49 protein-coding genes are annotated in these 53,699 nt (G+C 58.3%); 32 read left to right on the forward strand and 17 right to left on the reverse strand.

The features are described 5' to 3' along the window. Positions 1-25 precede the first annotated feature (25 nt). A complete protein-coding gene (locus tag AC22G6_RS19330) occupies positions 26-937 on the reverse strand; it encodes a LysR family transcriptional regulator (protein WP_108947935.1) in 912 nt (303 codons plus the stop codon). Positions 938-1,032: 95 nt separating this feature from the next. Between AC22G6_RS19330 and AC22G6_RS19335 the strand changes: the two genes are divergently transcribed. From AC22G6_RS19335 to AC22G6_RS19355, 5 genes are all read left to right on the forward strand, one after another. Beyond that, positions 1,033-4,626 carry an indolepyruvate ferredoxin oxidoreductase family protein gene (locus tag AC22G6_RS19335; protein WP_487368125.1) on the forward strand — a complete coding sequence of 1,198 codons (3,594 nt, stop codon included), beginning with the start codon at positions 1,033-1,035 and terminating at the stop codon, positions 4,624-4,626. Positions 4,627-4,686: 60 nt separating this feature from the next. Further along, positions 4,687-6,036, forward strand: coding sequence for a 3-oxoacid CoA-transferase subunit B (locus AC22G6_RS19340; protein ID WP_487368126.1), 1,350 nt, complete (start codon positions 4,687-4,689; stop codon positions 6,034-6,036). A gap of 46 nt (positions 6,037-6,082) precedes the next feature. Further along, positions 6,083-6,832 carry an electron transfer flavoprotein subunit beta/FixA family protein gene (locus AC22G6_RS19345; RefSeq protein WP_487368127.1) on the forward strand — a complete coding sequence of 250 codons (750 nt, stop codon included), beginning with the start codon at positions 6,083-6,085 and terminating at the stop codon, positions 6,830-6,832. After that, on the forward strand, positions 6,832-7,761 hold the full coding sequence (locus AC22G6_RS19350) for an electron transfer flavoprotein subunit alpha/FixB family protein (protein WP_487368128.1): 930 nt from the start codon (positions 6,832-6,834) through the stop codon (positions 7,759-7,761). The genes AC22G6_RS19345 and AC22G6_RS19350 overlap by 1 nt, the downstream gene beginning before the upstream one ends. A 307-nt stretch (positions 7,762-8,068) precedes the next feature. Next, positions 8,069-8,287 (forward strand): hypothetical protein, encoded by a 219-nt coding sequence (locus AC22G6_RS19355; RefSeq protein WP_487368129.1) that lies wholly within the window; start codon positions 8,069-8,071, stop codon positions 8,285-8,287. A gap of 51 nt (positions 8,288-8,338) precedes the next feature. On the opposite strand, the gene AC22G6_RS19360 is transcribed toward AC22G6_RS19355, so the two are convergent. The 9 genes from AC22G6_RS19360 to AC22G6_RS19400 form a co-directional block, all read right to left on the reverse strand. Continuing rightward, the gene (locus tag AC22G6_RS19360) at positions 8,339-9,922 is read right to left on the reverse strand and encodes an MFS transporter (protein ID WP_487368130.1); all 1,584 of its coding nucleotides are present in this window, start codon (positions 9,920-9,922) and stop codon (positions 8,339-8,341) included. Then, positions 9,919-10,968 (reverse strand): universal stress protein, encoded by a 1,050-nt coding sequence (locus tag AC22G6_RS19365; protein WP_487368131.1) that lies wholly within the window; start codon positions 10,966-10,968, stop codon positions 9,919-9,921. Before AC22G6_RS19365 ends, AC22G6_RS19360 begins: the two co-directional genes overlap by 4 nt. A 92-nt stretch (positions 10,969-11,060) precedes the next feature. Next, positions 11,061-12,002 carry a VOC family protein gene (locus AC22G6_RS19370; protein ID WP_108947943.1) on the reverse strand — a complete coding sequence of 314 codons (942 nt, stop codon included), beginning with the start codon at positions 12,000-12,002 and terminating at the stop codon, positions 11,061-11,063. A 129-nt stretch (positions 12,003-12,131) separates the two neighbouring features. Further along, positions 12,132-12,890, reverse strand: a complete 759-nt coding sequence (locus tag AC22G6_RS19375) for an SDR family NAD(P)-dependent oxidoreductase (RefSeq protein WP_487368132.1) — start codon at positions 12,888-12,890, stop codon at positions 12,132-12,134. Positions 12,891-12,936: 46 nt separating this feature from the next. Further along, positions 12,937-13,161 carry a ferredoxin gene (locus tag AC22G6_RS19380; RefSeq protein WP_108947945.1) on the reverse strand — a complete coding sequence of 75 codons (225 nt, stop codon included), beginning with the start codon at positions 13,159-13,161 and terminating at the stop codon, positions 12,937-12,939. 134 nt (positions 13,162-13,295) lie between these two features. After that, on the reverse strand, positions 13,296-14,084 hold the full coding sequence (locus AC22G6_RS19385; protein WP_108947946.1) for an IclR family transcriptional regulator: 789 nt from the start codon (positions 14,082-14,084) through the stop codon (positions 13,296-13,298). Positions 14,085-14,237: 153 nt separating this feature from the next. Then, positions 14,238-15,113, reverse strand: a complete 876-nt coding sequence (locus AC22G6_RS19390) for a cache domain-containing protein (protein WP_487368133.1) — start codon at positions 15,111-15,113, stop codon at positions 14,238-14,240. 69 nt (positions 15,114-15,182) lie between these two features. Continuing rightward, the gene (locus AC22G6_RS19395; protein ID WP_108947948.1) at positions 15,183-16,373 is read right to left on the reverse strand and encodes a thiolase family protein; all 1,191 of its coding nucleotides are present in this window, start codon (positions 16,371-16,373) and stop codon (positions 15,183-15,185) included. After that, positions 16,373-16,771, reverse strand: a complete 399-nt coding sequence (locus tag AC22G6_RS19400) for a Zn-ribbon domain-containing OB-fold protein (protein WP_108947949.1) — start codon at positions 16,769-16,771, stop codon at positions 16,373-16,375. The genes AC22G6_RS19395 and AC22G6_RS19400 overlap by 1 nt, the downstream gene beginning before the upstream one ends. A gap of 134 nt (positions 16,772-16,905) precedes the next feature. Here AC22G6_RS19400 and AC22G6_RS19405 point away from each other — a divergent pair, with 134 nt between their 5' ends. The 8 genes from AC22G6_RS19405 to AC22G6_RS19440 all read left to right on the forward strand — a co-directional run bounded on the left by AC22G6_RS19405 (position 16,906) and on the right by AC22G6_RS19440 (position 24,263). Next, positions 16,906-17,619: an SDR family NAD(P)-dependent oxidoreductase gene (locus tag AC22G6_RS19405; RefSeq protein ID WP_487368134.1), complete on the forward strand. Its 714-nt coding sequence runs from the start codon at positions 16,906-16,908 to the stop codon at positions 17,617-17,619. A 106-nt stretch (positions 17,620-17,725) separates the two neighbouring features. Continuing rightward, positions 17,726-18,712 carry a fumarylacetoacetate hydrolase family protein gene (locus tag AC22G6_RS19410; RefSeq protein ID WP_108947950.1) on the forward strand — a complete coding sequence of 329 codons (987 nt, stop codon included), beginning with the start codon at positions 17,726-17,728 and terminating at the stop codon, positions 18,710-18,712. A 140-nt stretch (positions 18,713-18,852) separates the two neighbouring features. Next, positions 18,853-20,247, forward strand: coding sequence for an aromatic ring-hydroxylating dioxygenase subunit alpha (locus AC22G6_RS19415; RefSeq protein WP_108947951.1), 1,395 nt, complete (start codon positions 18,853-18,855; stop codon positions 20,245-20,247). A gap of 26 nt (positions 20,248-20,273) precedes the next feature. Next, a complete protein-coding gene (locus AC22G6_RS19420; protein WP_108947952.1) occupies positions 20,274-20,840 on the forward strand; it encodes an aromatic-ring-hydroxylating dioxygenase subunit beta in 567 nt (188 codons plus the stop codon). 64 nt (positions 20,841-20,904) lie between these two features. Continuing rightward, the gene (locus AC22G6_RS19425) at positions 20,905-22,194 is read left to right on the forward strand and encodes an MFS transporter (protein ID WP_108947953.1); all 1,290 of its coding nucleotides are present in this window, start codon (positions 20,905-20,907) and stop codon (positions 22,192-22,194) included. 32 nt (positions 22,195-22,226) lie between these two features. Continuing rightward, the gene (locus AC22G6_RS19430; protein ID WP_108947954.1) at positions 22,227-22,547 is read left to right on the forward strand and encodes a 2Fe-2S iron-sulfur cluster-binding protein; all 321 of its coding nucleotides are present in this window, start codon (positions 22,227-22,229) and stop codon (positions 22,545-22,547) included. A 40-nt stretch (positions 22,548-22,587) separates the two neighbouring features. Further along, positions 22,588-23,823, forward strand: coding sequence for an NAD(P)/FAD-dependent oxidoreductase (locus tag AC22G6_RS19435; protein WP_108951149.1), 1,236 nt, complete (start codon positions 22,588-22,590; stop codon positions 23,821-23,823). 110 nt (positions 23,824-23,933) lie between these two features. Continuing rightward, positions 23,934-24,263, forward strand: coding sequence for a c-type cytochrome (locus tag AC22G6_RS19440; protein ID WP_108951150.1), 330 nt, complete (start codon positions 23,934-23,936; stop codon positions 24,261-24,263). Between the two features lie 189 nt (positions 24,264-24,452). On the opposite strand, the gene AC22G6_RS19445 is transcribed toward AC22G6_RS19440, so the two are convergent. Next, positions 24,453-25,127 carry a DUF2889 domain-containing protein gene (locus AC22G6_RS19445; RefSeq protein WP_487368135.1) on the reverse strand — a complete coding sequence of 225 codons (675 nt, stop codon included), beginning with the start codon at positions 25,125-25,127 and terminating at the stop codon, positions 24,453-24,455. 153 nt (positions 25,128-25,280) lie between these two features. Between AC22G6_RS19445 and AC22G6_RS19450 the strand changes: the two genes are divergently transcribed. The 18 genes from AC22G6_RS19450 to AC22G6_RS19535 all read left to right on the forward strand — a co-directional run bounded on the left by AC22G6_RS19450 (position 25,281) and on the right by AC22G6_RS19535 (position 46,146). Next, positions 25,281-26,081, forward strand: coding sequence for an SDR family NAD(P)-dependent oxidoreductase (locus AC22G6_RS19450; RefSeq protein WP_108947956.1), 801 nt, complete (start codon positions 25,281-25,283; stop codon positions 26,079-26,081). A 55-nt stretch (positions 26,082-26,136) separates the two neighbouring features. Beyond that, complete coding sequence (locus tag AC22G6_RS19455) at positions 26,137-26,766, forward strand: TetR/AcrR family transcriptional regulator (RefSeq protein WP_487368136.1); 630 nt, start codon at positions 26,137-26,139, stop codon at positions 26,764-26,766. 235 nt (positions 26,767-27,001) lie between these two features. Next, positions 27,002-28,093, forward strand: coding sequence for an amidohydrolase family protein (locus tag AC22G6_RS19460; RefSeq protein WP_108947958.1), 1,092 nt, complete (start codon positions 27,002-27,004; stop codon positions 28,091-28,093). Next, a complete protein-coding gene (locus AC22G6_RS19465; RefSeq protein WP_108947959.1) occupies positions 28,090-28,968 on the forward strand; it encodes a fumarylacetoacetate hydrolase family protein in 879 nt (292 codons plus the stop codon). The genes AC22G6_RS19460 and AC22G6_RS19465 overlap by 4 nt, the downstream gene beginning before the upstream one ends. 13 nt (positions 28,969-28,981) lie before the next feature. Next, complete coding sequence (locus AC22G6_RS19470; protein WP_108951151.1) at positions 28,982-29,887, forward strand: 3-hydroxyacyl-CoA dehydrogenase; 906 nt, start codon at positions 28,982-28,984, stop codon at positions 29,885-29,887. After that, positions 29,884-31,056, forward strand: a complete 1,173-nt coding sequence (locus AC22G6_RS19475; protein ID WP_487368137.1) for a thiolase family protein — start codon at positions 29,884-29,886, stop codon at positions 31,054-31,056. The genes AC22G6_RS19470 and AC22G6_RS19475 overlap by 4 nt, the downstream gene beginning before the upstream one ends. Positions 31,057-31,166: 110 nt before the next feature. Continuing rightward, positions 31,167-32,018: an SDR family oxidoreductase gene (locus tag AC22G6_RS19480; RefSeq protein WP_487368138.1), complete on the forward strand. Its 852-nt coding sequence runs from the start codon at positions 31,167-31,169 to the stop codon at positions 32,016-32,018. Between the two features lie 314 nt (positions 32,019-32,332). Beyond that, complete coding sequence (locus AC22G6_RS19485; protein WP_234418965.1) at positions 32,333-34,036, forward strand: DUF1302 domain-containing protein; 1,704 nt, start codon at positions 32,333-32,335, stop codon at positions 34,034-34,036. Between the two features lie 24 nt (positions 34,037-34,060). Further along, positions 34,061-35,419, forward strand: a complete 1,359-nt coding sequence (locus AC22G6_RS19490; protein ID WP_487368139.1) for a DUF1329 domain-containing protein — start codon at positions 34,061-34,063, stop codon at positions 35,417-35,419. Between the two features lie 127 nt (positions 35,420-35,546). Continuing rightward, a complete protein-coding gene (locus tag AC22G6_RS19495; RefSeq protein WP_487368140.1) occupies positions 35,547-36,662 on the forward strand; it encodes a YCF48-related protein in 1,116 nt (371 codons plus the stop codon). Positions 36,663-36,703: 41 nt separating this feature from the next. Further along, a complete protein-coding gene (locus AC22G6_RS19500; protein ID WP_487368141.1) occupies positions 36,704-39,133 on the forward strand; it encodes an efflux RND transporter permease subunit in 2,430 nt (809 codons plus the stop codon). 155 nt (positions 39,134-39,288) lie between these two features. Further along, positions 39,289-40,254 (forward strand): VOC family protein, encoded by a 966-nt coding sequence (locus AC22G6_RS19505; protein ID WP_108947965.1) that lies wholly within the window; start codon positions 39,289-39,291, stop codon positions 40,252-40,254. Position 40,255: 1 nt separating this feature from the next. Beyond that, the gene (locus AC22G6_RS19510; RefSeq protein WP_108947966.1) at positions 40,256-41,098 is read left to right on the forward strand and encodes an enoyl-CoA hydratase/isomerase family protein; all 843 of its coding nucleotides are present in this window, start codon (positions 40,256-40,258) and stop codon (positions 41,096-41,098) included. Positions 41,099-41,175: 77 nt separating this feature from the next. Further along, on the forward strand, positions 41,176-41,979 hold the full coding sequence (locus tag AC22G6_RS19515) for an SDR family NAD(P)-dependent oxidoreductase (protein WP_487368142.1): 804 nt from the start codon (positions 41,176-41,178) through the stop codon (positions 41,977-41,979). Positions 41,980-41,989: 10 nt separating this feature from the next. After that, positions 41,990-42,916, forward strand: a complete 927-nt coding sequence (locus AC22G6_RS19520; protein WP_108947968.1) for a quinone oxidoreductase family protein — start codon at positions 41,990-41,992, stop codon at positions 42,914-42,916. Between the two features lie 10 nt (positions 42,917-42,926). Beyond that, positions 42,927-43,895 (forward strand): Rieske 2Fe-2S domain-containing protein, encoded by a 969-nt coding sequence (locus tag AC22G6_RS19525; protein WP_487368143.1) that lies wholly within the window; start codon positions 42,927-42,929, stop codon positions 43,893-43,895. Continuing rightward, a complete protein-coding gene (locus AC22G6_RS19530) occupies positions 43,892-44,935 on the forward strand; it encodes an oxygenase (protein WP_487368144.1) in 1,044 nt (347 codons plus the stop codon). Before AC22G6_RS19525 ends, AC22G6_RS19530 begins: the two co-directional genes overlap by 4 nt. 53 nt (positions 44,936-44,988) lie before the next feature. Next, positions 44,989-46,146: a multidrug effflux MFS transporter gene (locus tag AC22G6_RS19535; protein WP_487368151.1), complete on the forward strand. Its 1,158-nt coding sequence runs from the start codon at positions 44,989-44,991 to the stop codon at positions 46,144-46,146. 1 nt (position 46,147) lies between these two features. Here the strand turns inward: AC22G6_RS19535 and AC22G6_RS19540 are convergent, their stop codons facing one another. From AC22G6_RS19540 to AC22G6_RS19560, 5 genes are all read right to left on the reverse strand, one after another. Beyond that, a complete protein-coding gene (locus AC22G6_RS19540) occupies positions 46,148-46,396 on the reverse strand; it encodes a hypothetical protein (protein WP_108947971.1) in 249 nt (82 codons plus the stop codon). Positions 46,397-46,477: 81 nt separating this feature from the next. Next, a complete protein-coding gene (locus AC22G6_RS19545) occupies positions 46,478-48,061 on the reverse strand; it encodes a phytoene desaturase family protein (protein ID WP_487368145.1) in 1,584 nt (527 codons plus the stop codon). A 117-nt stretch (positions 48,062-48,178) separates the two neighbouring features. Continuing rightward, positions 48,179-49,495, reverse strand: coding sequence for an amidohydrolase family protein (locus AC22G6_RS19550; RefSeq protein ID WP_487368146.1), 1,317 nt, complete (start codon positions 49,493-49,495; stop codon positions 48,179-48,181). Between the two features lie 98 nt (positions 49,496-49,593). Further along, the gene (locus AC22G6_RS19555) at positions 49,594-50,163 is read right to left on the reverse strand and encodes an aromatic-ring-hydroxylating dioxygenase subunit beta (protein ID WP_487368147.1); all 570 of its coding nucleotides are present in this window, start codon (positions 50,161-50,163) and stop codon (positions 49,594-49,596) included. 42 nt (positions 50,164-50,205) lie between these two features. Next, on the reverse strand, positions 50,206-51,600 hold the full coding sequence (locus AC22G6_RS19560) for an aromatic ring-hydroxylating dioxygenase subunit alpha (RefSeq protein ID WP_487368148.1): 1,395 nt from the start codon (positions 51,598-51,600) through the stop codon (positions 50,206-50,208). A 366-nt stretch (positions 51,601-51,966) separates the two neighbouring features. On the opposite strand from AC22G6_RS19560, the gene AC22G6_RS19565 reads away from it, so the two are divergent. Further along, positions 51,967-52,746 (forward strand): SDR family oxidoreductase, encoded by a 780-nt coding sequence (locus AC22G6_RS19565; protein WP_487368149.1) that lies wholly within the window; start codon positions 51,967-51,969, stop codon positions 52,744-52,746. On the opposite strand, the gene AC22G6_RS19570 is transcribed toward AC22G6_RS19565, so the two are convergent. After that, positions 52,743-53,162 (reverse strand): VOC family protein, encoded by a 420-nt coding sequence (locus AC22G6_RS19570; protein ID WP_487368150.1) that lies wholly within the window; start codon positions 53,160-53,162, stop codon positions 52,743-52,745. The two genes, AC22G6_RS19565 and AC22G6_RS19570, sit on opposite strands and share 4 nt — an antisense overlap. Positions 53,163-53,699 lie beyond the last annotated feature (537 nt).

Here is a 53,699-nt window from a genome sequence, read left to right on the forward strand (position 1 = left end):
TCGTCGATGACTCCCCGTAGCCCACTCAACTCCCACATGTCTGAATCAAAAACTGCCTGAACGCATCCGCTGGACGAGCTAGTTCGGCGCCGCGCTTCCAGATCAGTCCCACCTCCATGTCGGGTACAACGTCGAGGATGGGGCGGGATTCGATTTTCTTTCCTTCGAGGGACCACGGGCGATACATCATGTCCGACAGTATGGTGACGCCGAAGCCGTGGGCGATCAGGCCGCGCAGGGCTTCTACTGCGCCGGTGCGGAAGGCGATGTCGGGAGCGATACCTCGGGCTTGCCAGTAGCGCTGCGTGGAGCGTTCGCCTTCGTCTACGGTGATCTGAATGTAGGGGTAGGCGGCGATGTCTTCCAGTGCGGCATTGTCCTTTTGCAGCAAGGGGTGGTCGGCTGAGGTCCATAGCTGACGCCGCGATCGCAACAAGACGTGGTGGCCAAAGCGTTCGCGTTCGGTGACGTTGGAGAGGATGACGACGCCGAGTTCAATCTCTTCGCTCTCTACAGCTTTCTCGATCTCGGCGCGGTTCATGTCGCGCAGGTCCAGTCCAAGGTCGGGATAGTTGGCGCGGAAACGAGCGAGCAGGGGAGGAAGAAAGTAGCCGAGCACGGTGTAGGAGGCGCCGATTCGGATCGCGCCCTTGAGGTGGTGGGCCTGGAAACGAGGTTCGCGCAGCGCATCTTCAAGCGAATCAAGAATGTGACGGGTGCGTTGATAGAAGCCGTGACCTTCGGCGGTGAGGCTGACTCCGTGCGGTTTTCGGTCGAAAAGGCGCACACCAAGCGAGGCTTCCAGCAACAGCACCGCGTTGGTGATGGCCGATTGGGAGACATGGGCTCGAGTGGCGGCCATTGAGAACTGTCCCGTTTCGGCTGCGGCGACGAAGTAGCGCAGTTGGCGCAGGGTGACACTGTTATCTGCTGACATCTGTTTTCCTGATACCAGAACTCATTATTCGTGACTTTACGATAGATGAACATGTTTCTACTATATGTTCAAATAATGAAGGACTGGAGACACGGATGAACTCACCACTTTCTGCAGAGGCTGCAGGGGCCATGGCGTCGGTCAGTCTTGACGACAAGTACACCAAGGCAGTTGGACGGGTGTATATCAGCGGCACCCAGGCTCTCGCGCGACTGCCGATGCTGCAGAAAGAGCGTGACCGGCTTGCCGGGCTGAACACTGCTGGATATATCTCGGGCTACCGTGGGTCGCCGCTCGGTGGACTTGACCTCGCCTTGTGGAAGGCCAAGAAACATCTTGCCAGCCACGATGTGGTCTTTCAGCCGGGTCTCAACGAGGATCTTGCCGCAACCGCAGTGTGGGGTACGCAGCAGGTCAATCTTTATGCCAATGCTCAGCGCGATGGCGTGTTCGGCATGTGGTACGGAAAGGGACCGGGTGTTGATCGTTCGGCCGATGTGCTCAAGCACGCCAATGCCGCTGGAACTTCGCCACATGGTGGGGTGCTGATGCTGGCAGGCGACGATCACGCGGCCAAGTCGTCATCGGTTGCACACCAGTCGGAACACCTTCTCATTGCCTGCGGTATCCCGGTGCTGTACCCGGCCAATGTTCAGGAATACCTCGACTTCGGTTTGCACGCCTGGGCGATGAGCCGTTATTCGGGCCTATGGGTGTCGATGAAGTGCGTGACCGACGTGGTTGAGTCCTCGGCCTCGGTCGATATCGACCCGGAACGCTTGAAGATAGTGATCCCCGAGCATTTCGAGATGCCCGAGGGGGGACTGAACATCCGCTGGCCCGATACCCCGCTAGCGCAGGAAGCGCGCATGCTCGATTACAAGTGGTACGCCGCGCTCGAGTACATCCGTGCCAACAAACTCAACAAGGTTGTGGTCGATTCGCCTAATGCGCGCCTTGGCATCATGGCCGCGGGCAAGGCCTATCTCGATGTGCGTCAGGCGCTGACCGATCTTGGTCTGGACGAGGAAGCCTGTCAGCGCATCGGCATCCGACTTTTCAAGGTGGGTTGCGTCTGGCCGCTCGACGCGCAGGATGCACGCGAGTTTGCGACCGGACTCGAAGAAATTCTGGTGGTCGAGGAAAAGCGCCAGATTCTCGAATACGCGCTGAAGGAAGAACTGTACAACTGGCGTGAGGATGTCCGTCCCCGTATCTACGGGAAGTTTGATGAGCGCAACAATGCAGGCGGCGAATGGTCAGTGCCGCGTGGGCAATGGCTGCTACCGGCGCGTTACGAACTGTCGCCTGCGATCATTGCCAAGGCAATTGCGCTACGGCTTGATCGGGTTGGTCTGCCTGATGATGTGCATGCCCGCTTGATGGCGCGGATCGAGGTGATCGAGGCCAAAGAGCGCGAGGCCGCACGCCCGCGCATTACCGTCGAGCGCAAACCATGGTTCTGCTCAGGGTGCCCGCACAACACTTCCACCCGCGTCCCCGAAGGCTCGCGAGCGCTCGCCGGAATCGGTTGTCACTACATGGCGATGTGGATGGATCGCAGCACGGAGACCTTCACCCAGATGGGGGGGGAGGGTGTGAGCTGGCTGGGGCAGATGCATTTCTCCGGCGACAAGCATGTATTCGTAAACTTGGGAGACGGTACCTACTTTCACTCCGGGATGCTCGCGATCCGCGCCGCCATCGCAGCAGGCGCAAACATCACGTACAAAATTCTGTTTAACGATGCAGTGGCCATGACAGGTGGTCAGCCGGTTGATGGAACGCTTACCGTGCCCCAGATTGCCTGTCAGGTAGCTGCGGAAGGTGCCGGCCGGATTCTGATCGTTACTGACGAGCCGGAGAAGTATTCGGAGCGCAAAGGCTTGCCTGAGCACGTGACGGTGCACCATCGAGACGAATTAGATGCGCTGCAGAAGCAGTTGCGCGAGTTGCAGGATGTGTCGATCCTGATCTACGACCAGACTTGTGCCACCGAAAAGCGCCGCCGCCGTAAGCGTGGTGAGTATCCCGACCCGGCACGTCGCGCCTTTATCAATCCAGCCGTATGCGAAGGCTGCGGCGACTGCTCAGTGGCGTCCAACTGCCTGTCGGTGGAGCCGATGGAAACGCCACTCGGCACCAAGCGCAAGATCAACCAGAGTTCGTGCAATAAGGATTTTTCGTGCCTTAAGGGTTTCTGCCCGAGCTTCGTCACGGCCGAGGGCGCCCAGTTGCGCAAGCCGCCTGCGGTTGAAGCGAGCCGCACTGGGCAGTCGATCGTGGTTCCCGAGCCAGTTCTTCCGTTGCTCGACAAGCCTTGCGGAATCGTCGTGACCGGAGTTGGTGGGACGGGCGTCGTCACCATCGGTGCACTCATCGGCATGGCCTCGCACCTCGAAAACAAGGGTGTCACCGTACTCGATATGACCGGTCTGGCACAGAAGGGCGGGGCGGTGATGAGCCACGTTCAGGTGGCGGCGACACCGGAAGAGATTCATGCCACCCGGATCGCGACCGGCGAAGCGAACGTGCTGATCGGCTGCGACGAGATCGTATCGGCCTCGGGCGAGGTCTTGTCGAAGGTGCGACAAGGATTGACCCGCGCGGTGGTCAACAGCGCAAGGACACCTGCTGCGGAGTTTCTCTCCAATCCGGACTGGAAGTTTCCCGGGGTGGCTGCAGAGAATGACATCCGTGCTGGCGTTGGCGAGGACTGCGAATTCATCGATGCGAATGCACTCGCGCTCCAATTGCTCGGCGATACGCTTTACGCCAATCCTTTGTTGCTTGGTTATGCATGGCAGAAGGGATGGTTGCCGCTGGGCAAGGACGCGCTGTTGCGCGCAATCGAACTCAACGCGGTTGCCGTAGAGAAGAACAAGCAGGCATTCGAGTGGGGGCGGCTTGCTGCGCATGATCGCTCTGCACTGCCTGCTGCACCGGCCGCCCGCACCACCGAAGCGGTGGTCATGGAAATGCCGGTATCGCTCGATCGTGTCATCGCGCGCCGGATCGAGTTGCTGACTGCCTATCAGAATGAAAGGTATGCACGGCGCTACAGCGATGCCGTTGCAAGCGTGCGCGAAGCAGAGCAGCACGTGGTCGGGACTGGCAAGCTGCAATTGACCGATGCGGTCGCTTGCAACCTGGCCAAGCTGATGGCGTACAAGGATGAATACGAGGTTGCGCGTCTGCATGCTGATCCGGTTTTCCTCGACCAGTTGCGCCAGCAGTTCGAGGGCGAGCCCGGCCGCGACTATCAGCTCAATTTCTATCTGGCACCGCCCCTTAGTGCGAAGCGTGATGCCGACGGGCATCTGCTGAAGCGTCGCTATGGCAGCTGGATGATGGGCGCCTTCAAGCTGCTTGCGCGCTTCAAAGGCTTGCGTGGCACAGCGCTGGATCCGTTCGGGCGAACAGAGGAGCGTCGTCAGGAGCGTCGACTGGTGGCGGACTACCTGGCCTTGATTGAAGAATTCTCCACCTCACTCACTGCAGAAAATCTTTCCTTTGCGATCGATCTGGCACGCGTGCCCGAGATGATCAGGGGCTATGGCCATGTCAAAGAGCGAAACATGCATGAGGCGCATGTTCGGCAAACGGCGCTGCTGGTCAACTACCGCAAACACTCCCCAGGTGGCGCGGCGCCATCAGGACGGGAGGTACGGGAGGCACTGCGGGCCTGACTGTTTGAGCGGGGTCCCCTTACGTTGTTTCCCCTTTCGATTTCACCGACTGAGAGAACCATGAACAAAGTTTTTGCATCTGCGTCAGGCGCGCTCGCGGGCCTGCTTCATGACGAAATGACGGTTGCAGCAGGCGGGTTTGGGCTGTGTGGCATCCCTGAGAATCTTATCGTTGCCTTGCGCGACAGTGGCGTAAAAGAGCTGACTATCGTCGGCAACAATGCCGGTGTGGATGACTTTGGGATGGGTTTGTTGCTTCAGAACCGGCAGGTCAAGAAGGTGATTGCCTCCTATGTTGGTGAGAACAAGGAGTTCGAACGTCAGGTTCTCTCTGGAGAGCTTGAACTGCAGCTCACGCCTCAGGGCACTTTGGCCGAAAAGCTCAGGGCGGGCGGGGCCGGCATTCCCGGTTTCTACACGCGGACTGGTTACGGCACGCTGCTGGCCGAAGGGAAAGATCTGCGATCTTTTGGTGGTAAGGAGTACGTCCTAGAGGAAGCCATCTCAGCGGACGTTGCCATCGTTAAAGCGTGGAAGGGCGACAAGGCGGGCAACCTCGTCTACAGGAAGACCGCACGCAACTTCAACCCGATGATTGCCACCTGCGGCAGAGTGACCGTGGCTGAGGTCGAAGAACTGGTCGAAGTCGGCGAGCTTGATCCGGACGATATCGAAACGCCTGGCATCTACGTCGACCGGATCGTCCTTGGCCCCAGCTACGAGAAACGCATTGAGTTCCGGACCGTTCAGGGTGCAGCAGCCTCCAGGAAGGAATCGGCTACCAGGCTGATGATGGCGCAGCGGGCTGCCAAGGAGCTGCGCGACGGTTACTACGTGAACCTTGGAATCGGAATTCCGACCCTGGTGGCGAACTTCATCCCGCCCGGAATCAACGTCACCCTGCAGTCCGAGAACGGCCTGCTGGGTATTGGTCCTTTCCCGTCTGCTGAGGCGGTAGATCCCGACCTGATCAACGCCGGTAAGCAGACCATCACCGCGATCCCGGGAGGCAGCTTTTTTTCCAGTGCTGATTCCTTTGCGATGATTCGCGGCGGTCATGTGGATCTGTCAATCCTTGGCGCACTCGAAGTGACGGACCAGGGTGATATCGCAAATTGGATGGTCCCCGGCAAGATGGTGAAGGGGCCCGGCGGTGCGATGGATCTGGTGTCTGGCGTGCGGCGCGTAATCGTGCTGATGGAGCACTGCTCCAAGGACGGCATGCCCAAGATTGTTCCGCACTGCACCTTGCCGATTACGGGCAAGGCCTGCGTCAACATGATCATCACCGATCTGTGCGTCTTCGACGTCATTCCCGGGCAGGGGCTTGTGCTGAAGGATCTCCATGAAGGTGTCACCCTCGAGGAAGTTCGAGCCAAGACAGGTGTGCCGTTTGAGGTGCTGGCCTGAGCGTTCGCCATGGCCGGTTGAACATGAAAATTGCATGGAGTAAACAATGAAGATCCTCGTACCCGTTAAGCGCGTGGTCGATTACAACGTCAAGGTGCGCGTCAAGGGTGACGGCAGCGGCGTCGAGCTTGCCAACGTAAAGATGAGCATGAACCCCTTCGACGAGATCGCGGTGGAAGAGGCCGTGCGGCTCAAGGAGGCTGGTATTGCGACCGAGGTCATCGCAGTGTCCTGCGGCGTTGCCCAGTGTCAGGAAACCCTGCGCAACGCCATGGCCATTGGCGCGGACCGCAGCATCCTGGTTGAAACAGACATCGAGTTGCAGCCGCTTGCTGTGGCAAAACTGCTGAAGGCGCTGTGTGACAAGGAAGCGCCGCACCTGGTAATCCTGGGTAAGCAGGCGATCGACGATGATGCGAACCAGACCGGGCAAATGCTTGCTGCGCTCGCAGGCTGGCCGCAGGCGACTTTCGCCTCCAAAGTGGTGATTAGCGGCGAAAAGGTCACGGTAACCCGCGAAATCGACGGCGGTCTAGAGACGCTGGAGATGCCGCTGCCAGCTGTCGTGACCACGGATTTGAGACTGAATGAACCTCGCTATGCGACCTTGCCCAACATTATGAAGGCGAAGAAGAAGCCCTTGGAAACAATCGCGCCAGCGGACCTTGGTGTCGATGTGACGCCACGCCTGAAGACGCTTCGAGTGGGAGAGCCACCCAAGCGTAGCGCCGGTGTGATGGTGCCAGATGTGGCTACGCTGGTCGAAAAACTAAAGAACGAAGCAAAGGTGATCTGATGACAATTCTTGTTATTGCCGAACACGACAACCACACGCTGAAGGGCGCCACACTTAACACAGTTGGGGCCTCGGCGAAGATTGGTGGCGAAGTACATGTGCTCGTTGCCGGTAGCGGCTGCGCCGGCGTTGTGTCTCAGGCGGCGGCAATTGCAGGCGTTGCGAAAGTGCTACATGCAGAGGCTCTGCATTACGAAGCGCAGACTGCCGAGAACATCGCTGACTTGGTCGTGGCGATCGCAGAGGGGTACAGCCATATTCTTGCGGCCGCGACGCCAGCAGGCAAAAACCTTTGCCCTAGGGTCTCTGCAATGCTGGATGTTGCGCAGATCTCCGAAATCAGTGCAGTCGATTCGGCTGACACCTTTCAGCGTCCGATTTACGCAGGAAATGCGATTGCAACTGTGCAGAGTTGCGATTCGGTCAAAGTGATCACGGTACGCACGACCATGTTCGAGCCTGCAGGATTAGGCGGGAGTGCCGTCGTTGAAGCGGTGGCCGAACGCGACGACCTGGGAATGACACGCCTGGTTGTTCGTGAGCTGACTAAGAGCGAGCGTCCGGAGCTTGGCGCGGCGAGCATTATCGTTTCGGGTGGACGAGGGCTTGGAAGCGGTGAGAGTTACCGTGAGATGCTTGAGCCGCTCGCCGACAAGCTTGGTGCAGCACTCGGCGCCAGTCGTGCAGCCGTTGATGCTGGCTTTGTGCCTAACGATTATCAGGTTGGTCAGACCGGCAAGGTTGTGGCGCCTCAGGTGTATTTCGCAATTGGTATTTCCGGCGCGATTCAGCACCTTGCCGGCATGAAGGACAGCAAGGTGATCGTGGCGATCAACAAGGATCCCGAGGCTCCTATCTTCCAGGTCGCTGACTATGGGCTGGTCGGTGATCTCTTCGCTGTCGTACCTGAACTGCTCAGGGCGCTCTGAAATCGGATTCTTCGGTGAGGCAGCGATCCCTCTCCCGCGAATTGCCCACCGAAGATAGCTTGACCCATCGGCCTGCGGCCGGTGGGTTTTTTTTGCTGAACATGATTGGTCACCGCATCCTCAGCGTGGAATGTATGCGTCGATGATCACGTCAATTTGCATAAAAATAGACGTAATACAGAAAAGTGTGCAAAAAAACTTGTATTCTGCTATTCGCTGAACTAATCTGACACAGGAATCAGTATTCCACATAAAGAATCTGCCGCTCGCTAGAAGTGGTGATCGATTGGTGACAGGAGGAGGCGTGATGATGATCAAGACACTGGTATTGAGCGTTGCAGCAGGGGTGATGCTTGCTGGGTCGAACGGAATGTTCCCCAGCTTGTTGATTGGTGAGGAGCTTGGATGCGATCGGTTGGCGCCTTGTGATCTTCAGGCTGTTCTGGACAACCATCACCATGCTTATCATCCGCATACGGAAAATACGCCCGACGATTTTTTTCGGCTCGCAAGCTTTGCGAGGTGAGCGGGGCCTTCACTTCATTTTTCAGTACAGAATCGGGTGCTGTTTCGTTACTCAAGCTTCGGCGATGTAGCGTCGAGTCTCGCTCCGTCCATCGTGGCTGAGTGCTAGGAGTTGCTCTTCCAGTTCCTGGTCACGACGAGTTATCCGGTCGCGCTGGCGTAGATAATCGAGCCATGAGTCGACCAAGAAGCGTTCAATCTGCTGCTCCGGGTGTTCAAGGTCGCGATAAAGCCGCCATGCGATCGCACCATTGCGTTTGCGGGCAAGGCCGAGTTCGCGAGCCACGGCAATGAAATTTTCGTGGTGCTCTGCACGAATCGAATAGCGAATTTCGACCGCTACCGGTCCGGCGTTGTGGTCCAGCGTTTCCGCCTCGGCTGAGACGCAGTCTAGTGCAGCGCCTTCGACAGTACCGAAGTCATTCTCGGACCCGAGATGCATGTGGGCGCGTCCAGTCAGCATCAAGCCAACAACGATGCAGGCAGCAGCAATCCACAGACTCCCGGCGACCCCTGCGCGCTCCGCTACTGCGCCCCACAGGACGCCACCAGCCGCCATTGCTCCCATGATTACCAGCAGGTAGACGGAAGCCACGCGTGCGCGCACCCAAGCAGCCGCCGAGGTCTGGATGACCGTGCCTGAACTGGTGTTCACCGCCATCCATGCCATTCCGCCAATTGCCAAAAGTGCGCATGTCAGCGCTATGTCAGTGACAAACGGAATTAACGCGGTGACGGCAGCGAACGTTAAAGCGCCAATGGTGACGATTCGACGTACAGAAAATCGTTTGTAAAACCGTGCGATCTGGAGAGCCGCTACAACGGCGCCGACGCCAAGGCTGCCCAAAAGCAAGCCGAAGCCACCTGGCCCCAGACCCAACTGCTCTCGTGCCACGAGTGGAAGCAAGGCCCAGATTCCGCTGCCTGCGGTTACAAAAACAAATACGAGGCGCAAGGTCTGGCGAATCTGCGTAGAGTGCCGCATGTAACGCAAACCGCTGCGGATGCCGTTCCACATCCGTTCTGGGGGAAGGCTTGGCCGCGCGGTCGAGTCAGGCATTGCGCGCAGCAGGAGCAGCGAGAGCAAAAAGCCGAGTGTGACGAGTGCGAACAGGGTGGGTGTACCGGCCACGGCAATCAATGCGCCGGCGACTGCCGGGCCAACCACTCTGGCGATATTGGGCGTTACTGTGGATAGTGCTATCGACGCCGGAATTTGGCCTTTCGGAGCGCTGTCAATATTGGATGCCACCCATGCCGACATGCCAAATGCGTTACTTGTGCCCAGCGCAAACGTAAGCCCGAGCAATAGCCACGAGCCCATCACGCCCCCATAAGCGAGTGCGGTGAGGAGAGCAGCGCTAGCGAGAGAGCAGGACTGGGTGATGATCAGGAAGCGCCGCCTGTTAACCATGTCCGCGAGCACGCCGCTGGGCAGGCCAAGGAGAAAAGCGGGTAACGCCATGGCTGTCTGCACAAGCGACACCATCAGCGGAGAGTCGGGTTCAAGCTCGGTCATCCGCCAGGCTGCACCGATGTTCTGCATCCACATCGATAGATTGACAACGATTGCGGCGATCCACAGTGCGCGGAATGGAGGATGCCGCAACGGCGCCCAGGGGCTGTCGTCCTTCACTGGCGGGCGGCACCCATACGTTTCAGACTTTGATGCATGTTGGCGATTCGGGAGTAAATGCGCCGATAGAACTCGCGCTCACCGTTGTTGAAGCGCGGGTCGCCGTTGCGGCCGAATGCGGCGGAAATTTCTTTCCAGTCTTCTTGCTGGAGATGCGTACGTGCGCCGGGGATGATCTCCTGCTCTTCGACTGCGATGTGTTTGAGTTGGCCTTGGGCGAATGCGTCGACAACGCTTGCAAGGTTGTTAGCCTCTTCTTCGGGCGCGGAAACATAGCGGCCGAGCGCTTCCCTGACGCTACTCAGGTGCCCGTCGGATTCGCGGTGCTGTCGCTGAAGATCGGCGATAACCGGATCGAGTGCGGAGGTTCGACGCTGGAGCGCGGCGAAAAGATAGGCATCCTCCTTGGGATGATGGAGTTTTGCCGGGAACTCGCCAAGGTAGTTCAGCATGGAGTCGAGCAGGGTGACGTCTGCAGCTTCGCCTTCACGCAGCGTGCCTGCAAGCATGCGCATGCCGTATGACACAACCGCGATCGCTCTGTGCTCGTCCTTGATGATGGCGCACACCTTGGTCATGTCTGGGCTTGGATCGTTCTTTTCGACGGAGGAGACAAGCACCGGGACGCGGCTTGCGGCAAGAACTTTCAAAGTTTCCGATCCCAGCATCAGTCCTCCAATGCTGCGCGGACCGTGCGAGGCCATGAAGATGAGGTCACACCCCAGTTCGGTGGCTGCGGCGAGGATTGCCTCATGTGGGCGATTGCTCGGGCGACTGACGCATTGGCAGTCTATCTCGCTCGCACGTGCGGAGACTTCAGCCTTTGACAAAATCTCGCGCGCGCGACCGCCAAAGTCATCTTGGTAAAGCGCCGGATCAAGCAGGTGAATCAGTGCGCCATCTTCCGTGAGCGAGGCACTGGCGTCGATGTCAGCGTAGAAAAAGGTGATGCGCGCACCCACGCTGCGGGCGAAGTCAATCGCCTGGGAAACCGTCTGGCTGGAGAGATGCGTACCATCGGTGGGAACAAGAATATGGCTGTACATCGATGACTCCGGTGATGGATATGTGCGTCATCGCACGAGAGGAATTCGAGTAGGCGTGGGCGCGATCTGGCCGTCCTTGCAGACGCGGATGTTCAGCGCTTGAGGGCGAGAACTTCCGGGTCGAAAATCTCCTCAGGCGTCTTTACGCTGGGGCCGAGAATCGGGCCGACAATCTCATGGCCCCATGTCGACAGCTGCTCAGGGTTGAGTTCAAAGCCGTCTTCGTGCCACGGTTCGAGCTCCGTGATGCATTCGATGGCAAAACCCGAGGGGGTGAAATGATAGAAGGACATATGCGGGTCCTGAGTGTGCTGACCCAGCGTCATCATCATGTCGTGTCCGTGCTTCTTCACAAGGTCGTACGTTTCGCCCACATCACGCACGTTGCTCACAAAGAGCCCGATATGCTGCACGCCAGCACGACCCGGACCAAAACCGTAGGCGATGTCATGGCTGGTCTGGTTGTTGAGCTTTGAGCGGAAGAACCCGGTTTTGCCCTTTCCTGCCCCCGACCCGTACCAGTGCATGCCCATGATGCCGGTGAGAAAGTGATCAAGCTCCGGCGTGTATTCGGGCGTGATCAGCACGACGTGGCCGACGCCGCGGGCACCGCAGACGAATCCGCCGTGTGGCCGACCTGGAACGAAGGAACGCGGCGACCATTTTTGCGCATAAAACAGCTCATGCTGGTAGCCAACAGGATCGCGGAACCGGATGAGCTCCTTTACGCCGCGTGTCGCGCAGAGTTCGGCGTCTCCTACAGTGATCTCGATGTTGTGATTGCGAAAACGCTCAACGGCCGCATGAAACTCCAGTTTGCCGCGAGCCTCCCAGCCGATATAGGCAATTCGGTCAATCTTGCCGGGATGAAGCGCGATTCTGTGACGCCGGTCATCCAGCTTGAAATAGAGCGAATCAGGGTCGGATTCGGGAGCGTTACCGATCTGGAAACCCATAACCTTGGGGCCGTAATCGCGCCACTCGTCGAGTTTGGTGGTCTCGAAACCAAGGTAGCCAATGCCGATGATGTCCATGCTGTCTTCCTCCTAAGTTGTGAAGCCTGCGCTCGCGAATTCCACCGCGATTTGCACTGATTGCTTTCAGTTCGTTTGTGCCGAGAGGGCATTCATTCGCTGTTGGGCGGGAGAGGGCTGTCGGTGCAGTCAGACCGCCAGCAGCCCTCCGTCGATGACAAGATCAGATCCCGTCATGAAGCCGGCTTCGTCCGATGCAACATATAGTGCGAGGGACACGACCTCGTCAGGCTCACCCGGGCGATCCTGTAGTACGCCGTCGAGAAGGGCCTTGCGCATCACTGGGTTGTCCACGAACGCAGCCGTCCCCGGGGTTCGGACAAAGCCCGGACTGATGCTGATCGCACGGATGCCAACTGGAGCGCCCTCCACCGCGAGTTGGCGGGTAAAGGACACGACCGCACCTTTGGCCGCGCAGTGTGCGCTGATGCCGGCGACCCTCGAACCGGCCCACGCCGCAGTCGATGCGATGTTCAGGATCACCCCACCGCGAACGGCGAGGTGATTCCATGCGTGCTTGGTGGTAAAGAAGATCAGGTCGATCTCGTTGCGGATGGTGTAGTGCCAATCCTCGATCGACATGTCTGCGACCGGAGCGAAGCGTGCTGCGGAAGCGTTGTTGTAGAGGATGTCGATCCGCCCGAACTGGTCTGCTGCGGACTGGACCCAGGCCTGTGCCTGGGCATGATCGCCAAGGTCGACAGGGGCTGCTCCATGAAGCTCGAAGCCTTCTGCGTTCATCAGACGGCGGGTCTCTTCGTGCGCTGCAGCGTCGGTGTCGCAACCAACTACGAGGGCGCCTTCGCGCGCGAAGCGTAGTGCGGCGACGCGACCCTGGCCACCGCCCGTGCCCGTGATAAGGGCAACTTTTCCTGAAAGGCGACTCATGTGCTATCTCCAGGGAACTGTGCAAGTCCGCGTGATGGTGCCGGGTTCAGTCCGCGGGGGCTTCGATCTGAATCGCTTCCGCAGGGCATGCGGCAGCTCCCTCGATGGCAGCCTCTTCCTGGCCCTCGGGCACATACTCACTCTCAAGAAAGACGATACCGTCGGCATCCAGCTTGTAGACGTCGGGGCACAAGGCGGCGCATAGGCCGTATCCGCAGCAACGGCTGCGGTCAACAATGACTTTATGTTGTTTTGCGTTCTGTTCGCTCATGGCGTGTCTCCTGTTCTATGCACGATCTTCAAGATCGATGAAAAGATTATGCACAGAATTTAGAAAACTGTCACGTTTAACAACGAGCGAACATGGATCTACTTATCGGCTGTGTTGGAGGGGCCGGTGAAGCGCTAGATCAGGAGGTTGGAAAGCTTTTCCGCCAGACGGCGTATCTCCACGCCGATCTTCGTCGCTTCGTCGCCGATGTACTGACCGCGAAACATGACTGCCGATATGGTGAAGGACAGTTCACCGTATCGGTCATGGATGGGAGCCGCGATGGCCATGATGCCAGCTGAGAAGTAGCCGTCGTCCATTGCCCAACCGTGTTCGCGCGCGTGCTGAACCTGATCGCAGTATTCGCTGAAATCAAGCGGACGTGCCCAACGCATGCGATCGAATACGGTTCGCATGGCGTCCTCGTCGAGTTTCATGTGCGCCGCAAACAGTCGCCCACTCGCGCCCATAAGGATCGGAAGCCGTTGACCAATGGCCATGTCGATACGCAGATCGGTTGGACTTGTCTCCGATTTGACCAGGACGATCCGTTCGCTGCTCATCTGTCGCCACAGGGTGACCGTGACATGAAATCGAGCTGCGAAGTCCTGCATCAAGGGCTGTGCAACATCAAGCCGCTGGCCCTGGCTGACGAGATGCCCCACCAGTCGTGCGAGACCAAGACCCGGGGTGTACGTCTTTGACACGGGGTCGAAAGTGACCATTTCCTCACTGGCCAGCGTTCGCAGAATATTGAAGCACGTGCTTGGATTGATCGACAGTGCGCGCGCCATATCTGACGATCGCTCCGGCGAGCCGCTCTCCGTAAGGTGTTGCAAAATACGTATGGCATTAACGACCGGCTTGACGATCACTGTGCCCGTGCTGCGGGTTCCACTGTCGTCGTCTTCTCGCTCTTTCATCGCTTCTCCTCGACATGGTCAGCGTTTGACCGAATCGATCTTCAGTTTTATCTCTTTAAAGAATTTTATTCTGAATAAAGAATACTACGAAAGATACGAAAAGGCGATTCAAGATGCTGTGTGGGTGGATTGGCTGGATGTTTCCTGTAGCGTTCAGGGCTTGAAATAGCCGACAGCAACGATGTATCGATCCACAACCTTGAAAACCGTGCGTTTTGGTTCGGTCTTGCGGGTTACGGGATTCTTCCAGAGGTAGTCGAGTTCTCCGCTTTTGTCGCGCGCGGCTTGATCAAGCATTGGACGAATGATCGGTGTGCCAGCCTTATCGCGTAGTTCGCTCCCATCAGTGCCGACGAGGCGCGGCATGCTGCCGTGAGCGACGAAGTGACCGCTCTCCCGATCGATCACGAAGACATACAAATCGTCCTGTACGAACCGTCCGTCGAGCCGGTTGAATTCTCTGATTGCGCTTGACGGCTCGATTTCCATGGCTTCGACTGCGCGGTCCAGAAATGCGCGTGTCTGTTCGGGTGAGGAGCGATTGATGTAGTAGCCGACGGAGAGGATCCGATCCCCGACTTTCTCGAAGTAGGCATGCTTACGCTGCACCGAATTGTCGGCCCAGTTCAGCCAGCGATAGTCGACCTCTCCGTAACCAACAGTTCGCGCCTTATCCAGTATCTCTGCGAAGAACGGTTTGCCCGTGACGTCTCGCATCTGCGAGAGGTTGCGGCCGATCAAGGTCGCTGACGAACCGCCGCTGGTGAGCATTGTTCCATTGGTATCGAGCACGTAAACATAGAGTTCCTTGTCGGTGAATTCCCCCTGCCGTCCGAATTCCGCGAGCGCGCGGTCGCCGACCTCTTTAATACGTGATACGGCACGGGCAAGCAGTGCCTGCGCACGCACCGCATCAGAGGAGGTTTCAGTGATCCCCGCTGCGGAAGAGGTTGGTTCCTGAGCCGAACTCACTTGTGGTGTGGCGGCAGCGAACAGAATGAGTAATACGGCAAGCGTTGCGCGTTTCATTGTTGGTTCACCTCTCACGGTGTTTTTGTTCGGATGCAAATGAATGAAGAGACGTCTGGGCGTCTTCGTTCATTCCCTAACCAACAGGAGGCTTCCACCCAGGGGGCCTCCGCCGGCAGCAACAACTGAAACGTTATGCGGTTTGACCTGGCGATCTCCGGCACGTCCCCATAGTTGGCTGCATGCCTCGTGAACATAGCCAAGGCCGTGGGTGCGACCGCCGGAGAGTTGTCCTCCGTTGGTGTTGATCGGTAGCTCTCCATTTCGGGCGATGCGCTGCCCGCCTTCAACGTAGCGACCGCTTTCGCCGCGGGGGCACAGTTTCAAGCCTTCCAGCCAGAGCATCGTGAGAATCGAAAAGCCGTCATAGAGTTGTGCAGACCCTACATCGGACGGCTTCAGGTCGGTGCGCGCCCACATCATCTCGCCGACATCGCGGGCTGCAGTAGCGGTGAGGTCGATCTGATCCCATGACCATGGCTGGTGGAGTGCTGCACCCATGGCTTCGATGCGGATCGGACGGTTGGGGCCATCCTTTGCTGCGTCGGCACGCGACAGGATGATCGCGGTCGATGCATCGCAATGTACGTCGCAGTCGAGCAAGCGCAGTGGCGTGGAGATCATCCGTGAGGACAGATAGTCGTCCATGCTGAGTGGCGTTCTGTAGATCGCTTTTGGATTGAGCGCAGCGTTGGCGCGACAGGTCAGAGCGATCTGTGCAAGTTGCTCCGGAGTCGTGCCGTACTCATGAAAATGGCGTTGGGTGTAGAGCGCCATCAGATTGATTGCCGAGAGCACGTTAAACGGCGTATACCACTGCCAGAAGAAACTGCTGTCGCGCCCCACCGTCTTGTTCGTGAGTGCGCCGGCGTTCTTGTCGACCTGTCGCCGGCTGGCTTCGGTGATCGTGCGAAATACCAGTACGTGCCGACAAAGCCCGGCAGCAATGGCCATGGCGCCATTGATCACACCTGCCAGGGGGCCGGGGCCTTCGTATCCACCGCCATACCAATTGACCTTGAGCCCGAGCGTGCCGATCAGCGCATTGGGGCCGACCGGTGAAAAGGCATCACCATTATTGTTGTCACCCGGCCAGCAGGCGACGCCGTCAATATCGTCACGGGTCAGGCCCGCATCGGCGATGGCCTCAAGGCAGGCGTCCAGGGTCAGTTGCATCCCGGAGCGCGCAAGTGGGCGCCCAACGGCCGATTGACCGACGCCGCTGATTGCGACGTCTTTTTCGAAAATACGATCAAACATTACTCGTCCTTCTCGAACACGGGGAGCCATACGTCTTCTTGTTGTTCGAAGCGCACGCGTACCGGCATGTCGATGCGCACGGCCTCCGGAGGCAACCCAACGATATTGGTTACGAAACGTAGTCCCGTCTGCTCAGGCAACTCAACAATTGCCACCACGTAGGGGACATCGAGGTCGGGGCGCCAGGCCTGATGGTTGATCGTAAAACTGAGGACCTTGCCTTTGCCCGAAACCGGTTGAGGTGCGACCTCCCGGCTGCAGCAGCTCGGGCAGATCGGCGCGGGCGGGTGGAAGTAACGATTGCAGGCTGCGCACTTGTGTATCTGCAATTGCCCGCTTTCGCCGCCTTGCCAGAACGGCGCGCTATCCGCAGTAATCGCAGGAAGTTTTCGAGTCATGGATGTGTCCAGTCGATGTTTGACCCGTGGTCAAGCAGGGTCACACATTAACATATAGACAGAAGTTTAAAAACTGTCTAAAGTTTGTTCGTCAATGGTGCCTTCAGAGATTGAACGTTGAGGGCCATATCAGGATGAAAACGCACATGACTTGCAGACTCGAAGGCCGTTCTATTGTGGTAACAGGTGGGTTCGGCGCGCTTGGCCGCGCACTTGCCCGTCGCTTGATCGAGGATGGTGCGCGCGTTGCTCTGATCGATCGCGCAGTTGAGCCCGCAGGTGCGCTTCCGCCTGGGGTCTCTATCGCTATTGGTGCCGTCGATCTTGGTGATGAGTCTGCTTGTACTGCTGCATATGAGCAGGTCCGCGAAGCATTGGGTGCGATCCATGGGGTCGTGAATGTTGCGGGCGGCTTTACATGGGAGCCGGTCGAAACTGGCTCACTCAAGACATGGGATCGCATGTACGAAATGAATGTGCGCACCGCAGTGGTGAGCTGTCGGGCAGCCCTGTCTCACCTGATCGAAACGGGAAACGGACGCATCGTCAATGTCGGCGCACTTGCCGCACTCAAGGCGGATGTGGGTATGGCGGCGTACGCTGCATCGAAGTCTGGCGTACTCCGCCTTACCGAGTCGCTTGCTGAAGAACTCAAGGATCGCGGTGTCACGGTCAATGCGGTGATGCCGAGCATCATCGATACGCCAACTAATCGAGCCGATATGCCGGAGGCGGATTTCAGCCGTTGGGTGCCATCGGAGAAGATCTCCGCGGTGATTTCATTTCTGCTTTCGGATGATGCGTCCGCCGTGACCGGCGCAAGTGTGCCGGTGGCCGGAAGGGTGTAGGCAGGCTTTCACGGCCCCAACGGGTCGGCAGTCACCATCATCCAAAGACACAACAACGAAGGCCTGACCGGATTACCCGGTACGGGCCTCGCAAAAGGAGACACAGATGAGGTTGGTTACTTTTCGCGACGCCGTTGGCCATCAGCGTGCAGGCGCATTGATCGAGTCGGATACGCTGATCGTAGACCTTGCGCAGGCGAGCGGCATTCTGAATGGCTCGGCCTTGCCTGTGTTCGGAAGCACACTGGCGCTGGTTGAGGGCGGCAGCGAAGCACTGGCTGCGGCACGCGCGCTCGTTACGCGTGCCCCGACTGAGGCGGTCATTCCACGCAACACGGTGAAACTTTGTGCACCGATTCAGCCGCCACCGCAGATGCGCGACTGTTCATGTTTCGAACTGCATCTGAAGCAAGCCTTTGCTGCCGCTCGGCGGTCCAGGGTGGCACATCTGCCGGATCCGGAAGAGGCCTTGAGGCAGATGAACACGCGTGCGGACGAGCGCGTCATCGACACCTTTAACCGCCAGCCGATCTATTACAAATGCAATCGCTTCGCCGTGATCGGGCCGGATGATGAAGTGATCTGGCCGTCGTACAGCAAGGCGATGGACTTCGAGCTTGAGTTCGCTTGCTACATCGGGCGCAAAGCGAAGGATGTGCCGCGCGAGATGGCGCGTGACTACATTGTTGGCTACACGATCTTCAATGACATGAGTGCCCGCGATGCTCAGGCATTGGAGATGCCCGGAATGCTCGGGCCCGCCAAGAGCAAGGACTTTGATACCGGAAACGTGATGGGGCCCTGCCTCGTAACGGCCGACGAACTGCCTGATCCCTATGACCTGACCATGATTGCGCGAGTAAACGGCGAAGAGTGGGGCAGGGGGACGACGCGCGACATGCGTTGGACGTTCGAGGATGTGATCGCGCATATCTCCCGCTCGGAAACCCTGTACCCGGGCGAGGTTCTCGGATCTGGCACCGTCGGAAACGGGTGTGGACTTGAGCATCTGCGCTATCTGAAACCCAATGATGTGGTCGAGCTTGAGGTTGAGGGTATCGGTGTCCTGCGCACTCGCGTAACGCGACCCTGACTTCCCACAGCCGTCCCCCTGAGTTGAACGCAATTCATGCGTACCCGGCGTGATCCGGACAGACAAGTAAAAGTGGCCGGAAAGGCCTGATGAGTCGATCCCGTCCTTGTGGCGGTCTCTAACCCTGAGAGGAGATATCAATGTCAAGTAACGCAGGCTATACGCTGGCGGATGGCACCCGTTTGGAGGATCTCGTTAGCGTACCCACGCGCGAAGTTCAGATGCGTGCATTGTCCGATCCTGAGATCTATCAACTGGAGATGGATCGCGTCTTTGGCAGGACTTGGCTGTTGCTTGGCCATGAGTCGGAGATTCCGGCATCCGGAGACTTCATCGTTCGTGACATGGGGTCCGATTCCGTGATCGTTGCGCGGGCAAAGGATGGCGCAATTCATGTCTCGCTCAACGTCTGTCCGCACCGGGGCATGCGTATCTCCACCGTCGACGCGGGTAATACCCAGATTCACAAGTGCATTTACCATGGCTGGGCGTTCCGGCCAAACGGCGAGTTCATCGGTGCGCCGGTCGAGAAGGAGTGCATGCACGGCCGCATGATGCCCAAGGAGGAGCTCGGTCTGCCCCAGGCACGCGTCGCGTTGTATGGCGGAATCATCTTTGCGACGTGGGATATCGAAGGTCCGTCCTTCGATGAGTTCCTTGGCGATGCCAAATGGTATTTCGACACGCTGTTTGAGCGCAGCGACAACGGTCTTGAGGTGCTCGGCCCACCGCAGCGCTTTATCGTAAGAGCCAACTGGAAAGCTGCTGGTGAGCAGTCTGCTGCAGACGGATACCACACGCTCACCCTGCACCGCTGGTTGGGTGAGGTTGGCAACTATTCCAAGAGCGGCGATGGCGGCAGTGCCGATCTTTCTCCCGAGATGTATGGGGTAGAGGTCAGCTCGCCACACGGACATGCACTGCGATGCATCGATCTCGGCCGCAAGATCAAGAAACTCACCGGACTCGATCCGGCGGAGCTGAGCGTGGAGCAAAAGCTCGAGGCACTTCCGCCGCCTGGTGTAACGCGCGAAATGCTGCCGCAGCTGATGAAGCGACTGAGTAAGGAGCAACTTGAGGTCGTGGTGTCGATGCCACCTCAGGTTGGCGGGATTTTCCCCAATGTGCTGTTTGCTTTCGTGTACATCCCCCAGGCAGACGGAACGGTACTCGGTCTCACCCTGTTGCATGCCTATGTACCGAAGGGGCCCGATCAGCTTGAGTTCGTGAACTGGGTGCTGGCAGAGAAGGATGCGCCTGCCGAACTGAAGGAGAAGATGCTGATGCAGAGCATTCAGCTCTTCGGTACGTCTGGCATGGTCGAGCAGGATGACTCCGACACTTGGCCGCACATGACTCTGGCGGCAAAGGGTGCGCGCGGACGGCGCTCTACGCTCAAGTATCAGGCTGTGTATGAGACGGGTGCGCCGAAAGGCTGGCCGGGTCCCGGCATCGTCAATGAGGGCTTCACGAAGGACGACACCCAGTGGCACTGGTGGTTGTACTGGAATGAGCTGATGAACGCCCGCACCTGAACCAGACGAATTCCTAGGAGCCAGACATGAACGCTGCACAACACGAAGCTGAAAACACCGCCCCCACGCGTGGCGAATCCGTTCCGTACGGGAGCGAGACCTATAACCGCATCGTCAGCTTCCTCTATCAGGAGGCCGCGCTGCTCGACTCGATCCGACTTAAGGAGTGGGGATCAATCCTCGCGACAGACCTCGTCTACACCGCACCGCTGCGCCAGACTCGTCCGATGTCGCAGCAGGCGCAGTCGATCATCCGCACTGTCCAGCACTATCACGACAATTACCGCTCGATCATGGGGCGCATCATGCGGCTCACCGAGACCCGGAGCGCGTGGGCGGAGGATCCTCCGTCACGCACCCGCCGGATTGTCGGCAACGTGCAGGTTTTTGCGACCGCAGAGAGCGAAGAGTTCGAAGTGATCAGCAATCTGTTGATGACGCGCAGCCGTTTCGACTCGCCCGACATGGACCTCATCAGTGGCGAACGGCACGATGTTCTCAGAGCTGACGGTTCCAGCTTCAAACTTGCCCGTCGTGAGGTGATCCTCGATCAGGCGGTGCTCGGCACGCCCAACTTGGCGATTTTCCTGTAATGAGGGCGGGCGCTTTCATGGAGTGTCCAGCGGCGCCCGCAGTCAGCGCGAGGGGAGCAGGGCAATGACAGCAGGTGCAAACCGCGCGGCAATCAACCTCGATGAGTTCAGGCAGGGTTGGCAGATCGTCGCCCTGTCTGTGGTGGGCGTTGCGATCAGTATCAATGCGGCCCTGCTCTACGGTTTTGGCGTGCTGGTGATTCCACTTGAGCAGGCGTTTGGCTGGCAGCGCAGCAGCCTTCAGGCGGCCATTACCTTCCTTTTTGGCGGCGCAGTCATTGGTTTGCAACTGGTGGGCTGGCTCAACATGCGTTTCGGCATGAAGCGCGTCACGGTGCTTTCGCTGCTGTCGATGGCGCTGGGCTACCTGGCGACGACCTTGATTGGAGGGTCTATCTGGTCGCTCTATTTCGCGTTCTTCATGTTACCGATCATTGGCATGGGGGCGCTGGCAGTGACCTGGACGCAACTGCTCAATCTGTGGTTTCACCGCAACCGGGGTCTGGCGCTGGCGATCGGCCTCTCTGGCACGGGTATCACCGCTGCCTTGGTACCGCGGCTGCTTAGTTGGGGCGTGGACGCCTGGGATTGGCGTGCAGCCTTCGTGATTCTCGCGTTGCTCAACGTATTCGTCGGGATTCCGCTGACGCTGTGGTGGTTTCGATTGCCGGCCGTCGTGGACAAGGCGGCACACGGCAGGGATCAAGAGCCATTGTCCGACGCTGGCCCGCGGCTTCTGATCACCGGCATGAGCTTTGCGGAAGGCTTGGCGTCGCCTCGCTTCTGGATCTGCAACGTGGCGCTCTCGCTGGTCGTGTCGGCAGTGGTCGGCCTGGTTACCAGTACCGTTCCGATGCTGCGCGATAAAGGGCTCTCTGCTGCAGATGCCGCCGTCGTGTTCGGCTATTTCGGCGTGTCGCTCATATTGGGCCGGCTCGTGGTGGGCTATCTGCTCGACCGCTTGTGGCCGCCCGGTGTGGCAGCGATCAGTCTGTCGCTGCCTGCTGTCGGCTGTCTGATCTTTCTGTCGGGACAAACCGAACTTGGAATGCTGAGCGTTGCCGCAGCGCTCATCGGACTTGGTGCAGGTGCCGAGTTCGATATTGCCGCATTCCTCATCGCACGATACTTCGGTCTCAGAGAGTACGGTCGTCTGTTCGGCCTGCATCAGGGCCTGATTACCGTGGCTTCGGCAGCAGCCCCTTTGCTGTTTGCAGCGATGCTCAACCTCACCAGTACCTATTCGGCAATGCTGGTTTATTGCACTGCCGCCTCGCTATTGGGTGCCGTGTTGTTGCTAGCGCTCGGGCGTAGCCCTCTGTACGAGCTTCAACCCGAAGCGGCGAAGGCCTGAACTCATTCCTGTCACCAAATCGGAGAACCACGATGCCTACCATCAATGTGATTGAACACAACGGGATTGCACATCAACTTTCTGCAGACGTCGGTCAGTCGGTCATGCAAGCAGTGACCTTTGCCGGAATATCCAGCATGTCGGCTGATTGCGGCGGTGCCTGCGCCTGTGCAACCTGCCATGCCTACCTCGACGAAGCGTGGATGGACCGCTTCCCGCCAGTTCAGGAAACCGAGGATGCGATGCTCGACATCGTTCCGGAACGTCGTCCAAACAGCCGTCTGAGTTGTCAGCTGGTACTGACCGAAGGAATGGATGGACTGACATTACATCTTCCAGCAGCGCAGTTCTGAGTTGGCGGTCGAACAAGAACAAAAAACTGGAGGCAGGAACATGTCAATTAAATCAGTCGTGATTGTGGGGGCTGGCCATGGCGGTGTGCAGGTTGCCATATCCCTTCGTCAGGAGGGATTCACCGGTCGCATCGTGCTACTCAATGACGAGGAAGGCCTTCCTTATCAGCGACCGCCGCTGTCAAAAGCCTATCTGCTTGGCAAGATTGGTGAGAGTGCGATGCTTTTCCGCCCCGCGACTTTCTATGCGGAGCAGCGAGTCGAGCTCATTCATGACCATGCACATGCGATCGATCGCACGAACCGGCGCGTTCTGCTTACCTCGGGGGGCGTGCTTGACTACGATCATCTGGTGCTGGCAACGGGGGCTCACAACCGCCCTCTGAACATTCCTGGTGCAGAACTCGCGGGTGTGTATGGTGTAAAAACAAAGGCTGACGCCGACGCACTCTCACCGCTGGTGAAAGCTGCGAAGCATGTCGTCGTGATCGGTGCTGGGTTTATCGGCCTTGAGTTTGCAGCTGTCGCTGCTGCTGGCGGCGCGGCAGTAGAGGTGCTGGAACTCGGTGACCGCCCAATGGCGCGTGCGGTGTCTCCACAGATGTCAGATCTTTTCCGCTCCGCCCATGAATCGTGGGGCGTTCATTTCAATTTCCGCTGCGGTGTTGTTGCACTCGAAGGTGAAGCGGGGCAGGTCACTTCTGTCACGACCACGGATGGTCGCCGCCTGGTGGCCGATTTGGTGGTTTATGGCATCGGCGTTATTCCGAACGTACAGCTCGCGCTTGAGGCAGGTCTGGATGTCGATAACGGAATCCGGGTGAATTCGGCACTGCTGACGTCTGATCCGGCGATCTCGGCCCTGGGTGATGTGGCCGCCTTTCCGTGCGTGCAGAACGGCGAGCGATATACCCGCCTGGAGTCGGTACAGAACGCTGTTGACCAGGGCAAGTCGATCGTAGCCCGTCTGATGGGGAAGGCCGCGCCGTATGTCGCGCTGCCATGGTTCTGGACTGACCAGGGCGCACTGAAACTGCAGATAGCGGGTTTGTCGATCGGTGCCGACAACTATGTGGTGCTCGGTGATGCCGGTGCGCAGCAGATGTCCGTGCTTTGTTTTCGCGGCGAAGAGTTGATCGCTGTCGAGTCCTGCAATCGTCCAGGCGATCACATTTATGCCCGCAAGATCCTCGCGCGGCCACCGGCGCTCACGCCCGTCGTTGCGGCGGCTCAGGGGTTCGACCTGAAAACGTGGGAGGCGGAGAACCGCCGCTGAAATTCGGATTCGACGGCTTACTCCAGCGGCAAGCCGTCATCAAGCGGGCGAGGCGGTTCGTGGAGTGCCGCCGTCCTGACCGCGTGTATGTACCAATTGAGGAGATTGTCATGAAGAAAGTAATTGTGTCCGCTGCATTCTTCGGAGTGCTGGCAATGCCGGCGTGGGCCGGGGACGTTGAAACACTTGCAAAAGAGAAGGAGTGCATGAGTTGTCATGCGCTCGACAAGGATGCGATCGGTCCTGCTTTCGCCAGCATCGCGAACAAGTACAAGGGTAACGAAAGAGCCGAGGCCATGCTGGTGAGCACGGTATTGAAAGGATCGCCCAGTGCCGGTGGATATCACTGGGGTACCAAGAAGATGCCACCCCCCAGCGTACGCCAGAGCGTCAGTGCAGATGAGGCTAAGGCGCTGATTGACTGGATTCTCGCAATGTAGCGTCGTGGCGGCGTGAGTGCGGGGTCTGACTGCGGCGCTCACGTCATCTCCAGGGCTGGGTTGGCCACTGATTGCAATGTCGGTTGGTCAGCTCTTGATCAGAGGGCACGGTCAGCCGACAGAAGTGCCCGGAAGCATTGCTTGTCGGATATGTGCGACATGCGGTGTAGGTGATGTGAGTGGCCTCATTCATCCGGAAAAGCGTTGAAGCCATTCGCTGTCGTCTTGGCAAAGTGCCCAGCGCCGCTCACTGAAGTCCCAAGTCGAGCCCACGATGCGGATTGCCTGTTGGGCGCGTTCAGGCTGTTGGGCGTAACAGCGGCCGCTCGGTCGTGCATGCACTTCCTGATCAATGTCCTTGTTTCGCCCAAGCGAGATGATTGCACAGCGGCGAAGTACCAGCGCTGCTTCCGATTCGTCGGCTGGAAGTGTGCTGAGTGCCCAGCGAGCCATCCCTTCGCGAATGCTCACCCCAGTGTAGGGGGCGGGGCTGAGGATGCATGAATTGTGAATGTCCCACTTGAGCTGTAAGCCGTCGTCGCGCGCAAGCCTAGCCTGGGTTTCGCCGTTCTTGTAACGCGGAACCTCAATCTCGTAACCCCTGTAGTCATGGCCGCGCGCGGCCAGTGCGATCGCAAGCCCGGCCAAGTCGAACATGTGCGTGCACTGCAGGCTGGCGTCGGTATGGCGGCTGACTGAGTTCGCTATCGGGTTCAGCACCATGCCGACGAGTCCGGCAAGCGCGGCAGACGCTTCTGGACAGGCGCTGAACGGATGACGTGGTGCTTCCGCGCTGATTTTCTCGACGATGCCGTTGTGGTGGATCAGGGCGACCCGGAAGTGATGGAAGTCATCTTCGAGCACCGCGCGCACCTCTCCACCTTTGGGCGAGCGGCGAGCATTGATCTGTATGCGTCGTCTGAAGCAAAGCATGTTCTCGGTTCCTGTTGGGGGTGTGTTTGTTGTTTTAATGTGTACAATAACATCAATAGTGTTTAACAAAAATTGGAGGCGACAATGGGCTTGCTGACGAACAAGGTTGCGCTGATCACCGGCGCAGGCGGCGGCATTGGACGCGGCGTTGCCCGCCGTTTCGCGCGGGAAGGCGCAGCCGTGGTGATTGCCGAGATTGACGAGAAAAGCGGTGCCGAGGTGGCGCTGGAGCTTGAGTCACTTGGCGGGCGGTCATTGTTCGTTCGGACGGACGTGATGGAGAAGGCATCGGTTCTGGCTGCAGTGGACGCCGCGGTGCGGCATTTCGGTGGCCTTGATATCCTGATCAATAATGCATTTGTGCCGACGCCCAATGTCCGCTTTGAGGACAAGACTGACGAGATGCTTGAGCAGACCTTGACCTCAACGATCAAGGCGTCATGGTGGGCAATGCAGGCGGCCATGCCGCACATGCGCAATCGCGGTGGCGGCAAGATCGTGAATTTCTATTCGATCGATACAGAGATCGGTGCCTGGCTCCATGCCGATTACAACACTGCAAAGGCGGGAATTCTCGGCCTTACCAGGAGTGCCGCAGCTGAATGGGGGCGCTTTAACATCACCGTGAATGCCATCGCACCAACCGCAATGGGGGCGACATTCCACAAGCTGGCTGCCGAGAATCCAGGCTTCGCCGAGCGCGCTGCTGCAATGCGTCCGCTAGGTCGCTGCGGTGACCCCGAAGACGATATCGGCCCGGTCGTGGTTTTTCTTTCGTCGAATCTCTCCCGCTATGTCACTGGTGAAGCAATCCACGTCGACGGTGGCTTGCACTTGCCCGGGTACAACTCGAGACCCGCAGACGTGCCTGTCCGCGAGACCTGATTCAAACCATCACCGGCAGCGTGACGTGCGACCTGAAGTTCCGGGAGGTAAGACCATGAATGAGCCCGTTCGACGGGATGGAGAGCGAATCACCCGTAATCGGCGCTCGGATGCAACTGTCAGCCGAATACTGGCAGCGACCGAAGCGGTTGTGCTGAGTGGAGGCGCGGAGCGCATTTCAATTATTGAGGTGTGTGAACGTGCTGGTGTATCTCGCGGTACGTTTTACCGCTACTTCTCGTCACAGGACGACCTCCTGGATGCCTTTTCGCGTCACAAGCGTGAGGGTTTTCATCAGTCCATGCTGGCCGCAACAGAGCATCTGAATGACCCCGATGAGCGCTTTCGAGCTCTGATTGCCTACCTTGAGAACTACGTGGCTCACGGGCAGGCACGTCAACTGCTACTGGCTGCGCCCGAATATACCCTGCGTTTCTTTCAGCGCATTTTCAATGATTCTCTCGTCCGTCTTCAGGATGTTCTTCGCGTGGTCTTCGATTCTTGGGACGTGCAACTCGGAGTTCGCATCGATCGCGAACTGGTCTGCGAGATGCTGATCCGCTACGTCCTGAGCGAACAACTTGTGCCTCACAACCGAGTCAGTGAGGGAACAGATCGGATCGAGCGTCTTGTACGTTCTCTGGTGATGCCATCGATCGAGAGCGCCGGCTTCGCCCCGAAGTAATCTCTGCAGTTGTGACTGGAGTGATTTTCCTGACTAGTGAATAAAAACATTAAACAGAATTGCAAAAACTGTTTATGTTTGGCATGATGACTTTCATCGATTCACAGACACCGCACGAGTGTCGCAGGCAGGAGACAACTAACAGCGTCTAGCGGCCACCCGCTGAGACAACGGCTGTCCCTTGTCCGCGAATGCGGCGCTCGCCGGGCCCACAACACGGCACAAGGAGACTCCAATGCTGATCGATCTTCACGCACATGCACCCCATCCCGATTACTACGACCAAGATCCCTACTGGGGCCCCGCATTTGAATCGCAGCCGGATGGCGACATCAAGCTGCGTGTCGGCGACTGGGTGCTCACGCTTGGGGCGCCTGAACGCAAAGCTGCTTTGCGCAAGGCCAAGGCCGAGGGCAACGCGCTGAACGTTCAGGAATACATGGCACGCTGGCGCGATCCGAAGGTGCGCCTCGCAGGCATGGATGCCGCGGGTCAGAATGCGCAGGTGCTGTCCGTACCTTCGCACTGCTACATGTACTGGACGGAACTCGAGTACGCGACTCGATTCTCGCGCAAGGCGAATGACGTTCTCGCGGAATACTGCTCGGGCGCGCCGGACCGCCTGATGTTCTGGGCGCAGGCACCGCTTCAAGACCCAAAGGTGGCAGCAGCCGAGATTCGTCGCGCGTGTACGCAGCTTGGTGCCAAGGGGCTCGGAGCGGGCGGCTCAAACTTTGGCGGGCTTGAGTTCGATTCGCCCGAGATGGATCCGGTTTGGGAGGCGCTGTGCGATCTCGACCTGCCCATGTTCATTCATGGCTATAACCAGTCAGTGACCTGGGGCAAGAAGGCCAATACCGACCGCTACGAAACGACCGCGATTGTCGGCATGAACTACGACGAGACCAAGGCGTTCTGGTATCTAGTCAATGGTGGCGTGTTTGACCGCTTCCCGAACCTGAAGGTCTACATCACGCATGGTGGTGGTTTTGTACCCTATCAGCTTGGACGTCTCGCGCAAACGAACCCCAACCTTGATACCCATCACAACAAGAAACCGGTCCTCGACTACCTGCGCAATTTCTATTTCGACGTCGAACTCCACGAACTGCCGATGCGTCAGGCCTTGATTGACGTGATCGGTGCGGATCGCATTCTCTACGGCTCGAACTTCGGCGGCAGCGATGCTGTTCGGCATGATCTGACCGAGGGCTTGCGTCTGTCTGACGATGATCTGCAACGTATTCGCTGGAAGAATGCCTGCGAACTCTTGCACCTTGATCCGGCAAGCGTTGGCGCGGTCGCCAAGTCTTTGGTGACGGCATGAAGCTCGCCCGTGCGTGTGCTCCCGGAGTGAATGGCGGTGCGCCATTCTGGGCGCTCGTCGGCGAGGGCCAGAAGCTGTTGCCCATCGCCGGGAGCTTCAATGAATGGGGGCCGGCGCTGACGCGGGCGATTGCGGCGGGGCAGGCTGATGCCGGCCGAGCGGCGCTCCCGCTCACCGGCCAGAACTGCCCGTTAGATGCTGTTCGTCTGTTGCCTCCCGTGGAGCCGGTGAATCGTGTCGTAGTGGCTGGTGCGAATTACGCCAAGCATCTCGCGGATGACTTCGGCCTCAAGTCGCCTCCTCAGCCTGTGGCCTTTCTCAAGGCTTATGGTGCGCTGATAGGCGCAAACGACCCGATTCGCTATCCACCGTTGACGCGAGAGCTTGATCACGAGGTCGAGTTGGTCGTTGTGGTTGGTGACACGCCCAGCGGCACAGATCCCTTGGCTGCGGTGCTCGGATACGCGGTTGGAAACGACGTTTCAGCGCGGGACTTACAACGCAGCGGGCCACCGGGCATCGGTATGGACCTCTTTGCGGCCAAGAGTCAGGACAAAACGACAGGTGTCGGACCCTGGATTGTGACCCGTGACGAGTTTCCGCAAGGAAGTCCGAAGCTGCGGCTGACGCTGAAGGTCAATGGCGAGACGCGGCAGGACGGTCACACCTCTGAAATGACCTGGGATGTTGCGCAACTGGTGACCTTTGTGCAGATGCGCTCGAGCTTTGCTCCTGGGGACATTCTGTTTACCGGATCACCGGCTGGCGTCGGGCAGGGCACGGGTCGCTTCCTCAATCCCGGAGACGTCGTCGAGGCGGGTGTGGAGGGGATTGGCACGATAACCAACATCGTCGGGCCACGTGCCGACGCTTGAGGAGAAAGCCGAAATGGTCGACTTGAATGACAAGGTTGTAGTAGTCGGGGCGGGCCTGATGGGTACCGGAATTGCTCATGCTTTTGCCAGCAGCGGCTTTGAGACGCGCTTGGTCGATACCAGTGAAGAGGCGCTCGCCAAGGCACAGAAATCGATCCATGGCATTCTCGATAGCGGAGTAAAACTGGGCAAAATCACCGATGCCGACGCTGCTGCTGCAAAGGCGCGATTGACGACATGCACGATACTGAAGCAGGGCGCAGAGGGGGCAAAGCTGCTGGTTGAGACCGTGTCGGAGAACCTGGCTATCAAGAAAGCGGTTTTCGCCGAGGCGGTGCCCGTACTGCACGAGGCCGCTGTGATCGCTACCAATACGTCTGCGTTAAGCGTGACCGAGATTGCCGCTTCGGTCGTCACGCCGGAGCGGGTCATCGGCATGCACTTCTTCAATCCAGTGCACAAGATGAAGTTGGTCGAGCTGGTTCTCGGCATCGCCACTGACGAGGCAACAGTAGCCGCCAGCCGTGCGTGGTGCGATGCGATTGGGAAAACCTCCATCCTGGTCAACGAATCTCCGGGCCTGACCACTAGCCGCATGTCAGCGATGCTGGGTAATGAGGCGATGTGGATGCTGCAGGAGGGTACCGCCAGCGCCGAAGATATCGATACTGCGCTGCGAATGGGGTTCAACCATCCAATGGGGCCACTTGAGCTTGGCGATCTGACCGGTTGGGACACACGACTTGCGGTGCTGCGCTACTTGCATTCGACTTTGGGCGAAAAATTCCGTCCGTGCCCACTGATCATCAAGATGGTGGCGGCAGGGCGCTATGGACGCAAGACGGGTCATGGCGTCTACAAGTACGACGACAAAGGACAGCGAGTCCTTGGTTCAGGTTTGAGGGCGAGTAACCTATGAGCGATATTTTCATCGTTGATGCGGTCCGCACGCCAGTTGGAAAGTACAACGGGAGCCTGGCGGCTGTAAGGGCAGACCACTTGGGCGCGCACGTCCTGAATGCGCTTGTCGAGCGCGCCGGAATTACTGCCGCTGAAGTGGATGACGTCATTTTCGGGTGCGTCACACAGGTAGGTGAGCAGTCGGCAAACATCGCGCGGACTTCCTTGCTCGGGGCTGGTTGGCCGGCAACGATCCCCGGGCTCACGATCGATCGCAAATGTGGCTCTGGTGAAGTGGCGGTCCATGTCGCAGCCGGCCTGATTGCGTCGGGCTCCGCGCAGGTGGTTGTCGCAGGCGGTGCCGAAAACATGAGTCGGGTACGCATGGGTGGCAACCGCGAGATCTATGGCGAAGCTTTTGGCTGGATGGCAGCCGAGAGGTATGAGCTGACGAGTCAGGGCGAGGCTGCCGAACGTATTGCCGACAAGTGGTCGCTCAGCCGGGAGGCGCTCGACGCTTTCTCGGTCGAGAGCCATCGTCGAGCAGCCGCAGCAGCCGAAGCGGGGTATTTCCGTCATGAAATTGTTCCGGTGCCGGTCAGTGCGCTCAAGGAGCGTATGTATGCCGAGCCCACACCTGATGTTTTCGACGCGGATGAAACGATCCGGCCTGCAACCCGTTCCGAGAAGCTTGCAACGCTCAAGAGCAGCTTCCGGGAAGACGGCAAGTTGACTGCGGGAAACTCTTCTCAGATCTCCGATGGCGCCGCTGTTCTTTTGCTGATGTCCGGCGATGCGGTGAAACGCCTGAAGGTGAAACCGCGCGCGCGAATCAGGGCATTCACCACTGTAGGCTCCGATCCGACGCTGATGCTGACGGGGCCCATCGGCGCAACCCGCAAGGTTCTGAGCATGGCTGAGGTCTCAGTCGATGAGGTTGAGCTCTTCGAAGTGAATGAAGCTTTCGCACCTGTGCCCATGATCTGGATGAAGGAGCTTGGGGTGCCTCACCACAAGTTGAATGTAAACGGTGGGGCCATTGCCCTGGGGCATCCCCTTGGTGCGAGCGGTGCCCGAATCATGACCTCGATGTTGCATGAACTCGAACGTCGTGGCGGGCGATACGGTTTGCAGGCGATCTGCTGCGCGGGTGGTATGGGCACGGCGACGCTTATTGAGCGCCTTTAGGCGTTTTTCCCATCAGCCCGCTGCGGGAAAAGTGCCACGCATCGGATTGATTGTATGCAACGACAGTCAGTTCGTACTTCCGCAGGGGCCAGTAACGGAGGAAACGGGTCATGCATATTGATCTGAGCGACAAGAGAGTGATCGTCACCGGAGCATCGCGTGGCATTGGACGTGCAATCGCACGTGCTTTTGCAGCAGAAGGGGCTCGGGTTGCGATCTGTGCGAGAACCGCTGTTGCCGTTGAGGAAGTGGGACACGAATTGGCCCTGAAAACAAAGTCGGTGATCGCCCGTGCAGTGGATGTTACCGATACGCTGGGAGTGAAGGCCTTTGTTGATGAAGTGGCGGCGGAATGGGGCGGGGTCGACGTCCTGATCAACAATGCCGGCCAGGGCCGAGGCGGCAATCTCGATACGCTCACTCCCGAAATGATCCTCGAGCACGCGAACATCCTGCAGATGGGGCACTTCCGCTTCGTTCAGGCAGTAGTGCCCCACATGCGCAAGCAGCGCTGGGGGCGCATCGTGGAAATAAATGCATTGGCAGGTGTGATTCCCACACCTGACGGCATCCCTTCTGTCATCAACCGCGCCTCATGCGTGGCGCTTTCGAAGTCTCTAGGCATGTCCCTTGCCAAGGACAACATCCTGGTCAATTCGCTCAACATGGGATGGATTGACACCGGCCAGTGGGACCGTCATTTCCAGGAAGCCGGGCCGGGCGTATCGCGGGAAGAGTTCGATGAGATGGTCCTCAAGGTCGTTCCTCTGGGCCGGTTCGGAAAGCCAGAGGATGTAGCGGGGATGGCGCTTTTTCTTTCCAGTGATTATGCAAGTTTCATCAGTGCGGCATCGATAGACATTGCCGGTGGTCTGCAGGGTCAGATTGCTTATTACCCAACGCTAAAGCGCGAGTTCACCGAAGCGGTCAAAAGACGTGCCGAACACGCATCGGATCTGTGATCCATTGCACACGTGAAGCTCGCCGGCAGCGATGTTTGGGGTCCGGTTAGCGTGAGAAATGGAGACGGGCGGGGGGCTTCGAGTTTGTGTTCCGATCCTCAGGTGCATCTGACTCAGTCGAAATTCTGTCATTAGAAACAAAATCCGGTGGTAGAATTTAAACAGAAATGGGATTACAATTCAGAAACCGTACAAAAGTATTGTTCGGACGCGCATTCCGAACCTGATGCGTAGCTGGCAAGGGTGCTTGAGGCAGGCAAAAACGATCCGATAGACGGGCGACCCGGATCGTAATAACGAGAGGAGACAGATTCATGATCAACAGGAACGAAACGACGGGCCGACGTTACGTGCTGCATGGCGTTGCTGCTGCGATTGCGCTTGCTTTTGGCGGGCAGGCGCTTGCATTTGAGATAGACACCGGAAACGATGACCTCAAGATGCGCTTCGACAACACGATTCGTTATACCGCCGGCGTTCGTATGGAAGATCGGGATTCGCGTCTGATGCGCAACGCGATCTACGACGAGGGTGATGCGAAGTTCGGGCGCGGCGATATGGTGACCAACCGTATCGATCTGTTCACGGAAATCGACCTAAATTACCGCGGGGAGTTTGGTGCGCGGGTCAGTGGCGCTGCCTGGTATGACCAGGCCTACGACGACGACAAGGTGACTGCGCCTACCGGAACGGCAACGGCTTACCGGGATAGTCGTTATAACAGCACGGTCAAGCGCTACGTCAATGGTCCGTCGGGCGAATTGCTCGATGCCTTTGTCTGGTCCAACTTCTACCTCGGTGATATCCCGGTAAATATCAAGGTTGGCCGTCAGACCAACGTCTGGGGTGAGGGCTTGCTGTTGGGGGCACATGCGATTTCCTACTCGCAATCGCCGGTTGATGGTGTAAAGGCCGTTTCGAACCCGGGTATTGAGACGAAGGAGGTATTCCTTCCGATTGGTCAGGTATCGGTGAATGCCGTGGTGACTGACAGCGTGACGCTGATGGGTCAGTACTTCTACGAATGGGAGCCGACGCGCGTTCCGCATGCCGGAACCTACCTGATGGGCGCGGATACTGCGCCGAGTTCCGACTTCCTTGCCTTCCCGATTCCGGGGGACTTCAAGGCCACGATTATCGACGCCAAGAAGCCCAAGCAGTCTGGTAACTGGGGTGTTGGCGCGCGCTGGAACTATGAGCCGCTGGAGTCGACCTTCGGCGCCTATTACCGCAAGTTCGACGACTACTCGCCGGAGCTCGGAGTGCAGCTTTCCAGCTTTGTTCCTTTCGGGCCGAGCTTTCTGCCGACCAAGGCCCGCTTCCTTTACCCCGAAGACGTCGAGATGTATGGCGTGAGTTTCGCACGAGTGATCGGCGGTGTGAGCGTGGGTGCAGAGCTCTCCTATCGCGTAAATGGGGCACTCAACACGCCTTCATCGCATACCCTTGATACTGGCGCACGCGGCGACACCTGGCATGCAGTGCTGAACGGAATCTACATGCTGCCGAAAACGGCATTCTGGGATACTGGCTCACTGATTGCCGAGATTGCCTATAACCGACTGGACAAGGTTACGAAGAACGAGCAACTCTATCGTTCCGTCGGTTCCAGCACCTGCGTCGACAGTCGCACCGGTGTGGCTGGGTCGGGAAACGAACGTGATGGCTGTTCCACTCGTGATGCGACCCAGATCGCGCTCAAGTTTTCTCCGCAGTACCTGAACATTCTGCCTTCATGGGATCTGACGGTGCCTGTGAGTTTGAGCTACGGGTTGTCCGGCAATTCGCCGACCTCAGGCGGTGGCACGGAGGGCGAGCTTCGCTGGTCGATCGGTGCGACCATGAACTACGCATCGAAGTACGAGTTCTCCTTGCTTTACTCTGATCGCACACTGCCGGTTAGGACGAGGATGGGCGCATCTGGCGAGGTGATTACCGGTGGTCAGGCCCATAGCAATTCTTCGGTCGGTGCAATCGATCGCGGCTGGCTGGCATTCACTTTCAAGACGGCATTCTGATTGACCGTATAGAGGAGACAAATAATGATCAAGAAGAAGCATCTAATTTGGGTGGCGATCGCTGCCATGGCGAGTCCGGTCCTTGCTGCTGTCAGTGCTGATGAAGCAAAGCAGCTCGGTACGACCCTGACCAAGTACGGCGCCATCAAGGCGGGAAACAAGGAAGGCACGATCCCTGAATATACGGGAGGCTTGACCACGGCGCCGGCAGATTTCAAGCCGGATAGCGGCTACTGGGCTGATCCCTACCGCGACGAAAAGCCCGTGCTGCGTATTGACGGCAAGAATGTCGACCAGCACGCGGAAAAGCTGAGCGCGGGTCAGCGCGAAATTCTCAAGAAGAATCCGTCGTTCTACATGGATGTGTACCCTACACATCGAAGCGCAGCCGTGCCCGACAAGGTGCTGGCCGCGACCGTGCGCAATGCGACGACCTGCAACACACTCAAGGACGGTCTCGCGGTCGATCCTGCGTGCCGGGGAGGTCTGCCTTTCGCGATTCCGAAGACCGGTAACGAAGTGATGTGGAACCTGCTGCTGCGTTACAAGGCGGAAACAACCACAAAGTCGTCGCGCTCCTGGGTGGTCGATTCCAACGGCAAGGCTGTGATGACAGCTCAGCAGAAAACCCTTGAGGAGCATCCGTACTATCAGGACGATCTTGATGGGCGCGATCCGCAGATGTTCTGGCGGACCTACTCCGTGACTCAGGCTCCGATCCGCAAAGCGGGCGAACTGACCGGTCTGATGGATTTTCTTGATCCGACCGAGAAGCCACGCCGTGCCTGGAGCTACACGCCGGGCCAGCGCCGTATCAAACTTGCGCCCGAGTTCTCCTATGACACTCCCGTTTCGAGCATGGGGGGCGTGACACTGTTCGACGAGTTGTTTGTGTTCTCAGGTCAGATGGATCGCTTCGACTTCAAGCTTGTCGGCAAGAAGGAGATGTATGTTCCCTACAACGCCTACAAGCTCTACTTTGGCTGCGGTGTTCAGGAGCAGTTCATGGAGAAGCACCCGAATCCGGCTTGCTGGCGCTGGGAGCTGCACCGAGTCTGGGAGGTAGAGGCGACGCTCAAGCCGGGCTTCCGTCACGTCTATACCAAGCGGACGTATTACATCGACGAGGATAGCTATGGCGCCATGCTCTATGACGCTTACGACCAGAACGGTCAGCTATATCGCTCGATCTTCAATGCAATGATTCAGATGTATGACGTCAAGGCTCCCTATATCGTCAAGAACGTCGTGTTCGACTTCAACAAGGGGATGTATGCCCTGGTGAACGATGCGATCGAGGGCGGTTATGGCGTCATGAGCGAACCGTTGAAGAACCGGGAGCTCAGTCCCGAAGCGATTGTCGGACGCGAAACGGCGCGCTGATCGCTTTGACGATTGCGAAGGGCATCAGCGCACCGATGCCCGTCTTCAAGTTTTCCGGAGCGGCCATCAATGATGATCGTTCCGGGAAGGCTGGAAGCATCAATCTATCGTGACTGGAACGCATCCCTTGAAAAATTATCGAAATCGCATTCTCCCGCGTTTTGCGCGGATGGGCGTGGCCTGTGCGTTATTGAGCGCCGCCGCAGTTGCGATGAGCCTGACGCCGGTTGTTGCCGATGTGCTCGACATACCTGCGACCCTCTCGCCGCTCGCGTTGCGCAGTCCTGTGACGGGAATCGCGTCCTCTGGCGGTGTTGCGATCGCGGTGGGTCCTCGTGGCGTCGTGCTGCGGTCGACTGACAGTGGAGAAACCTGGAAACAGATCCAGGTGCCGAACAGCGCCGATCTTGCAAGCGTGCGTTTCACCGATGACAACACCGCATGGGTCATGGGGCATGACGGCATTGTGCTGCGCTCGACCGACAAAGGTGAAAACTGGACCCGAATACTTGATGGTCGCGTCGCGTTGAGTCTGATTGATGCTTACTACGCCAAACAGGCCGCCGCAGGTGATGAGGGCGCTGAGCGAGTGCAGGTCGAGATCGAGCGTGCAGCTGCGCAGTCGGCGACACCGGGTGTGCTGTCGTACCCTTTCTTCGATATCGCGTTGAATGCGGATGGTGAGGGTTTTCTGGTTGGTGCATTTGGTTTGTTGCTGCATACGACCGATGGCGGCGCAAGCTGGGAGCCCTGGCTTGAGCGGGCCGAGAATCCCAGAAGAATGCACCTCTACATGCTGAATACGGTCGGAAATGAGGTCTATCTTTCGGGTGAGCAAGGTGTAATGCGGCGGCTGGATCGTGCGTCAGGACAGTTCGTCACCATCGAGACGCCTTATGGCGGAAGTTTTTTCGGCAGCCTCGCCTCGAATGAGACCCTGATCGTGTACGGACTTCGTGGTACTGCCTTGGTAAGCACGGATGGGGGCCTGGAATGGAAACCGGTGAAGCTTAATGTCGATGCTTCCATTGTCGCCGCCTTGCCAGCAGCGGATGGGCGATTGGTGTGGGTGTCGCAGGATGGACAGGTTCGCTTGAGTGATCGTGACGGATCTTCTGTCACGGAGCTCGACATGCCCCGCGCCGGTGAAGTGCTGTCCGCTGCATTGGTTGCACCGAGACGGCTTGCGCTCGGCACTCACCAGGGTGTTCGTTTAGTGGACATCCCAATGGGTCGTCCTTAGGCCGGATTCTCCTCAAAAAATCATCTATTCAAGAGATCTCCATGGCAGGCCATAGCGAAAACCCGGCAATGCCCATTGTCCGCGAACTGAAGGATTTTGACCTGCAGTCCGGAAATGGACTCGAACGGTTCATCTTCAACAATCGGGTTCTCGTGTTCCTCGCGTGCCTGATTGCTACCGTCCTTCTCGGCGTTGCTGCTTCGCGCATTGAGGTCAACGCGAATTTCGAGCGGATGATTCCGATCGGCAGCCCGTACATCCAGAACTACCTTGACAACAAGAGTGAGTTGCCCGGTCTTGGCAATACTGTGCGGGTCGTGGTCGAGAACAGAACGGGCGATATTTTCGACCGCGAATACCTCGATGTTCTGCGCAAGATCAATGACGACCTCTACCTTATCCCTGGGGTTGATCGTTCGTGGATGAAGTCGATCTGGATGCCGATCGTGCGCTGGCGTGAGGTCACGGAGGATGGCATCAACGGCGGAGCGGTCATGCCGTCAAATTACAACGGCGACGCGGAGTCGATCTCGACGCTCAGAGCAAATATCGCAAAAGCCGGCATTGTCGGTCGCCTGGTGGCGACCGATCTGAAGTCCAGCATGATCGTGGCCCCTTTGCTGGACATCAACCCCGATACCGGTGATGCCTTGAACTATGGGCAGTTCTCCAATGAACTGGAGCAGAAGATTCGCGCTTATGAAAGCGACCGGATCGGCATCCATATCGTTGGTTTCGCAAAGATCGTCGGTGACCTGATCGATGGTTTGCGCGAAGTGATGATGTTCTTTGCGGTTTCTGTGGCTGTGGCAGCGTTGTTTGTGTACATCTATACCCGGTGTGTGCGCAGTACGCTGTTGCTGGTGACGGTCGCCGTTATTGGTGTGGTCTGGCTGCTCGGCTTGATGCAACTGCTTGGCTACGAGTTGGATCCGTACTCGATTCTCGTGCCCTTCCTGATTTTTGCGATTGGTCTTTCCCACGGTGCGCAAAAGATGAACGGCATCATGCAGGACATCGGGCGCGGTACGCACAAGTATGTAGCCGCACGCTACACCTTCCGCCGCCTGTTCATGGCAGGGCTGACCGCATTGCTTGCGAACATCGTCGGATTCGCTGTCCTGATCATCATTGACATTCCGGTTATTCGCGATCTCGCACTGACCACCAGCGTTGGCGTTTCAGTCCTGATCTTCACCAAGCTTGTGTTGATCCCCGTCGCACTGTCCTATATGGGGGTCAGTGAATCGGCCGCGAAGCACGCCATGAACGATGGCAGCAATGATTCCGGGAAACAATCGTTAACGAGCAGGGTCTGGGTGCTTCTTGACGAGCTGACAGAGCGTCGCTGGGCACTTGTTGCGATTGCGATTGCGGTGCTGATTACCGTGGTCAGCGGAGTGGTGATGCAGGATCTTCGTATCGGTGATCTGGATGCAGGGGCTCCGGAGCTGCGCCCGGACTCCCGATACAATCGTGACAACGCCTACATAACAGATAACTACGGGCTTTCGAGCGACCAGTTTGTCGTCATCATGAAGACGAGTGACGAGGGGTGCCGACTGTATTCCTCACTGCAGAAAATGGATGCTCTGTCCCAGGCTTTGCGGGCCGATCCGGCGGTGCAGACGACAACCTCATTGGCAGAGACGGTAAGATTCATCACTTCGGCGATGTTCGAAGGTAATCCCAAGTGGTTGACGTTGAGCCGCAATCAATCGATTGTCGACTCGGCTGTTTCAGCTGCGATCATTGGCACGCCCGATATCACCAATCAGCCGTGCTCGGTTTCGCCCTTGATCGCCTATTTGTCCGACCACAAGGCCGATACGGTCGGTCGTGTACTGGCGACTGCCGAAGCATTTGCAAATGCTAACAACACTGCAGCGGATGCCAATGAGCCCGTTCAGTTCTTGCTTGCGGCGGGTAGTGCGGGGATTGAGGCCGCGACCAATATCGAGGTGCAAAAGAGCATTGTCACGATGTACCTCGCCGTCTATGGCGCTACGGCGTTGCTGTGCCTGATTACCTTCAAGAGCATAAGAGCCACCATTGTTGCGCTCATACCGCTGGTGATGACGACGATCATTTGCAAGGCCTTGATGGTATGGCTTGGGATCGGTCTCAAGGTGGCGACACTGCCGGTTATTGCAGTCGGGGTCGGGGTGGGCGTTGACTATGCGCTTTACCTGCTTAGTGTCCAGATCGCGGTTCAACGTCATGGTGGCAGCTTGCGCATGGCTTACCGGCGCTCGCTGGATTTCACCGGTAAGGTCGTTGCGCTCGTTGGCCTTACGATGGCGGCAGGCGTTATCACCTGGGCGTGGTCGCCAATCAAATTTCAGGCGGACATGGGCATTCTGCTGACCTTCATGTTCCTGTGGAACATGCTGGGTGCATTGATCCTTATTCCAGCCCTGTCCCATTTCATGCTCAACCCGCAGCGCGGGAAAGCGTCGCATCCTGCATGACGATTATCTGAACACCCTTTCCGCGCGGTATCGCGAGGAAGATTCCGGATGAGTGCAGGGCGTGTGCTCCTGTCGCTCCAATTTTGGTGGTTTGCATGAGCTGCAAAAGGCAGTAGGGACTCGTGCGGCCAGATTGATCACGAATGGAGACAAATATGTTCGATCTGTTGATGAGTGCCGACATGATGGTGCCAGATCCTGATGGGATGGCCGACCTTCTTGCCGACAAGCTGGGTGTTCATAAGCATGAGCGTTGGCGCCAGGCTTTCGACAACCATCCGTATATTGCTCACTTTCTGAGGGTGCACAAGTCGCTCGCCGTCTCGCCGACAAGGGTTGAGCCACAGTGGCACCTCGACTTCGAGAACCCCGGTGATCCAATGTTCCACGAGTTCCTCGAGAGCCTGAAGGACTTTCAGGGGCGCCATCGTCCGATGATCACCCACTCGGTTGTGCTCGCACTGCACGGGCCAAAGTTCGACACTTTCGTCGAAAGGCTGATGCGTCGAGGCCTGGAATTCCGTATGGCCCAGCGCACGCCGGAGATGCCATTCGACCGACTGTGGCTGGGTGCAACGCCAGAGCGCCCGCGTTATCAACCGACGGTTGATGGCGGTCTCTGTATTGAAGTGATGCCGATGGAGCCGCTGCAGATGCCGGCGGAGACGTTCTCTGTACCGCCTGCGCAGCCGCGCGATGCAAAGCCAGGTGACATGGTGCGTGTTACTGCCCGAGGATTCCTTGTTCGAAACCTGAACGAAACCCTTCGCAAGTGTTCGGTGAATCTCGACTGGGAGCCGAGCGGCGAGATCGAAGCCCTGCACCGCGAGGGCTATTGTCGGGCAACCATGCCGTTTACCGTCGCCAACAGCGCGTCGCTCGACATCATCGAGCCGACCCGTTGGGACAGTCTTGCCGGGCACTACCTCAACAACTGGGGGCCGGGCTTGTACTACATCCGAATTGGTGTCACCGACCTGAAAGCCAAGGCTGAGGACCTCAAAGCTCGCGGGACGCGTTTTACCTGGGTGGAGGAGTCGGAAGCTGTTGGTGGCGGGTCATTGATTCGAGTCGACCCTGACCAGCTTCGCGGCCAGGTGTTCGAGTTTGAGGAGTGCTGAAATGGTGACGAGCATTGAGAAGCAGGGCGAGGCTGATCTGGAGACGACGCGGGTACGTGCGATAAACGCGGCGGTGACAGTGGAGCAGCGTGGCAGTGTCGGTTGGATCGTCCTTAACCGGCCCGCTCAGATCAATGCCATCAACGACCACATCCGAGTCGGTGTACCCGAGGCTTTGCGCGAGCTAAACGCGGATGCTGAGATACGGGTCATTGTGATCCGCGGTGAAGGGCCACGGGGGTTCTGCGCTGGCGCTGATATCAAAGAGCAACGCGGGGCGGAGACCGCAGTCCAGGTCCGCGGGCGAATGGAAGGGGCGCGCTGGATCGAAGCGTTAGATGAAACCGAGAAGCCTGTCATTGCTGCTATTCACGGATATTGCATGGGTGGCGGGTTGGAACTCGCGCTTGCATGCGATATCCGCTACGCGACGCCAGATGCGATTTTCAGCCTTCCAGAAACAGCCTTGGGCCTGATACCTGGCGGTGGGGGAACCCAGCGTCTTCCTCGTGTGGTCGGTCCCGGACGTGCGCTCGACCTGTTGCTGACGGGAGACAAGGTCAACGCGGAGCGCGCACGCGAGATTGGCCTCATTACCCGGGTTTCTACTAAGACTGAGTCCCTGCTTTCAGAGGTTGCTGATTTTGCGGCCAGCATCGCGGCGCGGTCACCGCTTGCGACCCTGTTTGTAAAGAGGGCCGCGCGTGCGGCTCTTGATCTTGATCTCAAGAAGGGGCTCGACCTCGAACTCGATCTGTTTGCACTTTTGAAGCCGAGTGAAGACGCGGCTGAAGCCGCGCTTGCCTTCAAGGAAAAGCGACCGCCGCACTTTGCTGGACGCTGAGGTGGGCATCACAGGTTTGACAAGAACAAAGATATTTGGAGACCGCAGTCATGAGTGATCGAAAACTTGAAGGGCGCGTGGCGATCATTACCGGCGCAGGTGGCGGACTTGGAGCCGAGTCAGCCCGGGTCCTGGCGATGCATGGTGCTAGCGTGGGTGTTATCGATATCAACATGGAGGCGGCCGAGCGCGTCGCGGCAGAGATCGTTGCCAGCGGCGGCAAGGCCTTGGCCGTGCGTACCGACGTCTCCGTAGAGGCGGACGTCAAGGCCATGGTTGAGGCCATTGTCGTCCGTTTCGGGCGTGTTGACGTGCTGTACAGCAACGCGGCCTTGTTGAGTGTTGATCAACGCCGACTTGATCGTGATGTAATTAATATGGACGTCGATGCATGGGATCGCGCCATGGGCGTGAACCTGAGGGGCGCGATGCTGTGTGCGAAGTATGCGGTGCGCGAAATGCTCAAGAACGAAAAGGGGTCGCTGATTTTTGCAACCTCCGGCCTTGGGGTTCAGGGCGATTTGTCGCTATCCGCATACGCAGCATCCAAGGCCGCATTGATCATGCTCAGCCGGTCCATCGCTACGCAGTATGGCAAGCAGGGTATTCGCTCCAATGCGATGCAGATCGGGTTGGCGCCGTCCGAGAATGCTCACGGCAGCATGCCCGCCGAGGTCATCCAGATTCTTCGCGACAACCATCTGACACCGGATGTGGGAACACCGCGCCAGATCGCGGATGTCGTTGCCTTCCTCGCCAGTGATGAAGCTGCATTCGTGACCGGGTCGACGCTGGTGGCAGATGGTGGGTTTTCCGCCCACACACCTTCACTGGTTGCGATGAAAGCGCTGTTTGCGCAGACCGGCGCGAAGGGCATGTGAGGAGCGTATCGTGAAAGCAGCCGTCATTAGCGAGCGGGGCGCAGCCCCCGCAGTGCAGGAGTTTCAGGAGCCGGTGCCACTGGATGGTGCCGTGCTGATCGAAGTCGATACCGCGGGTTTGGGTGGTTGGGACGTGTTGGGTGCTTATCGCATGGGGGTTGAATACCCCTGCGTGATTCGCGGCGAAGGGGTTGGTCGGGCCACAGATGGGAGGCGGGTCTATTTCGGCGAACGCTCGGTCATGCCTTTCGGGGCCTGGGCGGAGCGTACGCTGGTGCCCGAAGCCGAGGTCTGGAATGTACCCGACTGGGTGGACGATAGGACTGCGATCACGATGGGCATTGCTGCGACGGGTGCTCTGGTGCCGCTTGAGCATGCAAAAATCCGCAAAGGGGAGCAAGTGCTGGTGCTGGGTGCTACGGGTACGCTCGGGCAGGTAGCGCTTCAGCTCGCACGTTATCTTGGCGCTGGCAGGGTGGTGGCTGCAGCACGATCTGCGGAGAGTCTGCAGCGGCTAAAGGCCCGTGGCATTGCCGACGAGGTCGTTGTGCTCGGTGGCGAGGACGATGTCGGTGCGCTCAAGGCAGCGGCTGGCGAAGGCTTCGATGTCGTGCTTGATCTCGTCTGTGGTCAGCCGATGCTCAATGCGCTGAAAGCGACCCGCTGGGGGGCGCGCATTCTCACCATCGGAACCGGCGCTGGGCGTCAGGTCAATCTGGATATTGCCGATCTGCTGTTCCGAAGTCTCGCGTGTATCGGTACTGGCCAACGCCCCCCATCTGAGCGCAGGGAGATCTGGGAGCGCCTATTGCGAATTTCACGCGACGAGAACATTCAGGTCGACTACCTCGACTACACCCTGGATCAGGCTGCAGAGGCATGGGCTTCGCAGGTTGCCGGGCCACACGCCAAGATCACGGCACGTATCCGTGCCTGAGTTCAACGAAATGTTCGAAAAGAAGGTCGGACGTTGGTGGGCCGTCGCGCTGGCTGAGGCGGTGAAGGGCGACAAAGCCCTCGCCGTAACCTGCGAGGGTGAGCAACTGGCACTTTTCCGCAACGACGCAGGCGGGGTGTTCGCGCTGGAGGATCGCTGCCCCCATCGCCGCGTGCCCTTATCGCCCGGGCCGGTGAAGGCGAACGGTCTGCAGTGTCCCTATCATGGCTGGACTTTTGATGGCGCAAGCGGGGTGTGCGCTGACATTCCCAATCTGCGGCGGGATGAAAAAGTGCCGGCTCGTTACGCCGCGCGCGCTTTTCCAGCCATCGAGTGCAACGGCTTCATCCATGTATGGCATGGCGAAGGGAGGCCGCACGGGGAGTTGCCATGTTTTGGTTACCAGGCTTTTGGCCCCGAACGCACGGGCGTTGCGGTTGTCGGGCTGGCTTTGCATGACTATCTGGATATGATGCTCGACGGCCCGGAGTGTCTGCTCCGCTTCCCCGGCGTGCAGATCACCGATTTCTTTCTTGGCGACCCGAGACGGCAGGGGCGGCATCTGGTGCTCGACCGCGGTGCAGTATGGACGGGCAAGGGGCCCGGGCCGGCCTTTGTGAGGGATTATCCTCTATGGTTGCGGACGCGGGTGCCGCTTGACGGCGGCGATATCCAGGTTGAGTTGATGACCTCGGACGAAGTCCTGCTCGTCAGTATCGTGATCGCCGCCAGTGCCAATCGTCGCGGCACAACCAGTCTGTGCTGGCGCGGCTTTCAGCGCCGAAACCCAGTTGCTGGGACATCGCTGAAATGGCGCGTGCGTCAGGCAATAGGCATGACCTTGTTCGATGTCTTTGGCGCCGTCGACGGCCGGGCGGTCGCTGCTGTCGAGGTGGCGCCTTCGATTGAGCGTCATGCCTTCGTCGTTGCAAGCACCTCACCGAATCCACCGACCTTTCTCAAAAAGAGTGCGGCATGAACGAGCAGGTTAATCAGAAGACCGTGCCGCACGAAGGTGAGGCAATTTCCAAGCGCGATTGGGTGCCGATCAACCTTGATTTGCGCGATACCTGGTTTCCTGTAGCTTACAGCGCCGATGTTGGGTCAAGGCCGGTAAGGCGGGTCGTTCACAACCAGGATGTCTATCTTTGGCGCGACGGTTCTGCGGTGCGCGCTGCCGAGTTTCGTCCAGACCGTCTGGAGGCGATGCGTTCTTGCGCAAGTGCTTTCACTGGTGGCTCGGGGCGTTATCCGGTCGTGGAGTGTTATGGCTATGTGTGGACCTGGTATGGCGATCCGGATCACGCTCAAGAGGAATTGATTCCGAATATTCCTTTTTTGCCGCGTGACGGTCAGGGCATTCCGCGCTACACGCAGCGCGCAGTGCGTTTCGACGCGGCGTCGCCACTGTCGGTGGAGAATCTCATCGACCTGACCCATGCCGACTTTCTTCATGCCAATGCGATTGGCGACGGTCAGTCGGAAAGTGATGAAGTCGAGGTGTTCTCGACCTCCGAGACGGTGACGCGCATCCGCAACGTGAAGCAAAAATCGGTCGCGCCGGTGATGCGCTGGATTGGCGGCGTACGCGCCCGCTACCAGGATTTGCGGGCGGTGCTGCATGTGCATCTGCGTAATAGTGTGTGCGTGTCGTATCCCGAGTTCACGCCGGGATATGCGATTCCAAACGTGCAACCTTTTGTTCCGGTTGGGAAGCACCGCTCGCGGGTCGATCAGACCAATTACACGGTACATGCGCCTGCTCCTTTCCGGTGGTTGATGCCCAGGATCTCCTATGTCATTCAACCGCAGGACAACTCGGTGCTACGCCAGCAGAACGCGCGCTATTTCGAATCAACCGAGCGACGTGATCTGAGTTCGCGCTTCGATGGGCCCGGCAATCGATATCGATTGTTGATGGCAAGGTTGGCTGAGCGTCAGAGACGAGGTGATTTGAGCTATGGACCGGATGCAGATCCTGGCGCAGATATCTCCGAAGTCCTCGGGTTCCGGGGCTGAAGACCCTGATTTCAGACCGTGCTTCGCCGACTGGTTATACGGGGACGACCCTGATCCTAGCGGGCTTGGCGATGCTCGGGCCCTTCTCGATCAACACCTATCTGCCGTCTTTCGGCGAGATGGCGCACGTTTTCGCGGTTGATGTCGCAGCGATCCAGCAAACGGTAGCAATCTATTTTGCGGCGTTTGCTTTCATGTCCTTATGGCACGGCTCTCTGTCCGACGCCTTGGGGCGCAGGAGAGTTGTGCTGGTCGGATTGGCAATTTATGCGTTTGCTTCGCTGGCCTGCGTATTTGCGACGCGTGTGGAAGAGCTTTGGGTGCTGCGCGCTTTTCAGGGGTTCTCTGCGGGTGCCGGCATCGTCATTGGTCGGGCGGTGGTGCGCGATCTACACGACGGCCCGCAGGCACAGCGGATGATGTCGCATGTCGTGATGATGTTCGGGCTTGCGCCAGCGATTTCACCGCTGATTGGTGGGTGGTTGCAGGCCGCTTTCGGTTGGCGCTCGGTCTTTCTGTTTTTGTGTCTTCTGGCATCCGGTCTATTCGTCGCGGTACTACTGCGCCTGAATGAGACGCTCCCCATTTCGCGTCGGCAACCACTGCGGGTGAAGTCGCTCGCCTGCGGTTACCTCGCAGTGTTCGGTAATCTGCGCTTCATGGCGTGGTCGCTGTCGTATGCATCCATGTTCGGCGCTTCGTTCATCTATGTTCTCTCCGCACCGGTCTTCCTCATGCTCCATCTTGGGCTCAAAGAGACGGATTTTCTTTGGCTGTTCGCCCCTGCAACTGCTGGCATGGTGCTGGGTTCGGCACTGTCCGGCAAGATGACGCAACGTTGGTCGCGTGGCGCGACGATCTGGCGCGCGTTCATGATCATGAGTGGCGCAGTTGTCTTGAACATCGCGGTATGCGTGGTCGAGCCGGTCGGGATCGGCTGGTACGTGGTTTACATCCTGATTTTCAATATGGGGATGTCGCTGGCAATCCCGACCGTCACGCTGCGCGGACTCGATTGTGCGCCGGACAGGCGAGGCATGGCATCGTCTGTCCAGCTATTCGTGCAGACCGGGTTCAATGCGATCATCGCTTCGGTGCTCGCCCCTGCGCTGTGGGGATCGCTCATCTCACTGGCTTACGGCGCAGCGGGCCTTTTGCTGTGCGCAACTATCGGCGTAGTTGTTGCGTCGCGCATATCCCCGGCTGATTGATTCATGTGGCCGGTTTCGCTGCCTTGGTTCGGTGACGACTCTGCAGATAACCCCTGAACAGCAGACCCGGCATGCGGAGCAGGGTGCTCCAGCCAATCAGCTTGACCGCCTGCCAGCAGTCCTCGGGCTTGATCAGTATGGTAGTGGCCATCGAACCCATGATCTTGCCCTTCATGATCAGGGTCTCCCCGTCGCGTTGGATCGACTTGACTTCCATCATCTCGACCCCGTCCTTGCTGAACATCTTCATGGTGTGATCCCGTGATTCCGAGCGTTTCCGCTCGCTCTGAAGGTGCCGGAGGGGCGTTGCGATGCGCCTCCGGCAGGTTCGTCAGGCGTCGATCAGTTTGTCGAAGTCCATGCCGAGGTTTTCCATGAGCACGCGTGCAACGTTGCGTCCGGACGATGCGGTGACGCCACCACCGGGGTGCGTGCTCGCTCCAGACAGGTACAGGCCTTCCACCGGGGACACGTATTGACCGAAGCCCGGTGCTGGACGGTTGCCGCCAATCTGCCAGTTGTAGGAGCCGAAGTGCAGGATGTCGGCACCGATCATGGCGTTGTTGTGACGCTCGATATCAAGCGGGGTCATCCATGAGAATCCGATGATGTTGTCGTCGCTCATATTGGTGGTGAGCTTGCGCAGGTCGTCGAGGAACCCATGAGCGACCTCCTTGCCGATTTCGTCCCATTTTTTCGCCCCGCCCTTGACGTTATACGGAGCAAAGCCGTACATGTTGAGCACGCGCTTGCCTTCGGGCGCACGTCTCTTGTCAAAGACGTCCTGCATCACGTAGGCAATGAAATCCCGCCGTGGGATGCCGTATTCGAGATCGGAGAAGGCTCGCGCGAATTCTTCCCAGTTCGAATGCGAACGCTCGACCCAGAAGAAGTCGTCGACTGCCGGACCGACCTTGTACTGCGGGGCCTCGTGCAGTGCGAGATGAAGGTTGAACGGCTGAAAGCTGTTGCGCTTTAGACCGTGGATGCGGCGCTCGAAGCCTTCGGGCAGCGTTGCACCGGGAACCATGGCGGGGAACACCTGTTGCACGTGCATGGTCGAGATGACCGCCTTGCGCGCGACAATCTCTTCGCCCGACTGAAGCACGACACCGGTAGCCTTGCTGCCCTGCATGCGCATCTGCTTGACCGGGGCATTGGTGCGCACCACGCCACCATGAGACTCGAGGCATTCGCGCAGCTTGTCGGCAAATGCACCCGATCCGCCCACCGGGATGCCGACGCCGTAGCGGTGCATGAAGGGCAGGATGATGTAGAAGCCAAAGCCGGTGCCATTGTTGAACGGGTTCATCATCGCTTCGGACGCATAGCGCGCAAGCGCGATTCTGACCTTGTCGTTCTCGAACCATTCGCAGATGAAATCCCACGCGCTCATCGCCTGGGTGCGCATCAGGTCCTGCCCCACGGCGCTCTGCTCCATCATCACCGCCTGCGTACTTGCGCTTGGCGGGGTGTGGAACATGCCCATGACCATCATGTCGAGGTTCTGGAAGACCTGATGATTGAAGCGACGGTATGCTTCGGCGTCCTTTTGCGAGAACTTGGCGATGGCCTCACATGTTCGCTCGAGATCGGTATAGAACTCGAGAGTTGTGCCATCGTCATAGAAAATCGCGGTCATCTTGTCCGGGTTGATGTAGCGCAGTCCGAATTTCGACTTCAGCTCCAACTCGTCGTTTCGCAGCAGGGGGTTGGCCTGCAGCAGCGTGTGGGCGACGGAACATACGTCGTGCTTGAAACCCGGAACAGTCAGTTCGCGGGTCATTACGCCGCCGCCGACCTTGTCATTCTTCTCTACGACACAAACCTTGAGACCGGCTTTTTGCAGGTAGCATGCCGCGACCAAGCCATTGTGGCCGCCGCCGGCAACCACAATATCGAACTGATCACTCATTTTTCATCTCCCCCAAGTGCAAGTTGCAATGCGCGTGACGATGCGTGTCGCCTCCAGCAGGAGGCGACACCTTGCGATTGAATCGAATGTTGATGGGCCCGAGCTCGGGCCCCGGGCTTACAGTGCGGTTTCGGCGTCGGCCTGCTTGAACATCGCGTTGATGTCGCCAGAGGTGACCGGCTTGCCCGCTTCGCGTTTCGGTGCAGCGCCGCCCATGCCTTGGGTGGGCGCGGTATTGACGCCTTTCGCGGCCGCTTGAGCGCGAAGCGCGCCGACGGTGCAATTTTCGCGGCCGAGGATATCGAACGGCGCGTAGCTGTATTCACGCATCACGTTGAGGTGGGTCACCTTGTCGATGGTCGCATCGGGCAAGTGCTTGAAACTTTCCCAGACCACTTCCGGCGAATTGGGCCAGGTGCAGTCCGAGTGCGGGTAGTCACACTCCCAGCCAACCATGTCCTCGCCGATGTGCTTCAGGTTCTGCAGGCCGAAGTCGTCCTCGATGAAGCAGGTGATGATGTGCTCCTTGAACACTTCGCTCGGCTTCTTGCCGCCGAAGTCGGCATTGGTCCAGGCTTTGTGATGACGATGGGTGAAGTCCGCACGCTCAAGCAGGTAGGGAATCCAGCCGATGCCACCTTCCGACAGCGCCATCTTGAGTGTCGGGTATTTCTTCCACATCGGGGCCCAGATCCAGTCGGCAGCCGAGTTGGCGATCGAGATCGGCATCGAGGTGATCCAGGCATCGATCGGCGAGAGATCGGATGCGTGATCCGCTTTCACACCGGTGCCAATGTGACAGTTGATCACTACCGCGTTGTCAGCACATGCCTTCCATACTGGATCCCAGTATTCGTCATGGATCGAGGGGAAGCCGTGAAGTGCGGGGTTGTCAGACAGTGAGATGGCATGCACCCCACCTTTTGCCATGCGGTTGATCTCGGCTGCGGCGGCTTGCGGGTCCCACCACGGAATCAGCGCCATCGGGATGAAGCGGCCGGGGGCTGCGTTACACCAGTCGTGAAGGTGCCAGTCGTTGTAGGCCTGGATTGCCGCGAGCGAGACGTCGCGCACGTCAGGGTACTGCTGAAAGCGCTGGCCTGCGAAGCCGGGAAAGGTCGGAAAGCACAGTGAGCCGAGCACGCCGTTCGCGTTCATGTCATCTACGCGGGACTGAACGTCCCAAGTGCCGCGGCGCATGTGCTCGTAGCCGAGTGGCTCCATGCCGTACTCCTCCTTCGGGCGGCCAACCACCGAGTTCAGGCCCATGTAGCCCGTGGCACGACCTTCGAACACCCACACATCGCGACCCTTGAGGGTCTCGATATGGGGTTCGCGACCCTTGAACCTGGCCGGCATGTGGCGCGCAAAGGCGTTTGGGGGTTCGATTGCATGGTCGTCGATACTGACGAGGACGAGGTCTTCGAGTTTCATTGCGTGTCTCCGGTTTTTTTCGATCGTGCGGCCATTTATAGGGACGCACAGAGCCAGCCCCACCGCTTCCGGGGGGCGTGGATGTTCTTTGGACAGATCTAGAGAATGATTCCGAGGTTGGGCGTGCCAATGACGACCTGATCGAGCAGGATTTCACGGCGTGCGAGCATCAGCGAGTCACCCTCGCGGCGCAGGATGTCATGACGTTCGCAGGGGATCAGGTCGAAATAGTCAAAATCGAAACGGCTGCGGGTTACCAGCAGGTAGCTGTCGACCTTGAGTTCGTTGGGTTTGTCGGTTGTGTAGACGCGGACGTTGCTGACCATGCGCTTGACTCTGGACGGTGGGTCTTCGCCCCACGCACTTTTGGTGTCAGTAATGCGCTTCACCCGCATCATCATCGAGCCATAGTTCTCGTGGAGATGCTGAACGTTTCGCGAGTAGGTCTGTGCGAAATGGGCTGTCGATCGCGTGTGACGCAGGGGCGCGTTGTATTCGAGATCCTTGGTCAGCAGTTCCGCCCATTCGCCGAGACGAAGGTTGTCGAGCATCTCCGCTTCGTCGTAGAGGAAGTTGAGGACCGTGTTGTAGATCTCGCTGCCGATGGCAATTCGGTTCTTCCTGATGGAGGGCGGCAGCGGGGTGGGCTCTAGAAGTTCTTGCAGCATGGATGTCTCCTGATAGTCAGTCGTTGTCGGGCGTCATGTCGATCAGTTCTTGGCCGTCATGAGTTCGTGCCAGTACTGCCACCAGCGCCACTGAGTGTCGTCCTTGGTGAAGCCATCGCCGACGTCCCCGGGGCCGGGCCAGCCTTCGGGTTTTGCGTTTTCGTACATCGCCTGATACTTCAGGGTGATGTGCTTGCTGACCGCGCCTTTGGCGGCGAGTGTTTGATGTGGCCAGGTGTCAGAGTCGTCCTGTTCCACCATGCCCGAGGTGCCGAGCAGCTGGACGCCAAGTCTCAACATTTGAGCCTTGAGTTCGGGCGGCGTGTCCTTTTCAGCGAGGATCCAATTGACGAACTCGAGCTTGTCAGGCCCCTTTGGAACGTAGGCGTGCAGTGCCATCACACCGATAACGCCATCGGGCGTGGGGATGTACACGAACTCAAAGAGGCCGTTGGGAAAGAAATTTCCGACTTGAGGGGGCCGCCAGGTCATCAGCTTGAGCTGATCCTCGCTGAAGCGCTCCATCATTTCAGGGAGCATGGCTGGCGTGATGCCGGGGGGGGGCAGGGCTTCGAGCTTTTCCTTGACTGACAGCTCGGATGGCTCCTTGCCTGTTAGCCGGCGGATTTTTCGGTCCAGTTCGATGCAGCGCATGGTGTGTGCGTGTGCCGTGTAGACTTCCGATCCATACATTTCGGGCGTCAGATCGCCGCCGCCACCTTCGCTGCCCGGCTTGCGGTACGGACCAACCTCAGAGAGCCAGCGGTGCAGGGTGAGCACATGGAAGCCGTCGGAAGCGGATTGTTCGCAGGCCGTTTTCCAGTTGGCTCGGATGGTGAAGCGCTGCGGGGGGCCGAGCACCTCCATGCCCTTGTTGGTGCGGCACCAAAGGGTGTCGAAATACCATTTCGCGTCGCCGAGGAAATCGTCAAAGCTCGGGCCGTCAATGTTCCAGGTCGCGAATACCAGACCGCCGTAGATCGCCACGCGGGCCTTCTTCAATCCCAGTTGCTCCTTGGTGAGCAAATTGCCGTGCATGCACTCCTTGTCCACCGGGGCGCCGATGAAATCACCGTTCGGCTTAAAGGCCCAGCCGTGATAGATGCAGACATGTACCGGGGTGTTGCCGACGTCGTGGGTGGAAATCTTCATCCCGCGGTGCGGGCAGACGTTCAGTGAAACGTATATGTTGTCGTCACTGCCCCGCGCCATCAGGACCGAGTCCGAGCCCATGTCCCGAACCACGAAGTCACCCTTGTTCGGGATTTCTGTTTCGTGTCCGAGGAAGACCCAGGTCTTGGCGAAGATGCGCTCCATCTCGAGTTCATACAATTCGGGATCGGACAGGGTCCGCATCTTTACTTCCCGAGTTTCCAGGTTGATGAGATCGGATAGCAGAGTGCCATCCGAGAGCCTGGGGTTTGTTGATTCAGTCATTCGTCCCTCCTCCTGAAGATTGCGGCGTTTCTTTAAAAGTTATACACAAACAAGAAAAGTGTGTAACTTAAAGAGATTGTGCTCTCCAGAATCCTGCTGAGGTTTGATTTAGGTCAACTAGAATTGCCACGCATCACATCTTTTTCGTTCAGAAGATGGATGGGGAGGGCGTAAGGCCATCTATACGATCGGCTGAACTTGTTGGACAGTATGCTCAAATGTGATCCGAAAAATTACTCGCTAACGGTGAGAGTCAGGCGGGCGGGTCAAGTCCGGCAGGGGGAGCTCGATTTTGTGGCGCGGCCAACTTCGACGCGAACTGCGACAAGATCAGCAGCGCGTAGCAACGAATCTGAGGAGTTCTCTATGGATCTTGGACTGAATGGTCGCAAGGCAATTGTCTGTGCGTCATCGCGGGGGCTTGGGAAGGCCTGTGCCATTGCACTCGCAAACGAAGGCTGTTTCGTCGTGATCAACGGGCGCGAAGCACGACAGCTTGAAACCACGGCGGACGAAATCGGAGCGTTGACGGGGCGCCGCCCGCTCACGGTTGCAGCAGATCTCTCGACCGAAGAGGGCCGTCAGTTGCTGCTTGCTTCGTGTGGTGAGCCCGACATCCTAGTGACGAATAATGGGGGGCCGAAGCCCGGTCGGCTTGGCGATTGGGATCATGCCGCCTGGGTGGGCGCGCTCGAGGCCAACATGCTTTCCGCCATCCTGCTTATTCAGGCTGTTGTGGGTGGGATGCGGTCGCGGCGCTTCGGTCGGATCATCAACATCACCTCTGCGATGGTGAAGTCACCACGACTGCCGCTGGGCTTATCGACTGCAGCCCGTGCCGGACTGACCGCTTTCTCCAAAGCGCTCTCGACGGAGACCGTGCGCGACAACGTAACGATCAACAACCTGCTGCCCGAGCGGATTGAAACCGATCGTCTTCGCTACATGATCGACACGCTGGCGCGTGCGAAGGGAACTGGTCTCGAAGAGGCGCGTGCCGAGATGCTGCGACCCGTTGCAGCAGGTCGTTTCGGCCGACCTGAGGAGTTTGCGGCCGCCTGCGCCTTTCTATGCTCCGTTCAGGCTTCCTATATTTGCGGGCAGAATCTGCAGATCGACGGCGGCTCCTACGAAGGCCTGATCTAGCTTGTATCTGCGCCCGAAGCTGTGACGCGACCGCGCACTTTCCAGTCAGCAGGTGCGCGCTCGGTCGCTTCGAAATCGAGTTCAACCTCGACGCCGTTGGGGTCGAACATAAACACCTGCCAAGTGCGGACGTCGCCAGGCGCACGGATAATTCGGTATGGAGTATCTGAGTGGTCAAGGCGGTCCAGCGTCTTTGAAAACCCCTCGGCATGAAATGCCATATGATCAAGCGCACCGCGCCGCGGCTCAGGCATCTGGTCGACGCCAACGACGTGCAACACGGCTTGCTTGCCCGCGTAAAGCCAGTAACCAGGCACCGGGAAGGGGGGGCGCGGGCCTTCTTCCAGTCCGAGTAGCTCAGTGTAGAAGCGGTGCGTGTTGTCGAGTTGATCTGTGACGATCGTGAAGTGATCCATGCGCTTTATCACATCCGCTCCTTGGCGTCGTCTCGTGTTCGAGCGCTTGCAAGTTCAGGCTCGACTGATCCTAATCTGATTGGACACGATTCTAATGCGGGTGACGAACTGTGTCGTCGTTCGCGGAGGTGGCCGTTATCGCTCTGCGCACATCAATTTGTCCCACACCTTGTTTCTATCTGACGTTTGGACAAGCAAACAGGCCCGCTTGAAAGGCCTGTGGGCCTGTGTCAGTAATCGTGCGCTGCTGGTGTTACAAGTTGGTGTTACAAGGCATCGAGGTTGTTAAGTAAGCTATTGATTTATATATGGGGTTTTTGGTGATCCTGAAGCATCTCACCCTCTCCGTCATTTTCCTTTAACGTCCTGATTTCCTTGGTTTTCAAGGCTTTATGGGGTTAAAGCGGTACAAAACACTAGTACATAACACTGGTACAAAACGACGGAGCTGGTGGGCTACGGAGCCCGAAATGCCTGCACTCCCCCAAGGAACCTACCGTACCCCCCACGGTTTTCAGTTCCGCGTCGTTGTCCCCG

The organism is Parazoarcus sp. PS-13 R2A (assembly GCF_057621855.1).

Excerpts from the sequence above, each read along its gene's own strand:
- AC22G6_RS19330 (WP_108947935.1), bottom strand. The coding sequence starts at position 937 with ATGTCAGCAGATAACAGTGTCACCCTGCGCCAACTGCGCTACTTCGTC.
- AC22G6_RS19335 (WP_487368125.1), top strand. The coding sequence starts at position 1,033 with ATGAACTCACCACTTTCTGCAGAGGCTGCAGGGGCCATGGCGTCGGTC.
- AC22G6_RS19340 (WP_487368126.1), top strand. The coding sequence starts at position 4,687 with ATGAACAAAGTTTTTGCATCTGCGTCAGGCGCGCTCGCGGGCCTGCTT.
- AC22G6_RS19345 (WP_487368127.1), top strand. The coding sequence starts at position 6,083 with ATGAAGATCCTCGTACCCGTTAAGCGCGTGGTCGATTACAACGTCAAG.
- AC22G6_RS19350 (WP_487368128.1), top strand. The coding sequence starts at position 6,832 with ATGACAATTCTTGTTATTGCCGAACACGACAACCACACGCTGAAGGGC.
- AC22G6_RS19355 (WP_487368129.1), top strand. The coding sequence starts at position 8,069 with ATGATGATCAAGACACTGGTATTGAGCGTTGCAGCAGGGGTGATGCTT.
- AC22G6_RS19365 (WP_487368131.1), bottom strand. The coding sequence starts at position 10,968 with ATGTACAGCCATATTCTTGTTCCCACCGATGGTACGCATCTCTCCAGC.
- AC22G6_RS19370 (WP_108947943.1), bottom strand. The coding sequence starts at position 12,002 with ATGGACATCATCGGCATTGGCTACCTTGGTTTCGAGACCACCAAACTC.
- AC22G6_RS19375 (WP_487368132.1), bottom strand. The coding sequence starts at position 12,890 with ATGAGTCGCCTTTCAGGAAAAGTTGCCCTTATCACGGGCACGGGCGGT.
- AC22G6_RS19380 (WP_108947945.1), bottom strand. The coding sequence starts at position 13,161 with ATGAGCGAACAGAACGCAAAACAACATAAAGTCATTGTTGACCGCAGC.
- AC22G6_RS19385 (WP_108947946.1), bottom strand. The coding sequence starts at position 14,084 with ATGAAAGAGCGAGAAGACGACGACAGTGGAACCCGCAGCACGGGCACA.
- AC22G6_RS19390 (WP_487368133.1), bottom strand. The coding sequence starts at position 15,113 with ATGAAACGCGCAACGCTTGCCGTATTACTCATTCTGTTCGCTGCCGCC.
- AC22G6_RS19395 (WP_108947948.1), bottom strand. The coding sequence starts at position 16,373 with ATGTTTGATCGTATTTTCGAAAAAGACGTCGCAATCAGCGGCGTCGGT.
- AC22G6_RS19400 (WP_108947949.1), bottom strand. The coding sequence starts at position 16,771 with ATGACTCGAAAACTTCCTGCGATTACTGCGGATAGCGCGCCGTTCTGG.
- AC22G6_RS19405 (WP_487368134.1), top strand. The coding sequence starts at position 16,906 with ATGAAAACGCACATGACTTGCAGACTCGAAGGCCGTTCTATTGTGGTA.
- AC22G6_RS19410 (WP_108947950.1), top strand. The coding sequence starts at position 17,726 with ATGAGGTTGGTTACTTTTCGCGACGCCGTTGGCCATCAGCGTGCAGGC.
- AC22G6_RS19415 (WP_108947951.1), top strand. The coding sequence starts at position 18,853 with ATGTCAAGTAACGCAGGCTATACGCTGGCGGATGGCACCCGTTTGGAG.
- AC22G6_RS19420 (WP_108947952.1), top strand. The coding sequence starts at position 20,274 with ATGAACGCTGCACAACACGAAGCTGAAAACACCGCCCCCACGCGTGGC.
- AC22G6_RS19425 (WP_108947953.1), top strand. The coding sequence starts at position 20,905 with ATGACAGCAGGTGCAAACCGCGCGGCAATCAACCTCGATGAGTTCAGG.
- AC22G6_RS19430 (WP_108947954.1), top strand. The coding sequence starts at position 22,227 with ATGCCTACCATCAATGTGATTGAACACAACGGGATTGCACATCAACTT.
- AC22G6_RS19435 (WP_108951149.1), top strand. The coding sequence starts at position 22,588 with ATGTCAATTAAATCAGTCGTGATTGTGGGGGCTGGCCATGGCGGTGTG.
- AC22G6_RS19440 (WP_108951150.1), top strand. The coding sequence starts at position 23,934 with ATGAAGAAAGTAATTGTGTCCGCTGCATTCTTCGGAGTGCTGGCAATG.
- AC22G6_RS19450 (WP_108947956.1), top strand. The coding sequence starts at position 25,281 with ATGGGCTTGCTGACGAACAAGGTTGCGCTGATCACCGGCGCAGGCGGC.
- AC22G6_RS19455 (WP_487368136.1), top strand. The coding sequence starts at position 26,137 with ATGAATGAGCCCGTTCGACGGGATGGAGAGCGAATCACCCGTAATCGG.
- AC22G6_RS19460 (WP_108947958.1), top strand. The coding sequence starts at position 27,002 with ATGCTGATCGATCTTCACGCACATGCACCCCATCCCGATTACTACGAC.
- AC22G6_RS19465 (WP_108947959.1), top strand. The coding sequence starts at position 28,090 with ATGAAGCTCGCCCGTGCGTGTGCTCCCGGAGTGAATGGCGGTGCGCCA.
- AC22G6_RS19470 (WP_108951151.1), top strand. The coding sequence starts at position 28,982 with ATGGTCGACTTGAATGACAAGGTTGTAGTAGTCGGGGCGGGCCTGATG.
- AC22G6_RS19475 (WP_487368137.1), top strand. The coding sequence starts at position 29,884 with ATGAGCGATATTTTCATCGTTGATGCGGTCCGCACGCCAGTTGGAAAG.
- AC22G6_RS19480 (WP_487368138.1), top strand. The coding sequence starts at position 31,167 with ATGCATATTGATCTGAGCGACAAGAGAGTGATCGTCACCGGAGCATCG.
- AC22G6_RS19485 (WP_234418965.1), top strand. The coding sequence starts at position 32,333 with ATGATCAACAGGAACGAAACGACGGGCCGACGTTACGTGCTGCATGGC.
- AC22G6_RS19490 (WP_487368139.1), top strand. The coding sequence starts at position 34,061 with ATGATCAAGAAGAAGCATCTAATTTGGGTGGCGATCGCTGCCATGGCG.
- AC22G6_RS19500 (WP_487368141.1), top strand. The coding sequence starts at position 36,704 with ATGGCAGGCCATAGCGAAAACCCGGCAATGCCCATTGTCCGCGAACTG.
- AC22G6_RS19505 (WP_108947965.1), top strand. The coding sequence starts at position 39,289 with ATGTTCGATCTGTTGATGAGTGCCGACATGATGGTGCCAGATCCTGAT.
- AC22G6_RS19510 (WP_108947966.1), top strand. The coding sequence starts at position 40,256 with ATGGTGACGAGCATTGAGAAGCAGGGCGAGGCTGATCTGGAGACGACG.
- AC22G6_RS19525 (WP_487368143.1), top strand. The coding sequence starts at position 42,927 with ATGTTCGAAAAGAAGGTCGGACGTTGGTGGGCCGTCGCGCTGGCTGAG.
- AC22G6_RS19530 (WP_487368144.1), top strand. The coding sequence starts at position 43,892 with ATGAACGAGCAGGTTAATCAGAAGACCGTGCCGCACGAAGGTGAGGCA.
- AC22G6_RS19540 (WP_108947971.1), bottom strand. The coding sequence starts at position 46,396 with ATGAAGATGTTCAGCAAGGACGGGGTCGAGATGATGGAAGTCAAGTCG.
- AC22G6_RS19545 (WP_487368145.1), bottom strand. The coding sequence starts at position 48,061 with ATGAGTGATCAGTTCGATATTGTGGTTGCCGGCGGCGGCCACAATGGC.
- AC22G6_RS19550 (WP_487368146.1), bottom strand. The coding sequence starts at position 49,495 with ATGAAACTCGAAGACCTCGTCCTCGTCAGTATCGACGACCATGCAATC.
- AC22G6_RS19555 (WP_487368147.1), bottom strand. The coding sequence starts at position 50,163 with ATGCTGCAAGAACTTCTAGAGCCCACCCCGCTGCCGCCCTCCATCAGG.
- AC22G6_RS19560 (WP_487368148.1), bottom strand. The coding sequence starts at position 51,600 with ATGACTGAATCAACAAACCCCAGGCTCTCGGATGGCACTCTGCTATCC.
- AC22G6_RS19565 (WP_487368149.1), top strand. The coding sequence starts at position 51,967 with ATGGATCTTGGACTGAATGGTCGCAAGGCAATTGTCTGTGCGTCATCG.
- AC22G6_RS19570 (WP_487368150.1), bottom strand. The coding sequence starts at position 53,162 with ATGGATCACTTCACGATCGTCACAGATCAACTCGACAACACGCACCGC.